Genomic DNA, 57,671 nt, shown 5'->3' on the forward strand with positions numbered 1-57,671 from the left:
TCACTGCGCTTCAGCTTTGGTCGTTTTACCAGCGAGAGTGATGTCGACACCGCTGCCGCAGAAGTGCGCAAGGCAGTGGAGAAACTACGTGAATTGTCACCGCTTTGGGATATGTACAAAGACGGCGTAGACCTGAACAAGATTGAATGGGCCGCTCACTAAGCGCGCGCAAGAGTTAGGAGAAAAGTCATGGCCTATAGCGATAAAGTAATTGACCACTACGAGCACCCCCGCAATGTTGGACGTATGGACGACAAGGCGGACAATGTAGGCACCGGTATGGTGGGCGCGCCCGCCTGTGGTGACGTGATGCGCCTACAGATTCAGGTAAGCGACGAGGGCGTTATCGAAGACGCCAAGTTCAAGACCTACGGCTGTGGTTCCGCCATTGCCTCCAGCTCCCTCCTGACCGAGTGGGTGAAAGGCAAGACGATCGACGAAGCGGAGCAGATCAAGAACACTGCCATTGCAGAGGAGCTGGCGCTGCCGCCGGTAAAAATCCATTGCTCGGTTCTCGCCGAAGACGCGATTAAAGCTGCGGTTCGCGATATCCGTGAAAAGCGCGGTGAGTCCGATGACGCTGTAGAAGCCAAGGAATCTGCGGCGGGTTAACTTTTCGTCCAAATGTAGCGTCTAAACATAGCGAAGGTGTTGTTTTGGCTATTAGTATGACCGAGGCCGCTGAGGCCCACATTCAAAGTCAATTGGCCAAGCGAGGCAAGGGAATCGGCATTCGTGTCGGTGTCAAAACGGCCGGCTGTTCCGGTCTCGCCTATGTGCTGGAATTTGTCGATTCGTTCGAAGCCGAAGATACGGTATTTGAGCAAAACGGCGTCAAGTTGGTGGTGGACCCCAAGAGTCTGGTTTACCTCGACGGCACCCAGCTGGATTTCGTCAAGGAAGGCCTGAACGAAGGCTTCACCTTCTCGAATCCCAATGTAAAAAATGAGTGTGGCTGCGGCGAGAGTTTCCACGTCTGATTCGCTCTCGCCCCACAAGGCCGGGTGCGTTGCGCATACCGGCCTTTTTATTGGCTCCTCGGACAGTTGGGGGCCGTGCAGCAGTAAGCGGCAACTTCAGCCGCGTCCCAGGCTGTGCCCCAGTAGGTATATTCAGATGGCAACCAACCTGAACCATTTCGAAGTTTTTGGTCTGCAACCCGCGTTCGCGGTAGATCGCAGTGCCCTGGCGACCCGCTACCGGGAATTACAGCGGGAATTCCACCCGGACAAGTACGCTTCCCATTCCGAGGGCGAACAATTGTTAGCCATCAAAATGGCGGCTCAGATCAATGAGGCGCACACCGTTTTACGCGACCCGGTACAGCGCGCCGCTTACCTACTCAAGTTGGCCGGGGTAGATGTGCCACCCGAGCAGACCACCAAAGATACTGAATTTTTGATGCAGCAGATGATGTTGCGCGAGCGCCTGGAAGAAGTGCGCGAGCAGCCCGATCCTGCAGCTGCGCTGGATGAGCTCATTGCTGAGGCGCGGGGGCTGATCTCCAGTGAGGAACAGCGCTTTGCCGAAACTTATGACGGGGGCGACCTGGGTGCAGCAGAGGACTCTCTGCGCAAGCTTCAGTTCCTGGCCAAGCTTGAGAAACAAATTGACGAGCTGGAAGAAGACCTTTTCAACGACTAGTTGCGAGAGCACTGACTGAGAGGGCCAGACGGTACCGCGCCCCGCTTAAAGAAGAGATAACTAATGGCATTACTGCAGATTTCTGAACCGGGCCAGAGCCCAGCTCCCCACCAGCGCAAGCACGCAGTGGGTATCGATTTGGGGACCACTAACTCACTGGTAGCGACCGTGCGCAGTGGATCGGCAGAGGCCATTGCCGATGAGCAGGGTGAAGTGATCCTGCCATCAGCGGTGCACTACGGAGCCGAGGCGATTACCGTGGGTGCTGAAGCCCGCGCGTGCGCTGCAGGAGATCCCTACAACACCATGATTTCTATCAAGCGCCTGATGGGGCGAGGTGTTGCAGATATCAAAAGTTTTGGTGAGCAGTTGCCCTATCGCCTGGCTGAGAGCAGTGGTGGTATGCCTTCGATTGAAACTGCAGCCGGACCGGTAAACCCGGTGCAGGTATCGGCAGAAATCCTGAAAAAACTAGCCGCGCGCGGCCGCGAAGCGCTCTACGGCAAAGCGGGCGGTGAGCTGGATGGTGCGGTGATCACCGTGCCGGCCTACTTCGATGATGCCCAGCGCCAAGCGACCAAAGACGCCGCCCAACTGGCGGGCCTGAAAGTCCTGCGCCTGCTCAACGAGCCCACAGCAGCGGCTGTTGCCTACGGCCTGGATAAAGGCGAAGAGGGTGTGATCGCTGTCTATGACCTCGGTGGCGGCACCTTCGATATCTCTATTCTGCGCCTGTCCCGGGGTGTGTTTGAAGTCATGTCTACCGGCGGCGATACCGCTCTCGGTGGCGACGATTTCGATCGCACTATCGCTTCCTGGATCGCCGAGCAAGTGGGACTGGGTACTGATCTCGACGCCGCGACCCAGCGAGTCCTGTTAGACAGCGCTTGTGCTGCAAAAGAATCCCTGTCCAGTGTCGAGCAGGTGGAAGTGCAATACGGCGACTGGTCCGGTGTGCTCGACCGCGACACCATGGCTTCACTGCTGGACCCCCTGATCGACAAAACCCTACGCGCCTGCAAGCGCGCCCTGCGCGACGCCGGTATCAGTGCCGATGAGGTGCAGGAAGTGGTTCTGGTGGGTGGCTCCACCCGTACTCTGCGCGTGCGCGAGCGGGTTGAGGGTTATTTTGGCCGTCCCCCTCATGCGGAAATTGACCCCGACCAAGTAGTAGCAATCGGCGCCGCGATTCAGGCTGATGTACTGGTGGGCAATAAGTCCAGCGAAGAACTACTGCTGTTGGATGTTATTCCCCTTTCCCTTGGGGTTGAAACCATGGGTGGCCTCGCGGAAAAACTGATTGATCGCAACACGACGATCCCCGTCTCCAAGGCTCAGGAGTTCACCACTTTTAAAGATGGCCAGACTGCCATGGCGATCCATGTCGTGCAGGGCGAGCGGGAACTGGTGAGTGACTGCCGCTCGCTGGCGCGCTTTGAATTGCGCGGCATACCGCCGATGGTGGCCGGTGCCGCCCATATCCGTGTAACTTTCCAGGTGGATGCTGACGGTCTTTTGTCGGTGACAGCCATGGAAAAAAGCAGTGGTGTCAGTGCCGATATTACGGTTAAACCGTCTTACGGCCTGGAAGATAAGGATATTGCGCGCATGTTGCAGGAATCCTACACCCACGCCGCTGAGGATATCGCCCTGCGCGCCCTGCGCGAGGCTCAGGTGGAAGCGGAGAGGACCCTGGAAAGCATGTTGGTGGCCCTGCGTGAGAACGGCGCCCAGCTGCTGGACGAAGGTGAGTTAAATGAGCTTGAGCACGCGATGGAAGCTTTGCGCCTGGCCCATAACGGCGGCGACGCAGAGGAAATTCGTCGACGTATCGAAGCTTTGAATAAGTTGTCTGAGCCCTTTGCTGCAAAGCGTATGGACGCCTCTATCAAGCGCGCTATGCAGGGCCATAGCTTGGACGAATTTGATAAATAACCATGACCAGGCGCAGATCCTGCGCTGCCGGCGGCCGGGGAGTCGTTACTTTCTCCCCGTCGGATTGAGACCACAGAGGTTCAGTACCCCATGCCGAAGATAGTATTTTTACCCCATCCGGAAATGTGCCCCGAGGGCAAAGTGGTGGAAGCGGAGAGCGGTGTCAGCGTGATCGACGCGGCCCTGGCCAACGATATCGAAATTGAGCACGCCTGTGAAAAAGCCTGTGCCTGTACCACCTGCCACGTCATTGTGCGCGAGGGCTTCGATTCCCTGGAAGAGCCGGACGAGCTTGAAGAGGACCTGCTGGATAAAGCCTGGGGCTTGGAGCCGGAGTCTCGCCTGTCCTGCCAGGCGATTGTGGAAGATGAAGACCTAGTGGTCGAGATTCCCAAGTACACCATCAACCAGGTGTCGGAAAAGCACTGACCTGCACGCTGAGGAAGCTGAATCATGAAGTGGACTGATATTCACGATATTGCCATAGAGCTGAGCGAAGCTCACGAGGATGTGGACCCTCTGACGGTCAACTTTGTCGACCTGCGCAACTGGGTGATGGCGCTGCCCGGATTTGATGACGACCCTGAGCGCTGCGGAGAGAAAATCCTCGAGGCGATCCAGGCTGCCTGGATCGAAGAGCAGGAGTAACCGGCCTTTGGGGGCAGTATTGGCAAGAGAGTACAAAAGTCGATCAATACCCCGTATAATCCGCCGGCCGCGAAATGCGGTGATCAAAAATTGAGTACCCCCGGTGGGTATGAAAGGAATATCAGGGAAGAGCAACTGAGCAGGTTGCTCTTTCTTTATGTACGGAGCCTCTGAACAACTCCGCAACAATTCCGCAACACCTCTGCGGGCCTTCAAGGCCCGCCCTGTGGGGCTTACAGAGTTGTTCAGAGACTCCTAAGTTAAGTTACAAAAAATCAATTTGGAGATAACCATGGCCCTGGAGCGTACCCTTTCCATCATCAAGCCGGACGCAGTAGCCAAGAATGTAATCGGTGAAATCGAGAGCCGTTTTGAGAAAGCTGGCCTGAGCATTGTTGCCATGAAGATGGTTCAACTGTCCCGCGAAAAAGCTGAAGGTTTCTACGCTGAGCACAAAGAGCGTCCTTTCTTCAAAGACCTGGTTGACTTCATGACTTCCGGTCCAGTTGTTGTACAGGTTCTGGAAGGTGAGAACGCTATCCTGGCAAACCGCGACCTGATGGGTGCTACCAACCCTAAAGAAGCTGCTGCTGGCACCATCCGTGCTGACTTCGCTGACAGCATCGACGCCAACGCTGTACACGGCTCCGACTCCGCAGAGTCCGCTGCTCGCGAAGTAAGCTACTTCTTCGCCGACGACGAAATCTGCGCGCGCGCTTAATCCGCGCCACAAGTCGCACCGGTCTGTCTGGACCGGTGCAATTCTTCCCCCGAGGTGAAATGAATGACCACAGAGAAAACCAACCTGCTCGGCCTTTCAGTAGAAAAGCTGGCCGCCTTTTTTGAATCATTGGGCGAGAAGCGCTTCCGCGCTGTTCAGGTTTTAAAGTGGATTCACCAGAACGGGGTTGATGACTTTGCAGAGATGACCAATGTCAGCAAGGCCCTGCGTCAAAAGCTGGCGGAAGTGGCCGAAGTCCGTGCCCCGGAAGTATTGAATCAGTGGGATTCCGCCGATGGCACACGGAAATGGTTAATTAAAGTCTCCGGTGGCAATGCTATCGAGACTGTCTATATCCCCGATGGTGATCGCGGCACCCTGTGTGTCTCCTCCCAGGTGGGCTGTTCCCTGGATTGCAGCTTTTGTGCAACTGGCAAGCAGGGCTTTAACCGCGATTTAACGGCGGCAGAAATTATCGGGCAGGTCTGGATTGCCTGTAAATCTTTCGGTCAATTGGACCCGAAAGGACCACGCAAGGTTACCAACGTGGTAATGATGGGCATGGGTGAGCCGCTGCTCAATTTCGACAATGTGGTCGATTCCATGAACCTGATGATGGAAGACAACGCCTACGGCATTTCCAAGCGCCGCGTCACCCTGTCGACCTCCGGTGTAGTGCCCGCACTGGACCGCCTCGCCGATGTTACCGATGTGAGCCTGGCGATTTCCCTGCATGCGCCCAACGATGAATTGCGCAACGAGCTGGTGCCGATCAATAAGAAATACCCAATTGCAGTGCTGTTGGATTCTGCCAAGCGCTATATTGAGCGCATGCCGGATACGCACCGTAAAATGACCATTGAATACACGCTGATGCGCGAGGTAAATGATCGCCCGGAGCACGCTGAGCAACTGGCAGAACTGTTAAAAGATATTCCGGTGAAAATTAACCTGATCCCTTTTAACCCGTTTGAGCTGTCTGACTACCAGCGAGTGAGCAACAACGCCTTGCGCCGTTTCCAGCAGATTTTGCTCGACAAAGGGTATACCGTAACCGTGCGCACTACGCGCGGCGATGATATTGATGCGGCCTGTGGTCAGCTGGCAGGCAGTGTTAACGACCGCACCCGCCGTTCTGAGCGTTACCGCAATGCGGAACGCCCTGTCAGGATGATGAACTAATCGCTAATAATTTGTGAAACTGGTTGTCAATTTTCTGGCAGCCAAACAGGTTCAGGTCTTGTCTTTTCTTGTATAAATTATTGTACGGCCTGAACGTTCATTTCTTTTTTATTTTTCCCTGTCAACGGAATTGCCCTGTCTAACGTTTAACGCTCTAGGAAACTTTACCCTGGATGGGAGTGTTAGATATATGCATACCGTTAAACTAAAACGATCTTATTTTTCTTATTTGCAATTGGCTTGCAATATCCCAATGGCGAGTACAGTGGGTATCCGCTGGTGCAACACCTTCAGCAGGTATTGTGGCACTGAAGTGATGCAGTAGCCGCACCTGCATTTCCACTGTTAATAAAAGCACCATGTTGCTAGAGCATGCCTTCCAGTCACTTTTTTGATCTGGAACAAATTTCAGTGGACTCAGGCCCAAGTTCCCGAATAACGATATATAGAGACATTAGTGCCTCTGCGTATTGCCGAAGTAATTGATAATTCATTTATTTCTTGGGATCTGGAATAAAAAAATTATTGAAGGGACAGTTCAATATTTATGAACGATAAAAAAAAGCAATTTACTCTATCGCCGTCAGTACTGGCAAAGCTTATGGTCATATCCATATTTCTTTTGCTTGCTGGTTGTGGCGGCGGCAGTTCCTCCAGTAGTGGTGATGGGTCAACTACCGAAACTGGTAGTGGTTCCAGTTCCGGGGATAGCTCCGATGCAGGTGATGATTCCAGCTCGGATTCAGAGCAGGGTACTGTCGTTGCTGAGTTGATCGCAAACCCCTTCTCCGGCACCAGTATCGGGCTTTCCTGGGAGGACTCTGAAGAGACTTACACTATCTATCGTGATGGAGAAGCAATCGCTGAAACTACCGATAACTTTTATGTCGATGAGGATTTATCAATAAATACAGAATATACCTATTGGGTCGGTGTGGGGGATATTGGTAGTGGAACTGACAGTGTTGTTACAAAGACACTGGTTAATAACACTAATGATGGCCTTAGCAATGGTGCTGATGCCGATACTATTGATAAGCGGATCGTTGATTTTGAAGAGTGCCAAAATGCGCGTACTGCGATAGACGTTGCCGATGATAGCCTCGATAGCTGCTTGCAGGCGGTACTGGATGAGGTGGGAATGGCGGAGCAGTTAGAGGATATGCGCGCTTTTGCTGCCAGGGTAAGGAGTGAGCAAGACCCAGCGATGGTTGAGCTGGGAATGCGTTTATTTCACAGTAAGAGCCTCAGTGCCAACGGCGATACTTCCTGCTCCTCTTGCCACCATCCAGCAATAGGCTGCGCTGGTGACGATCTCTCTATGCCCATCGGCGTTAACGCTGTTGCCCCCGACACGCTGGGCCCAGGGCGATCCGATGGTGAGAACGAAGTGCCGCTGGTGGCGCGCAATGCCCAGCCTATCTGTAACGTTGGGCTCTGGGATAATGGGCTCTTCTGGGATAACCGAGTTAGCCTTACCAGCGACGGGGGTCTTAGAACTGACTCAAGGGATGTAACCAATAATACCGAAGCGGCAGTAGGCACGGGGACTCTGGCTCTTATGATGGCCCAGGCGCATTTTCCCGTAACGGATGCCGCTGAGATGGGAGATATTTCCGAATTTGGTTACGACGAAAGTAGTGATGACGGGCTTACCAATTACCGCGAGGAGTATCTCGTAACAAAGCTCAACCAGGAATCCTGGGGCCCCTTATTTACTGATGCTTATGGCGACTCCGATATCGACTTCAGCAGGATTGCACAGGCGATTGCTGCCTATGAGGCGGTCTATATTTTTATCGACAACCCCTTCTTTGACTATGTCGACGGAGAGCTGAACGCTTTGGATAATGACCAGAAGCGTGGAGCAATCACCTATTTTACCCCCGGTTCTGGCTGTAGCATATGCCACTCGGGTGCCTTCTTTACTAACCAGGGGTTAAGAGTTGTCAACTATCCCCAGATTGGTGTCGGCAAAGATGAAAGTGGTAGTGGTGCTGATTGGGGAGGCGCTGTCCTGGGGGGGTTCCGTGTTCCAACTCTGCTCAATGTGGGGATAACTGGACCCTGGGGGCATGCTGGGCAGTTTGGTTCCCTGGAAAGAAATATCGAGCATTATGCCGGCCAAGCGGATTCGGTGTCCCGGTATTTCGCCAACAGTGAAATGTGCGACCTGGATCAGTTTGATGAACTCGATGACTGTGCGGCGAAAGTTGCTCCCAACGGCCTGGAATTAACCGAGGCAATACTGGCGATAGATGGCGACGCATCTCTTCCTATAGATGAAGATGAAACCGAACTTTTGGCAGCATTTCTTGAGGCCCTCACCGATCCGGATGCAGCGAATATCAATTCAAATGCAATCCAGTCCCTGATTCCACCCCGCGATGGTGGTCCCGATGGGATGCAGCTGGATGCAAGAGACGGGGCTGGCAGAAGTCTATAGTACACGGAGCGCTGACTCACTTGGGGGATAAACATGTTGGCTGCGTTTTATTGTGGACATAAGTTGAAATAACCGGCCAGCTGTCAACTACTACTTTCAAAGCTGCTAGAAATTATGAACAGCTTTTTTGCCTGTTATATATTTTTTGAATACAGTTTGTTTCTGCTTCAGGCTCTTCTCACTTTCCATCTTTGTAAAACATCGGTAGAAATAGTTGATGGGACTAACGGTCGCGAAGAGCCAAATTTAAATATTTAATTTGTGTGCTTGCTTGAACAAGTGATGTGGTTATTAGTTTTTATTAAAGCCTCGGTTGTAAGAGCGTATGTAATGCTCTATTGCGACTTTCTTAGCAGTTCTTCCTCCTTTAAGTCGATACAGTAGGCCTAGCTATTATTCACTTAAGGGACTTGTCTGTGCCTGTGGCAAGGCGGAAGTTACCTTGTCTCAATTTAAGTGAACTTTAATTTGCGGTTTTATTTGCAATTACTCAGTAAGTGTTTCCTTACCCTTTGGCGTCAGTACTGGCACTTAGGTCTGTATTTGCTGTCCAGAACCCGGGATAAGAAAAGGTCATTGACGGGCAGGTCAAGAACTATGAACGCTGATAAAAATCAATTAACACTATCGCCGACTGCGCTGGTAAAGCTGTTGGTCCTACCTTTATTTCTTGTGATGGTGGGCTGTGGAGGAGGTGGTTCCTCCAGCAGCGATAGTGATTCATCCACAGAGACTACAGATACTGGAAGCGGCGGAGATTCTGGCGATGATTCCGATGATGATGGTAGCAGTGATTCTGATAACGATAGTGATGATGGCACCGATTCAGGGCAGGGGATCGTTCCTGCTGAATTGATTGGCAATGCATTTTCCGGCACCAGCATCGGCCTTTCCTGGGAGAGTACTGGTGCGACCTATGTAATCTACCGGGATAATGTGAGAGTTGCGGAGACCGCTGAGGGGTACTATGTCGATGAAGGTCTCTCGGTGGATACCGAGTACACCTATTCGGTAACTACCGGCGATGTCGACAGCGAGGACGAAACAGCCAGCGTCACAGCCAGAACATTAGTGAATAACACTAATGATGGACTCAGTAATGGCTCAGATGCAGACGGTGCTGATAACCGGACTTCTGATTTCGACGAATGTCAAAATGCACGTTCAGCCGTAAATATTGCTGATGGCAGCCTCGACAGCTGCTTGCAGGCAGTTTTGGAAGATGTTGGTATGGCTGAGCAGTTGGAAGATATGCGCGCATTTGCGGCCCGGGTGAGAAGTGAGCAGGACCCTGCCATGGTGGAGTTGGGTATGCGCCTGTTTCATAACAAAAGCTTGAGTGCCGATAGCGATGTATCCTGTTCCTCTTGCCACCACCCGGCAATAGGCTGCGGTGGGGATGATTTATCCATGCCGATTGGTGTCGATCCTGTCGATGCTGATCTAGTGGGCCCCGGTCGCTCTGACGGTCAGAATGAAGTGCCGCTGGTACCGCGTAATGCCCAACCGATTTGTAACGTTGCACTTTGGGATAGCGGCTTATTTTGGGATAACCGCGTTGCCATAAATGGTAATGGGGGGCTTAGAACAGACTCCCGGGATGTTACTCGCAATACTGAGGCAGCAGTGGGTACTGGAACCCTGGCACTGATGATGGCCCAGGCCCATTTCCCGGTCACTGAGGCTGCAGAGATGGGGGATATCACTCAGTTTGGCTACGACGACACCAGCGATGATGGCTTTACCGATTACCGCGAGGATATTCTCGCTACGAAATTGAGCCAGGACTCTTGGGGTGCGATGTTCACAGCGGCCTTTGGCGATTCAGCAATTAATTTCAGCAGAATTGCCGAGGCAATCGCCTCCTATGAGGCGGTGCAGATTTTCATCGACAACCCTTTCTTTGATTATGTTGATGGTGATCTCACAGCCCTCGATAATGATGAAAAACGCGGTGCAATAACCTTTCTGACACGCAATTCAGGGTGTACTAATTGCCACTCAGGTGCCTTCTTCTCCAATCAGGGCTTAAGGGCGGTCAGTTATCCACAGATAGGTATTGGTAAGGATGAGAGTGGCAATGGTGCCGATCTAGGTGGTAACGGTAGCGGCAGTTTCCGCACTCCCACCCTGCTCAATGTCGCGCTTACCGGTCCCTGGGGGCACGCTGGCCAATTCGGTTCTCTGAAGAGAAACGTTGAGCACTATACCGGCCGAGCCGACTCCGTCTCACAGTACTTCACAAACAGCGAAATGTGCGATCTGGATCAATTTGCTGAAGTGGGTGAGTGTGCGGCAAAAGTTGCCCCTAATGGTCAAGCCCTCACAGAGGCGCTGCTGGCTGAAAATGGCGATGGTGCTGTCAACCTGGACGATGACGAAGTTGATTTACTGGTGGCATTTCTCGAGGCCCTAACCGATCCAGATGCCGCAAATACCAGTTCCAACGCGGTCCAGTCGTTGATTCCACCTCGTGATAGTGGCCCCGACGGCATGCAGCTGGATGCGCAAGACCAGGAGGGTAATCAACTCTAAATGTTTGCTGCATTTCTTTTACTTTTTCCACCAGTACCGAGGTACTGGTGGAATGGCAATACCTGACAAAGTCATCAGTAAATGGAATTGATTGGGTTTTAGGGCTGCAACTGGCAAGGCTTTCCGGCAGTATAGGGTTTTGGGAAGCGCCAGCTGAGGCGGAAACAGATTTCTCACAGAAAATACCGATTCGCGCATTTATCACTATCAACGGACGCTAGTGATCGATGTCGGGTTTGCTGTGTTTTGCGGGCTCGCTTTGTCCAGGGATTGGCTGCGGCACTGATTGGTGTATTGGTAACACCCGCACAATCTCTCTGGGCCGATAAGTGAAGAATAAAGATACAGGTGATGTAGTGTCCGCGAAATTTAAGAGCCTTTCGCTCCTAGTGCTGCTCGGTACTCTGTTGGGGGGCTGTGTAACTTCTGGAGGGGCTGAGCGCAAAGAGGTTGATCTGGATAAGGCATTGGAGACCCATGTTCAATTGGGGCTACGCTATTTGCGTGATCCAGATAACAGGGAGCAATCCCGTCGCCATTTGAACCGTGCATTGGAATTAGGTAGAAAAAATCCGTTGGCACATCACGGCCTGGCGTTGCTCTACCAAGTAGACGGCGAGCTGGATATTGCCGAGTCTCACTTTAAAAAAGCCCTGCGCTATAGCGATGGGTTTTCCATGGCCCACTCTAATTACGGTGTTTTCCTCTATAAGCAAGAGCGTTATAAAGAAGCTCTAAAGCAGTTCGAATACGCCTCTACAGACCTCACCTACAACCGCCGCTCATTCGCCCTGGTCAACTATGGTCGCACGGCCGCACGTTTGGGGTTTGTGGAGAAGGCGGAAGGGGCTTATGCCAGGGCCCTGGCATTGAACCCCGATTTGCCTCTGGCCCTGATCGAAATGGCCGAACTGAAATTTAACTCTGGCGATTATGCAAAATCCAAGGCATATCTAGACCAGTTCAGTGAAAAAAATCGCCAGACCCCCCAGTCACTGTGGTTGGGTATTCGTATTGAAAAGGTGTTTGGCAATCGCGACAAGGAGCGTAGTTACGCCCTTGCTTTGAAGAATTTGTACCCGTACTCTGCGGAGACACTGAAATATCAGGAGTTGAGTGGTAATGACGGATAGTAGTCCCGAGCACTGCGATGGCGGTGAGGTCGTATCCAGTACGCAAACTTCTATAGGTTCTGCCGGCAGTCTCTTGCTTGCTGCCCGTGAAGCGGCGGGGCTGTCCCGCGCGGAGCTATCGCAACGTCTTTGTATTATCGATAACACGGTCGAGTGGATCGAAAGTGATAATTATGAGCGGCAGCCGGAACCCGTCTACACACGAGGCTACATTCGAAACATTTGCCGTGAGTTGAATGTTCCTGCTGAGCCGGTCTTGGAAGCCTACGACAGGGACCGGCCCCAGCCAGCACAGCGCAATGAGACCCGACGAATCACGAAGGCGGAAGCCTTCAGACCCGCACGCAAACGGGGGCACGGGGCTCTGGCCCTTATACCTCTGCTACTCGCTGGCGGCGTCTTCTGGTGGAAATACGGAACCCCGGTCAATATTCCCGGTATCCCCTTGGGCGAGGACAACGCTGAATTGGTTGCCGAAATCCCTGTAGCCAGTGAAGTTGCTGCTAGTCCTGTAAATGGGGTTGAGCCACAAGAAGTAGTGGTTGAGAAATTGAGTTCCGCGACATTTGCTCCCGCCGCAAACGAGGTTGCTGATGTTCAGCCTGAGGTTGCCATTGCTGAAACAGTAAAATCTGAGCCCGCGGTTTCCATCGCAACCGTGAGTGAACCGGTTCCCACTCAGGTGGCCCAGTTAGATCAGGCTCTGCAGGGTGCTCTGCGGCTGCGTTTTGATGAGGATGCCTGGGTTGAGGTGAAAGACGCACAAGGTGTTGTCCTGCTGGCTGGTGTTCAAGCCGCTGGCAGCTCCAAAGCATTGGATGGACGCGCCCCATTTGAGCTGATGCTGGGGAATGCCCGTGCAACCCATGTGGTTTATCGCGATGAAACCATCGACAGCAAGCCAATTGGCGACCGCCGTACCCGCCGCCTGATTGTTGGCGATTGATATGATCTCCCCCCGTTTGGGCGTGAACTCTGTAGGTTTGCGCCCAATCTCTCTATAATCTCCCCCTCGATTTTTATCTGAAATACCGTCAGGTCAGCCTATGCAATTTGAATCTCCCATTGTCCGCCGCAAGTCGCGCCAGATCATGGTGGGTGATGTACCGGTCGGAGGGGATGCTCCGATCTCGGTGCAAAGTATGACCAATACCGAAACCTGCGATGTAGAAGCTACTGTTGGTCAGATTCAGCGTCTGGAACAGGCCGGGGCCGATATAGTGCGGGTTTCTGTGCCCAGCATGGATGCCGCAGAGGCGTTTGGAGAAATTAAAAAACAGGTGAATGTCCCTTTGGTCGCAGACATTCACTTCGATTACCGTATTGCCCTGCGGGTCGCAGACCTGGGGGTGGATTGCCTGCGTATTAATCCCGGTAATATTGGCCGTGAGAAGCGTATTCGCGCGGTAGTGGATAAAGCCCGCGACCTGAATATCCCAATTCGTATCGGTGTTAATGCGGGTTCCCTGGAAAAAGATCTTCAGAAAAAGTACGGCGAACCCACGCCAGATGCTTTGGTAGAGTCAGCCCTACGCCATGTGTCGATCCTGGACAGCCTGGACTTCCAGGACTTTAAGGTCAGTGTAAAAGCATCGGATATCTTTATGGCCACTGCGGCCTATCGCAAGCTGGCCCAACAGATTGAACAACCGCTGCATTTGGGTATTACTGAAGCCGGTGGCTTGCGTGCCGGTACGGTGAAATCGGCTATTGGTCTTGGTGCACTGTTGCTGGATGGTATCGGTGATACTCTGCGGGTTTCCCTGGCCGCAGATCCGGTGGAAGAGGTCAAAGTTGGTTGGGACCTGCTCAAGAGCCTGCGTTTGCGTAGCAAGGGTATCAACTTTATTGCCTGCCCCAGTTGTTCGCGCCAGAACTTCGACGTGGTGAAAACCATGAACGAATTGGAGACTCGTCTGGAAGATGTGACCACACCGCTGGATGTGGCAGTAATTGGCTGTATCGTTAACGGCCCCGGCGAAGCAAAAGAAGCGGATGTGGGCCTGACCGGCGGTACCCCGAGCCATGCAATCTATGTGGACGGCCAGCCTGACCGCAAGTTTAAGAATGAAAACCTGGTCGATGATCTGGAGCGTTTGATTCGCGAGAAGGCGGCTGCCAAGGCCGAGCGCGAAGCCGACATCATCGCCAAAGCATAGAAGGCATTGGCTCTCTGTGCACCAGCAAGTTAATTGAGTGAAAAATTAAGGAACAGCGTTGAAACAGCTTCGCGCAATTCGCGGCATGAACGACCTGCTACCGGAGCAATCCCCGGTATGGCAGTACGTGGAAGCCACACTGAGTGAACTCACCAGCCGTTATGGCTACACCGAAATTCGCACTCCCTACCTGGAGGCGACCCAATTATTTAGCCGCGCAGTGGGCGAGGCCACCGATATTGTCGAGAAGGAAATGTACACCTTCGATGACAAGAGCGGTGACAGCGTTACCCTGCGCCCCGAGGGCACTGCTGGCACCGTGCGTGCGGCTATCCAGAATAACCTGTTGATCCAGCCCCAACGCCTTTGGTATTTCGGCCCTATGTTCCGTTATGAGCGCCCGCAGAAGGGGCGCCTGCGCCAGTTTCACCAGTTTGGTGTCGAGGTGTTTGGTATCGAAGGACCGGATATCGATGCAGAAATCCTGATTATGACCGCGCGACTGTGGCGTCAGCTAGGTATCAGCGACCACGTCACCCTGCAGATTAACTCCCTGGGCAACGCCGACAGCCGCGCCGCCTATAGAGACGCCCTGGTCGCTTATTTAAGTGAGCGCCGTGACCAGTTGGATGAGGACAGCCAGCGCCGCTTGGAGCGCAATCCGTTGCGGATTCTCGACAGCAAAAATGTGCAGACCCAGGAACTGCTTGCGGATGCGCCCTGTCTACTGGACTTCCTCGATGAGGAATCCGCCGCCCATTTCAGTCAGCTGAAGGCGCTGCTGGACGGGGCTGAGGTCGAATATGAGATCAATCCCAAACTGGTGCGCGGTCTCGATTACTACGGAAAAACCGTATTTGAATGGGTAACAGATAGCCTGGGTGCTCAAGGTACGGTCTGTGCTGGTGGTCGTTACGATGGCTTGGTAGAGCAAATGGGAGGTAAAGCCACTCTTGGAGTGGGTTTTGGTTTAGGTGTTGAACGACTGGTTTTGATGCTGGAAACCCTGCAAGTGCTGCCGGAGTCACTTTCGCAGCAGGTGGATGCCTACCTGGTTGCCGTGGGTGATGTACAATCAGCCGCCTTGGCTGCTGCCGAGCAACTGCGCGACGAGTTGCCTTGGCTGCGACTGCAGCTGCACTGCGGTGGAGGAAGCTTCAAGAGCCAGATGAAGAAAGCGGATAAGAGCGGCGCCGATTATGCACTGATTATCGGCGAAGATGAGGCTGCAAATGGTCAGATTACAGTGAAATACCTTCGCGCTGACCAACCGCAGCAAACGCTGGCGCCAAAAGAGCTGGCAGCACTGCTGCAAGGTTGAAAGAAACACTGAGGGAGGCGGAGGCCCCCGCCGGGAAAGTTAGTAATCTACAGGAAAGGCAAATTACCCAATGTCTGAGCATCTTACCGAACAAGAACAAATAGAAACGCTAAAACGCTGGTGGGCGGAAAATGGCAAGGGAATTATGACTGGCGTGGTGCTGGCCCTGGCCGGTTACTTCGGCTATCAGTGGTGGCAGGGAGATCAGCGCACCAAGGCTGAAGCGGCCTCTGACCTGTACCAGACTTTTGTTGAAGCGGTCTCCGCCAACAACAATCAGCCGGACAACAAGCAGCTCACCACTGCCAGGAATGTGGCCGAGCAGCTTAAAGATGACTTTGGCAAGCGTATTTACGCGAGCCAGGCTGCATTGCGTCTCGCAGCTATTTCTGCAGAGAGCAACGACCTGGAAGCCGCGCAGCAACAACTGCAGTGGGTACTGGACAACACCAGTGAAACCAGCCTGGAGCTGCTCGCTAAGCGCCGCCTTGCGGCTGTTGTTGCAGCTCGGGGTGAGCCGGATGAAGGACTGAAATTGCTCGAGGGCACTGTGCCCCCGGCATTCGCAGCCCTTTATTCTGAGACTCGAGGTGATATCCTGAAGCAAAAGGGTGACACCGCTGGTGCCCGTGCTGCTTACGAGCAAGCATTGACAGAACTGCTGCCTGAGCAAGCGGGCAACACCCAACTTCTGCGCCTGAAGGCGGAAAGCCTGGCGGTAACCGAGAGCAGTGACGCTCAGAACCAAACCGAGCCTGTATCTGAGGGAGACGAGTAATGGGATTTCTGAATCGCGCTGCGGGTCGCACTGCAGCGGTGGCGCTAGCGGTAGCTCTTGCCGCCTGCGCCTCTAATGACGAGAAGGAAGATGTCGACCCCGTCGAACTGGTGGATATTAACTCCACCGTTGCCCTGCAAGAGGTCTGGTCTGCCGATATCGGTGGAATCGACCAAAAGCGCTACGCGATGCTACAGCCGAGCCTGATTGATGGCCGCCTGATCGCCGCCAGTAGCGATGGAGAGGTCACTGCCTTCGATCGCAGTTCGGGGCGCAAGCTCTGGGAAACCGATCTGGATGTAGATCTGAGCGGTGGTGTGGGTACCGGCCTGGGTATTGCGGTAGTGTCTGATTACCGTGGACGTGCAGTGGCCCTGGACCTTAACAGCGGTTCGGAACTGTGGAATTACCAGGTTTCTGGTGAAGTAGTTTCCGCTCCGGCTATTGGCGCGGGTGTGGTGGTTCTGCAAACCGTTGACGGAAAGCTGGTCGGCCTCGATGCCTCCAATGGTGAAGAGTTGTGGAGCCACAATACTAACTTGCCAGTATTGACCCTGCGCGGTACGGCGGCCCCCGTTATCAGCGGTGGCATGGTGATAGCTGGCCTGGATAACGGCAAGTTGCTGGCCCTGGATGCCCGTGACGGTATCCAGCGCTGGGAACAGCGTGTTGCAATTCCCCAGGGATCTGCGGAGCTGGAGCGAGTAGTGGATATCGATGGCGCTCCGGTTGTGCGCGGTGATCTGGTGTTTGCCGCCAGCTACCAGGGCCGGGTTGTCGCCCTGTCCAAGGACAATGGTCGTGGCCTCTGGGCTCGCGATGCCTCCACTCACCACGAAGTGGCAGTGGGCGGTGGCCATGTCTACCTCAGTGATGCCTCCGGCAGTGTCTACGCCTACAATGTGGGCAGCGGACAGATAGAGTGGAGCAACAACGAGTTGTTGCGCCGCGAATTGAGTGGGCCAGCTTTCTTCCAGGACGTGGTCGTTGTCGGGGATCTGGAAGGCTACCTGCATGTGCTGGACCCCACTACCGGACAATTTATTGGCCGCGAGCAGGTGGATGGCGATGCGATACGTATTCCCATCCTGGTAGATGGCGACCTGATGTTTGTACTGTCGGATGACGGCAAACTATCGGCCTTGCGCCTCTCCGGTTCCTGATAACCGCACCCAGTTGTTAAGGCGGACAAGCTGTTCGCCCTAGGGCCCAGAGCCCACAAATGGAGCCTGTTAAGCAGGCTTATTGAGATCGCCCGCCTTGCGCGGGCTTTTGTATTTTTTTATTCGGCTAAAACCAGAATTTGTATGCTGCCAGTAATTGCCCTGGTCGGGCGCCCCAATGTGGGCAAATCCACACTTTTTAATCGGTTGACCAAGACACGCGATGCCTTGGTGGCCAACTATGCCGGACTCACCCGTGACCGCAAATATGGTGAGGCTGAAATTGACGGGCGCAAGCTGTTACTGGTTGATACCGGAGGTATTTCCGGTGGCGAAGAAGGCATTGATGCGGCTATGGCTGAACAGTCAATGCAGGCCATCGAAGAAGCGGATTTCGTACTCTTTCTGGTGGACAGCCGCGCTGGCCTGACCCCAGCGGATGAGATGATCGCCGAGCGCCTGCGCACCCGCTCCAAGCCCACCTTCCTGGTGGCTAACAAAGTTGATGGAGTAAATCCGGATATTGCCCTGGCACCGTTTTATGAGCTGGGCATCGGCGAGCTTTTCCCAACGACTGCCACCCACGGGCGTGGTGTTCGCACCCTGATGCAGCGAGTCATCGAGGATCTGCCAGAACAGGAGGCTGAAGAGGAAGCTGAGGAAGCGACCGGAATCAAGATCGCCATTGTGGGCCGCCCCAATGTGGGTAAGTCCACCCTGGTCAATCGCCTGTTGGGTGAAGACCGGGTCGTTGTATTCGATCAGCCCGGCACAACCCGGGATAGCGTCTATATCAATTATGAGCGCGATGATAAGCCCTACACCCTGATCGATACCGCCGGTATTCGGCGCCGCAAAAATATCAAGGAGTCGGTGGAGAAGTTCTCTATCGTCAAAACCTTGCAGGCGGTGGAAGATGCCAATGTGGTGGTGCTGGTGATCGATGCCCGCGAGGGCCTGGTGGACCAGGATATGCACCTGATGGGCAGCGTAGTGCAGGCGGGGCGCGCATTGGTTGTGGCCCTGAACAAATGGGATGGCCTGGAAGCGGATCACCGCGACTATGTGAAAGCCGAGCTGGAGCGCCGACTGCGTTTTGTGGACTTTGCCGATGTGCACTTTATTTCCGCGCTACACGGTACCGGTGTTGGACACCTGTATGAGTCCATTGAGGGGGCTTACCAGAGTGCGACCGACAAGCTGTCCACTAACCACCTCACTCGTATCCTGCAGTGGGCGGTTAGTGAACACCAACCACCACTGGTGCATGGTCATCGCATCAAGTTGCGCTACGCTCACGCGGGCGGACAAAATCCGCCGGTTATTGTGATCCACGGCAATCAGACTGAACAGGTACCGTCACACTATGTACGCTACCTGGAGAAGACTTTCCGCAAGGCTTTGGACCTGCATGGCACCCCGGTAAAAATTGAGTTCCGTACCAGCTCCAATCCCTACGCAGACAAAAAGAACAAGCTGAGTGACCGCCAGAAGGCCAAAAAGCGCCGTCTGATGAAGTTTGTTAAGAAGAAGAAAAAATAAGCGGCGGTAACTGAGGTTACCCGCAAGCTGGCAAGGGATACTGCCGGTTTGTACTGCACTTCAGCTTCTGAACTTGTAACCCACGATCTAATGGCAGAGTGGGATTTCAATCGTACCAGTGAACCCGTTATTGGCGGGGCAGGGAAGAAACCACAAGGAGAATACGATGTTGAAGCTGAAGAATCCTGCGTTGCTGCGCAGCCAGTCCTATATCAATGGTCAGTGGGTGGATGCTGATTCTGGCGACACCTTCGATGTGCTGGACCCTGCAACTGGCAAAGTAGTAGCCGGTATCGCTAACCTGGGAGCAAATGAGACCCGCCGCGCTATAGAGGCTGCTGATAAAGCCTGGCCCGCCTGGCGCGATACCCCGGTAAAAGAAAGAGCGAAAATACTCAGGCGCTGGTATGACCTGATAATTGCCAATGCCGATGATCTCGCCATTATTTTGACGGCAGAACAAGGGAAGCCATTGGTTGAGGCCAGAGGCGAGATTGTCTATGGCGCCAACTATGTTGAATGGTTTTCCGAAGAGGCCAAGCGCATATATGGTGATGTGATAAGCCCACCCTCTAATGATAAGCGGATTATAGTAATTAAGCAGCCCGTGGGTGTGACCTGTTCCGTAACACCGTGGAATTTCCCCAATGCTATGATCGCGCGCAAAATGGCCCCAGCCATTGCAGCGGGTTGCCCATTTATCGCCAAGCCAGCTTCTGAAACGCCACTTTCTGCCTTGGCAATAGCGGTACTCGCTGAAGAGGCCGGTGTACCTGCTGGGGTTTTCAATATTGTCGCAGGGGACAAGGCACCGGAAATTGGCGCTGAGATGACATCCAACCCCCTGGTGCGGAAATTTACTTTTACCGGTTCCACTGCTGTTGGTAAATTGCTGCAAGCCCAGTGCGCGGCGACCATGAAAAAAACCTCCATGGAATTGGGCGGTAATGCGCCATTTATTGTTTTTGATGATGCGGATATCAATGAAGCGGTAAAAGGGGCAATTGTGTGTAAATATCGCAATGCCGGTCAAACCTGTGTCTGTGCCAACCGGATTTTTGTTCAGGAGGGTGTTTACGACGAGTTTGCACAGAAATTTAGTGATGCGGTAAATCAACTCTCCATGGGGAGTGGTTTCGATAGTGGTGTCGATATAGGTCCGATGATTACCACTAAAGCGGTGAAGAAAACGGAATCTCTGGTAGAAGATGCACTGCAGAAAGGAGCGCAAACCCTGGTTGCTGGAGGACCCAGCACTTTAGGTGCATGCTTCTACTCCCCGGTAGTTTTAGGCGGTGCGACCGATCAAATGCATCTATTCAAAGAGGAAATTTTTGGACCTGTAGCGCCGCTTTTTAAGTTCTCCACAGAAGAAGATGTCATTCAAATGGCCAACGATACTGAGTTCGGCCTGGCTTCCTATTTTTACTCCAGGGATATTGGCCGCATCTGGAGAGTTGCTGAAGGGCTTGAATACGGAATGGTCGGTATTAACGAAGGTATTATTTCCAATGAAATGGCACCATTCGGTGGTGTAAAAGAATCCGGACAGGGACGTGAGGGCTCCAAGTACGGTATTGAAGATTATCTGGAAATAAAATATCTGTGTGCCGGCGGTATTGATAAGTAGTTTGTAAAAAGTGTTTGGATTTTAAATGGTTGTAGAACCTATTGCGCAGGTGCATTCCTGCTTTGGAGAAAAGTTTGGAGTGCCCCGCCAGCCACTATTGGCGGATGCCAGTCGCGCCAGTATTACGTTGTTACCCCCCCTGGATACGCCAGATGCAGTTGCTGGTCTGGAGCAAAATAGCCATATCTGGGTAGTGTTCCAATTTCACCAAGCCGCTGGGCAGTGGTCAGCTAAAGTGCGCCCGCCCCGTTTGGGCGGCAATAAGAAGCTGGGTGTACTCGCCACTCGCTCGCCCTTTCGTCCCAATAATATCGGGCTGTCAGTAATTCGTCTTTTGGAGGTGCGTACCTCTCCTAAAGTGGAGTTGATAGTTGCCGGGGCAGATTTGGTCGATGGTACGCCGGTATTAGATATTAAACCCTATGTTCCCTATGCGGATGCGTTAACGCATGCGCAAAGTGAATTTGCTGACGCAGCTCCAGTGCAAATTCCCGTTACTATCCCCGAGCCAGTTCTGAATAAAGCCAAAGCCTACCGCGATGACTGGGGTACAGATCTCCCCCGTTTAATTGAACAGGTCTTATCCCAGGATCCAAGACCGGCATACCAAAAGACCGATCCTCAGCGCATTTATGGCATGCAATTGTGTGAATTCAATTTGCGTTGGCGTTATACCGATGCCGGAATAGAAGTGGTGGCACTAGAGTAACCCTCGACCAGCTAGTTTCAGTATTCTGCAGTAAGTCAGGATGTGTCTCCTCCGTAACAGTCTAGGGTTCGGAACGGATATGTCATTCATTTTCATGGGAAATACAATTCCCCAAGATACGGCATTCGCCTAAAAATAACGCCTAGCTATCCAAGGGCACAGCTATGCCAGTACGTGAAACCTTTAATTATTACGGCTTAGATGCTATTCGCGTCGGCCGAGTCAATATGGGTGTTAATACAACCTTTGTTGTTTATCGCCTCAATGGAACCGTAATTGATACAGGTCCCAGCAATCAGTGGAAGTATGTCAAGCCGTTTATACAAAACGCACCGCTAAAGCAGTTATTGCTGACTCACCACCACGAAGACCATAGTGGCAATGCCGGCGCTATCCAGAAACTTACCGGTGTGCAGGCGGTGGCCCCGGATCTGACTATTGGTATATTAAAAAAAGGCTTCCGAATTCCCCCGATGCAGAAGTTTTTCTGGGGAACTGCGGGAAAAGCGGAGGTGGCATCTCTTCCAGAGGAAGTCTACATTGGTGAAGAAAAAGTGATTCCAGTATTTAGTCCCGGGCATGCAAAGGATATGACCTGCTATTTACTGCCTGAGCGCGGCTGGCTGTTTAGCGCTGATTTATTTATTGCCAACTACTTAAAGTTCCTGCGTATTGATGAAGATGTCCCTACATTAATGAAAAGTATAAAGGGAGTCCTGGATCATTCATTTGACGTTATCCTTTGCCCTCATAGGGGAGTGGTAGAGGATGGTTGGCAGCAATTGAATAAAAAATATGAGTACCTGCTTAATCTATCTGGAGAAGCGCAGGAGTTGACACAACAGGGACTTTCCTTGGAAGAGGTTACACAGCGCTTACTTGGAAAAGAGGGATTATTCAGTGCTTTGACTGGCTATAACTTTTGCAAGAGGAATTTGATTGCTTCTTGTTTGCAAGTTAACCTGGGTGAGATGTCGCGGTTCTAATTCTCCGTGCTGTTCAGATGTATACAGCATACCCTCAAGTATCTACGTCAATTTGTTAAGCTACCTTTTGATAACTGGATAGTTTGTACAAGAAAACTAGTTCAATAAATTGAATTGGAAAAAATATTAAAGTTGACTATCAGTTTATTTAGTCTTTATCATGCAGCTCTATTTCAGTAGTCGGCCTCATTATTGCTTTGTGGGCTGAATAATATGGGCGAGTGACCTTGACAGGATGTCGTAGATCAGGAATCCAATTGATTGGGTTGCTGATATTTTGTTTCAGTAGTCATTTTGTATTGGGCGAAGATGTTTTTGCAGAAGATAATGATCGCTGCATAGTCGCACACGATCGTAAGTTGCTCACCGGAATTTATGAAGCATCTAAAAATACATCTGAATTGTGTTTTGTGCGCAATGAAGAGTTAGTTGGTACACTTGATCAGTTTATATTGGTTGACACATCTAAAAATTTAACCGACCAATATGTGCGCAAAGATATTCTCTCAATTACCGCCTCTAAAATTAAAACAAAGAAGTTCCTTGAATCTAAATCTCTACTAGTCTTTTCGGAGCCACATAAGAGACACTCCTTGGCAAAGTTATGTCAGGAACTTGTGAACTCAGGCTTTGAAAAACCAAGGATACTTATTGGTAAGAGACCAAAAAAACTGCCCGAGTTGAAGAGCAACTTGGTGTCTGCGAATGATTATTTGGTTGAGTTTAGCCACTTTGGAGTGGTAACTCTTGCCACTACACCTCGTGTTGCTATGGAGTTAGCAAACTTGGGGGTTCCAGTAGTGCCTCACCAGGAGGGGGTAAATCTGAATACAAAGGTACGCAATGCATTTATTAATTATTCACTAAATGGCTACTTGCCAATATTTGTTGTTGCGGAAGATGGGCAAGAACAAAGTATAGCAAAAGAGTTAAAGCTAGGCTTTAAAGATGAAGTTTTCGTTGTTGCCGGTGGATTAAGTGCTTTAAAGAATGCTGTAAGGAATAGTGTATTAGGTGCAGCTAAGCGAGCGGGAGTGGATGGGATGCCGGGCTGTGCAGGATAAGAAGTGCCAAGTTAAGTTTAGTCTGCTCGCGTGTTTACTGGGAATAATGGTATTTGCCTGTATTTGGGCGTATAAGCAAGTTAAACCGACTGATACAATATATAGAACCACCCAAACCATACGTTATAGTTTTGAAGTTAGTAATCGATCGAATCGATATATAGCGAGCCCTGCTTTCAGTACGTTTGCGCCGGTAGCGCAAAATTCTTATCAAAAAACAGTGTCTGTCGACGCTAACTTTCCATTTAAGTTAAAAATAGATCAGTCAGGTAACCAGGTTTTGTTATTTGAATTACCTGGCCTAGCTCCATTTTCGAGCCAAGTTATCAATATTACCGCTGTAGTAAAACTGGCCGACAATCCTCAAGCATTTGCTTTGGAAGATTCTCGCTATCTTGGCAGTGAGCCTGGAGTTGAAACAACAGCATCAGAAATAGCCTCTCTAGCCACGAAGCTTGATGGCGATCCAGAAAAAATTAGTCGTTGGCTCTATCGAAATATTAAAAATATCGGCTATGTTGCCGAAGACCGAGGAGCGAGTTATGCGATAACAGCGCGACAAGGAGATTGTACCGAATTCGCATCAGCCTTCGTCGCGTTATCTCGGTCTTCAAATATTCCTGCCCGAATGATCGGGGGCTTCACTATTAATAGTTCTGGTCGCCTATTTGCTGAAAATTATCACAATTGGGCTGAATACAAAGCTAAGGATCAGTGGGAAATTTCTGACCCACAGAACAATATACTGGGAGATGGCTATGGTTCTTATATTGCGTTCTATAACTTCGATAAGTACTCACGTCTGGAAAATAGCCATAGATTTTTGACTTACGACAAGCGACTTATAGTTCAAATGAAGTAATAGTAGCTTAATAATATTTATATTTCTTAATATAAGCCTGAATTTAGTGATTAAGTTTGTTTAGATTTTTTGTGAAGGGTTATCTAAAGCGCGATTGCGAAATTTAATGAGTAGTTTTGTATTTATTGTCTTGTGTATGGTCCATAAACTGATTAACGGTGTCTGTTTAGTTTTTAGCAGTATAAATCGTAGATGCGGGTGATGTTTGCTCAGTTTTATATCAAGTTGGATCGAGCGGTTTAAATTTCCTGGGGGAGTGAATGAAGGAATATCTATTGGTTTTGCTCTTGGTAGTATCTGGGTTTCTGCCAGGATCTGTTGAGGCTGAAATTGGAGAATATAAAGATCTTGTGATCAATGATTCTCCTGTAGTCTATTTCCCTCTAGATGATAATCCTGATGGGACTCTTATTGAAATTATGGATTTTGCCCCAGATTTAGAGTCAGCAGAATCTGTAGATTTTATTGAGCTGGATAGGGCAATAAGAGGTTCTGTTCGTCTTGATGGAAGAGGGCAGGTGCTTTCGCTTGATTCTCAAAATTTAGATCTTTCCGAAGATTTCTCCTTCGAAGTATGGATAAAATTTGAAAAAATACCTGAAAAGTCAGTTTCTTCTTCAAGAGGTAGTCACGAGGTTGTATTTGGAGCGGATGAATACTGGGGATTAATTCTTCCTGATTATAGCAGTAGCACTCAGTATGATTTAGGTGAGACTAAAGCAGGTCATATGGCATTTTCTGGTGGCACTAGTGACGTTTCATGTGTTTTGCCGGACCCAGAGCCAGTGTTAATTGGTGAGCTTTATCACTATGTTGTGAGTTATGAAGATGAATATGATAATGGCGATGATTATGGTGAGAGTCGGCTGTCGTTGTATAGGAACGGCCAGCTTGTTGCTGTATTAGATGATTGCTATTCAGAATTTGATGAGGATAATTATTATCTCGGTGGGACCGGTCAAGGGACTAATTTGGTTGATGGCTATATAGCTGATCTCGCAATTTATGATCGAAAAATATCTCCGGAAGAAGTTCTAGAGCATTATGATGCTGGCTCACAGTACATATTAGCAGATACAGAAACAGTAAGTATAACAAGTGCATCAAGGATTTCGATAGATAATAAAATTTATGATGGGAAAACAATAATCATTGATGGGACTACTTTGGTTGTTGATGGAAAACATGACTTTTCCAATTTAACTCTTATAAATGGAGCGATCTTAACTCATCCAATATCTACAGAATATCCCCTTGATCTAGCTATAAGCGATCAATTATTTGTTTCTTATGATTCAAGCATTGACGTAACCGGCAAGGGGCAATTTGCTATTGAGGATGGTATTCCTTACTCAGGAGGAAGTTATGGTGGCATTGGAGGAAAATATTGTGAGAACACTGAAGAATGTGATAGTTCTGGCGGTGATCACACTAATAGTGTATTTGGGGATTATAAAGAGCCATTAGAATTTGGTGTTGGTGGTATTTCAATTCCTTTGCCTGGTGCCGTAGGTAGTAGGGGAGGTGGTGCACTTAAATTAACCGTCGGAGATCGCCTAGAGCTATTTGGTCAGATCCTTGCTTATGGATCAAGTGAGGAGGACTCTGGTGGAGGCAGTGGCGGCTCAATATGGATTGACGCGCCTACAATATTTGCTGATGCTGGTGCGTTGATCGATGCCTCGGGTGGAGCGAGTAGTATTGGAGGCAGTGGTAGTGGCGGACGAGTTGCAATCTACTATGATTCTTTCGATTACTCCAAGGAAGAAATGCTAAATTCTAGCCGGCTGGAACTAACGGACATAACATTTTCGGAAACAGGTCCTAATAGTTCAACTTATGGTGGTGCAGGCACTGTATATCTATATGATCGCTCTTTGTCTTCAAATAATGCGATCTTGCGAATAGCTAGCCCTTACTTTTTTAGCTGCAATCAGGATCCTGAGCCTGAAAGTCTGGAATCACCAACCCTAGAGTTGACGACAATAAGTGACACTTCTTCCCAGCAAGTTAACTTTCTGGAGGCGTGTGAAGATAGTTTAGGTAGCACTTACCTAGGGGGGGTAATAGATGCCCAGTTATCTGTAGAAAAAGCAAAATTAATTCTTGAGGATGGTTCATCTATCGCATCTACAATTACTGGATCTAGGGATGGCTTTTCCCAGGTTATTGCTGAAGGAATCCTAAAAGTTATCGATGATGATCTAGTTGTAGATGGAGCCATATTAGAGTTCGCAAGGGATCAAGAATTTGATTCAATCACAATTGAGAATGGCGCGAAAATAACAACCATTACTGCATCTGAGAAATTTTCCTCCGGACTTGTTTTACGTACTAATGATTTCCATTTGGGGGTTGGCTCATCCATTGATGTTGTTGGAAAGGGTTATCTTCCAAGTGATGAGGTTGGTAATGGGGCCGGTGGTAGTTATGGTGGGCTAGGGGGCTTCGACCGTAATGGCGAAGGCGCTGATGCCGGTAATTCAGCTGGTTATACTAATCAAGTATATGGGACTTATTATTCACCTGATGATTTTGGTATGGGAGGGCGTAATTTAGCGGATGACTCAGGAGTGCGTGGTGGTGGTGCGATACACATAATTTCAGACAAATTTCAATTAGATGGTGCTATTTTTGCCGATGGTAGTCATGCTAATAGTAGTCATGATGGTAGTGGTAGTGGCGGCTCTATTTTTCTGGACATTGGCGAACTTAAAGTTAATTCTGAAAGTGTAATATCTGCAAGCGGCGGATATTCAGCGTATGGTGGCTCAGGTGGTGGCGGTCGTGTTGCCATCTATTATGAATCACTAGACGGGTTAAACCTTGACCAGATAATTGCAGATGGTGGCCGTGTAGTTGATGGTTTTGCTGGGGAAAAGGGAACAGTCCATGTTTCTGAACAAATTGTAAAAGTAAAATCTTTAGAGCCTAGTGGCTATATTGGAGAATTAATAGATAGTATTACGATAGAGTTTGCCAGTGAATTAGATCATGAACATCTCGATATCAATGATTTTTCGTTAGCTAATTCTGATGGTGCTCAAGTTGTTGTCAGCTCTATAAATAATATCGCTGCTAAACAGTATCAGATAAATTTTGCGGAGGCTTTAGATGAGGGCAGCTATACGTTAAAAGTTGGTCCAAATATTTTTGGATTGAATGGGAAGGGAATGGATCAAGATCTTGATGGTGTTGAACTCGAGCCTGTAGATGATCAATTTTCTAGCTCATTTATAATTGATGTTACTCCTCCACAAAGTCCAATATTGGATCTTCCTTTAGCGCCATTTTTGAATATTACTCAAAGTGCCCAAATTACTCTTTCGGGGAGTCGAGAAGATAATACCGAAATTTGGTTGGATGGAGAGCTCCTTATTGAAATGGGAGCTGACAAGTGGGTTATTAATAGAACTTTACCAGATGGCGAGACTATCTTAACTTTGGCAGCTAGAGACCTAAGTGGCAATTTATCATCCCCTGTATCATTGCGATTCCTGGTTGACAGTGTGGCTCCTTTAGTCTCTGGAGTTTATCCGGTTGGGCTAATAAATATAACTCCAGAGCAAGTAACCATAGTGGTAGAGGAAGATGGGAGTGGTATCGATCTACAAAATACTTATTTAAGCATCAAGCGGAATGATGTAGTTTTGGCTGGTTCCTCAAATATTTATGAAAATAAACTCCAATACACGGCTGAAGCACCATTCCTTGATGGTGAATATGAAGTTTCAGTACAAGTCTTAGATAAGGTTGGTAACTCATCTGGTCTTCATAAATATAACTTTACACTTGATACGACACCGCCAGTATCAACTACCCTTGACCAATATCAGAGCTTAACCAAGTTTGAAAGTCAGCTTATCGGTGGTAGTAAGGAGGCTGGCAGTGAAATTCTTATAAATGATACTCTGATTAATACTATTTCTAGTGATGTTAACTGGACGAATGAAGTCGCCCTAGTGGAGGGTGATAATAATTTTTCTATTATTGTAAGAGATAAGGCTGGTAATGAAAGTGAGCCAGTAATTATTGCTATTCGCTACGATAAAACAGCCCCCGGTCCGGTCGAACTAAAAATTGACCAGGTAGGCGCTGGTACCGATCTGCTACTAGATTGGAGTGAGTATGATGAATTCGTTAATGGTAACGATATTAATGAATATCGTATTTATCAGAGTGCTGATAGCTTTTACGATATAGCTGGTAAAGCACCGGTAGTTGTTTTACCCCAAGATAATAAGCAATTCCGTATTGAAGGATTACCCCGAAATGTTCAGACACACTTTGCAGTGGTGGCTTACGATTTATTGGGACAATATAATTCTGTCGTAACATCAAAAGGGGCAATACCATTAGATACTCAGGCGCCCGAAGAAATTTCTAATTTAATGGTTTTTCCCGGAGTAGATAGTTTGACGTTAAATTGGAGTCCTTCATCAAATTTAAGTGGGGATTTATCTGGGTATAGAGTGGAGTTCGAAGAGGGTCTTGATGGGAGAGTGGATGACATACCTCTTTCATCCATCATAGATCCACTAGCAACAGTTCAGCATCAAGTAATAGGTCTTTCTGCTGCTAGTTCTTATCCACTACGTGTATCTGCTTATGATAAGGATGGTAATATTTCCAATGGCCTCAGTGATTCAGGAACAACACTACTGCCGAACCCAGCAGATGTTAATGTTGAAGCCGGAAGTAATCGTATTGATGTGAGCTGGTTAAGTGTAGCTCCCTATCAGTTACTAGAGCATTACTCGATATATGTAGAGGAAAATGATTTCACAACGATATCCGGTTTGGAGCCAAAAGCAGTACACGAAAAGGGATTATCCAACGATACTGAGCAAACTTGGGCTTTAGCAGGTTTGAAGAATGGCACCACTTATTTTGTCGCAGTTACAGCGGTGAATATTTCCGGTGGTTCCAACCCTAGTGTTACTCCAGTCTCAGTAACTCCTATAGCAGAAACAGAGGGTCCATCTATTGGATTAGCACAGTATCGACAAAAGGAAGAGGTGTTGGACTTTTCAGCATCTCCGCAGATGACAAAAGATGGAGAGATTGAGTTAACGATTACAGATGTGTCTGGCGTTGCAAGAGTTGAGTTTTATATCAATGATAATTTGCTAGGTATAGAGTATTCGTCGATTAAAAACGTGTTTATACGTAGCATTGATCTACTGAGTTTAGCGGATACTGAGCATTCTTTAACGGTAAAAGCTTATGATATCTGGGAGAATGTTACTGTCATAGAATACCCATTTAGTGTGGCTCTGGATTCTCCAGCGGCACCGAAAATTACTAGTCCAGTTGAAGACTGGTTAACCAACCGTGAATTGATCACTATTTTCGGCACAGCAGAAAAGCAAACTCAGGTCCAGCTTTATAGAAATGGAATTCCTGTGGGTGATATTGAAACCGTAGATAACTACGGCAATTTCCAGGTGGAAACCACTCTGCAAGAAGGCGTAAATCTGATTACCGTTGCGGCGGAATATCCAGGGCGTGGAGGATATGGTGCCCAAAGTGATGCGCGTAAAGTTAACCTAGATACCGACATCCCCGACGCGCCAAGTAACATTACGGTGATAGAGCGAGAGCTGGGCCAGATATCTCTTTCCTGGGATGCAGTAAGCAGTGATGACAGTAATAACCAAATAGCGGGCTATAACGTTTATCGTTCCAGTGCTGAATTTACTTCGGCACTTGAAGCAAAACGGATTAATACACAGCTATTAACCGAATTGAAACACAGTGACTTACCGACAGAGGATGGTGATTATTTTTATGCTGTCACTGCGGTTAATGAAGCGGCTACTGAGGGCAGTCTATCTAGTTTGGTAGAAGCAAAGGCTGATAGTGAAGGCCCCCATGCATTGCAAGTGAGCTACCAGACAAACGGTTTGGTGGATAGTGCTAGTGGTCGCCATGGGCCGGGTACGGTAGAAGTAACCGTGCAATTTGATGAGCCATTACGCAATCAGCCCTATTTTGCTATGGCGCCAGATGGTGGTGTGCCTATCGCAGTAGAGCTCAGCAAAGACTACAGCGATGACACTCTATATACCGGTAGCTTTATTATCGAGCCAGGCATGATGTCAGGTACTGCTTATGCAGTGATGTCTGCCCACGATAATGTGGGTAATCGCGGGACCGTTATTGAACAGGGTACCAGCCTGTTGATTGATGCCGAGGGCCCTGAAGTTATTGCTCTTACACTAAATCCCGGAGAGCCCTTAAAAGTCCACGAGCAGGATGGTTTGCAAGTGGAAGTGATATTGCAGCTGAGTGATGAAGTTAAAGCTGGGGCAATGCCTGAGCTGCTACCGCTGGTGGGCAACACCGTGGTGCCCGGATTGGAATCTGGAATTATCCTTAATCGCGACGCTCAGTCTACTCAAGGACAGCCACTGTGGGTGGGCAGCTTTACCCTGCCAGCCTCTGCCGGCCAGGACGAGGAGGGCAATCCCACTGTAGATACGCTGCGCTTTAGTTTCCTGGCAGAGGATGATCTGGAGAACCAGAGCGATAAAATACGAGTGGCAAACTACTTCCAGGTTTATCAGGGTGACTTGCCACCTCTTGAAATTCCGCAGAGTTTGCAAGCTACTGCATTACCTGGTGGTGAGGTGGCGCTACAGTGGGATTCTGTTGAAGATGCTCGTTATGTTTTGTACCGCAAGGCAGAAGGAGATGCAGACTTTACGGAAGTTTTGCGTCTTTCTGAAACGAGTACTCAGGATACCCTGCCCACTGATGGTAACTACTATTACGGTATTGCCAGTGAACGCCGTAGTAACGACCAGATCGCAGTGAGTTCAATGAGCGTACCTGTCAAAGTGGGTGCCGATAGCATTCCACCGGCAGCGCCAACGGAGCTGGCACTGGAGTTAAATGGGGCAGGTATCGTTGCTACTTGGCAGGCCCCCAGTGTCGACATTGAGGGTGGCTCCGAAAATGGAGAAACACTGACTTATAACCTCTATCGATTGGCGTTGGCTGAAGGGGAAAATGCTACTCAGGAAACTTTGCAATCGGTAGGTCCCCTGCAAACGGGTATCCCCGATACCATTGCCTTGGATAATACACCCAGTGAAAGTGAGCATGCCTATGTGATTACCGCCTTGGATGAGGCGGGTAATGAATCTGCTCCCAGTGTGACGGCTTATCTCAATTTTGGTCTTTTACCGGTCTCCGACTTGAGTATTCAGGTAGATGCCAATGGCAATCCTCAATTGCAGTGGAATCACACTGGTACCGCGATTTCTGGCTATCGAGTTTATGTTGGAGAAGAGGAAAGTCTGCAGGAAATCACCAGTGGATTAATTTCCCATAGTGGCAATCCTACGAGTTTTGTAGATAGTGACTTCAGTGCGGCGGAGCAGGGTGTAAATGCTGAGCGACGCTACACCGTAGTGGCTGAAGATAGTCTGGGAGCTACAAGTATTGGCCACAGCTTGTTATTGCCGGCACTCTCAGTGGAAGTGGTGGAATCGCAGGAAGGTGAGTCAGCCATTAAGCGCGGTGTGATGAATGAGGTGCGTTTCCGCGTACAAAATCGCGGTAGTGGCGATATTAGCGGTGTCAAACTCTTTGCGACTGTTAATGATAATGGAGCGGTCCGCGAGCACCAGTCTGTAGCCTTTAGTGTGGCAGCAGGTGGGCTGGTAGAAATTCCTATAATTGTCGGTGGTTACGACAAGTTGGATACTCTCAGTGATATTCAATTGCGTCTGGAACAATCCCCGCTTCCAGGAGAGACGATATTTATTAATACTGCCGATCAGGTTCTCGTTGGGGATGCGGCGTTGCGCTTGGATCTGGAAACCGACACTCTCTATCGCGGTGGTGTTGGGAAAGTCCGCTTTACTCTGGAAAACACATCGGCAGTAGAAACTGAGGTGCTGGTGGCACGCAGCAACGGCAGTGTAACTTCTGATGAAGTACGTGTACGAATTGAAGACACGGATAGCAACCTGCTTGCACTTCAATCGGTACAGCAATTCACCGGTGATGTGATTACGGTAGCCACTGGTGAAACCGTGGCACGTGTCCAACCAGGTAAGGCTTTTGTTTCTGACTGGATTGAAGTGGCTATCCCTGCAGCTGTGCCGGATGATGTCACAATCGCTTTAGAAATTGACCAGTTCCGTTACCACACTGGAAAAGATACCCAGGTGGCAATTCAAGGTAATGGCACTCGCATCCAGGCTTCACTTCAGGAAACTGCTTACTATGGTGAGTTGGATACTGTAGCTCCGCAGCAAGTTTATGGGACCGAGGAAGTTATCACTATTACCGGGCGAGCCCTCGACCGCGATAGTGACGCTGCCCTGAGCAATGTGCCTTTGTCTTTGGTCATGGAATTGCGTGGCTTTGAGCGCAGTGCTTCAGTCATTACCGATGCCACTGGTAATTTCTCTTACCAGTTTGATCCGCAGGGACAAAGCGGTAATTGGCAGGTCTCCGTTATCCATCCGGACAGCCTCTCTCGTCCTGCTCAAGGTGAGTTTGCAGTACTAACTTCTTCAGTAACGCCTGGGCAACTGAGCGTAAATATTCCACGTAACTACACCCAGGAAATGCCGATTACAGTGACGGCTGGCCACGGTACAGCGCTGAGTGATGTGCGTCTGATATCGGTGGCTGCACCGGGTGAAGAGCAAATACAAATTCCCAGTGGCTTACACCTGGACCTGGGGTCTGTCATTGAGCTGGCGGAGCAGGAGAAAGGAGTTATAAATCTTTCGCTCTCTGGCGATAACCTGGCTCCGGATCAGGGTTACTTGTATTTTCAGGTATTGGCATCAGTAAATGGCATTGAGCAGTCCCTGGAAAATGTGTCCCTGGAATACAACCTGGCGGAGAGCCGCCCGGCTATTAAATTCGCACCCTCTTATGTGGACAGCGGCGTTGCCTTGGGTGGATCAACGACAGAAACCATCGAGTTGAAAAACACAGGGTTCGATACGCTGCGCAATACCACCCTGAGTATAGTAGATGGCGAAGGTAATCCGGCACCTACATGGGTAAGAGTTGAGGGTACGGCCGCACTGGGGGATTTGGAAATTGGTGAAGGCCGCGATGTCAATATTGCATTCAGCCCAGATAATACTGTGCCTCAGGGAAATTATGAATATCGCCTGGTAGTTGAAGGGGATGGTGGTTATAGCTTCACCTTACAGTTGTTTGTGGCTGTAGTGACATCGGAAATCGGCAATGCGTTCTTCCATATCAGTGATATCTACACGGCAACCTTGGATGAAAATAATACGCTCATCCCAGGTTTGACTGGTGCCAAGATCGAGCTGCAAAACGAGCAGGTACTATCTGAAACCCGCACTATCAATAGTGATGCCAACGGTGAAGCTTTCTTGCAAGACCTGCCTGCAGGTCGTTATGCCTATCGTGTCACTGCCTTTGATCATGAAAGTGTATCCGGTCGACTCTGGGTTAAACCTGGGGCCACAGTTGCGGAGGATGTTTTCCTGATGAATCAAATCGTTAGCGTGGAATGGCAGGTGAATGAAATTAACCTGGAAGACCGCTACGAGATTACCTTGGAAGCTATCTTTGAAACCCAGGTCCCCGTAGCCGTAGTTATGCTTGATCCCATCAGTGTAACTCTGCCGGATATGCAAAAAGGCGATGTATTTAGCGGGGAGTTGAGTCTCACTAACTACGGCCTGATCCAAGCGGAATCGATGAGTAGCAACCTACCCAGCGGTAATGATGTGGTTTCCTTCGAATTCCTCGCTGATGTACCGGAAATTCTCGAAGCGGGAGAAGTAGTTTATATCCCTTACCGGATCACCGCGCTGCGTGAGTTCAATCCTTCAGAAGAGGGGGATGCTAGTGGTGCAGGCTGTGGTACTCATCAATTCCAATATCAAGTGGGGTACTCAAGTCGCTGCGCTAACGGCCAGGAAGTGCCCGGTGGAACCTCCACGCACTGGGGCACGGCTTCTTATGGTTCATGTATTGGCGGCGATGGTGGTCGTCGTTATTACTACGGTGGTATTGGGAGTGGTAGAGGTGGCACTAGCTACGGTGGTGGTTACTCATCAATCAGTGATGATGAAACCTTGCGCTGTGCGCCAGATCCGGCTTGCGATGACTGTAATAAGGACAACGGCAGCCCGCAATAGTTGCACTAAGGCTTTCCTAATAAAATTTAGGGAAGCCGTTTAAAAAACAAAGAATTCAGCTTTTGGCTGGTGTTTTTCACCTGCCTCTTTTAAAACCAGGAAATCGTCATGCAGTTCTTTACCGGGGAATCCTCTCAGGGATTAACGGAAAATAAGTGGGGAAAAAATAGTAGTCTAGTGGGTACTATTTGCTTGGGATTGTCATTAACTCTATGCACTTTATTTGCTGTACCTGGAGTATGGGCAAAACCCGGTATTAGTAGTGATAGTACCTCACCGCGTGCAGTAAGTTCCGGCAATCGCGAAGACTTTGAGGATATGCGGGTTAAGGTCTTAGGGGGCGATGTCCGTATGACCCGCCGCTGGACCCGTAATGGCTGGGAGTGGAACAGTAGATGGAATCCAATCCTTACCTATGATGAATATAAGATCCAGTTAGAAGGAGAGGAACTAACCGCCTTTGAGGAGTTTGAGCGTGAATCCCGCCTGGCAGCTTTGCAATCCCTGGACAAGGGACGCTTTAGAGCTAGCAGTGGCGGCGGTGCTGGCCGCTTTGGCCTTGCGGCCCGTACAGGCATTATTCCAGGAGAAAGCTGCAAGTTACCCCATGAATACTTCCTGTTTCGAAATGGCCAATCATACCGTCCTAACGACTTCTTCTATGGGTTTGGTTGTCCTGAACCTGTGGGTAATGAATACCATGCACAACTCCGTTTAACTTTAACTAAGAATGGCAATAATTACACTTGGAAAGATAGAAAGGGCAACCTAACTTTTTATGAAGCAGGTAACCTGAAATACTACCAAGATAAAAATAACGTGCGGGTTACCCTGGAGTATGAAGGAGACCGGGTAAAATACGTAAAAGACCACCACGGTAACACGGTAATTACTTACCACTGGCAAGAATTACAAGGTGAAGTGGAAGGAGACAGTGTTTCCACTTACCTGTTAGAAAAACTGGAAGATTACTCAGGCCGCGTAGTGACTTATCACTACGGTGAGGACAGTAGTGATAGTCTCAATTATCGGCAGCTGATTTCTGTTACCGATATGCGCGGTTTTAATTGGACCTACCAGTATCGTACCCTTTCCAGTGGTGAGCGTACCTTAAAAAGTATGACTGACCCCAATGGCCGTGTTACAACCTATTCCACTAATACCGATGGTGATATCAATGGTTATGTGAATGCCGATGGTGTTGGTACCAGCTATAGCCATAGTTACGATAGTAGCAATGAAACCTACAAACTGACTCAGCGAGATACCTCAGGTGTAGTCACTGAAACCTGGTATGACTCCTCGGGTATGCTAATTAAGAAAACGATAGGTGGAGAGCTACAGTACGAAATTTCCTACCAATATTCCGGAGATAACACAGCATCTGATTACGCCGATCAATTTAAAGTCTCCTCTAAGGGATCGAGTGGCGGTGGTTCCGGTAGATTTTCTATTGCTGATATGGAGCCAGTTAGGCTAATCAGTAGTGTCACTACGGATGCCCGTGGCCTGGAAACCAAATACTATTACGATACTTTCCGTAATATCACCCGTACCGAGTTTGCCGATGGCAGCTATACCACTACTGATTGGAATACCAAGCTAACCTTACCGCTACGTGAGCGGGATGAGCGCGGTGTTATTACCGAGTATGGATATGATAGTAATGGTAATTTATTAACTCTGACTGAAGCTCTGGGGACTTCCGAGCAACGTACTATCCGTTATACCTATGACGGGTATGGCCAAATGATTACCGTGACTACGGGTGAATCCGTGGCAGGTAATACTACCTTAGCTACGACTAATTGGGACTATGATGGATACGGTAATATCATAAAAGTTTCTGACCCGGAGGATCATAACACTGAATATCGAGATTATGATAGTAATGGTAATGCTAAAACCATTGTGGATGCTCGTAAGAAAACTTGGACTCAGAACTACGATTCTGCAAGTAATTTGATTTCGGCTCTAAATCCGTATGGCCAAGGTAATACTTACTTATTTGATAACGTTGGTCAGTTGGTCAAGATTACCGATGCAAGTAATACAAGTCTTAATGTAACCTATAATGCCTCTGGACTACCGCTGACTGATATTGATGATGCTGGCAACGTACATAGATTTATCTACGATAAGGGCAATCGAATTGCTACTATTACTGATGCTGAAGGCGCATCTATTGACTTTGAATATGATCAGAAAAATCGGTTGGCCGCTACGGTTGATGGTGAGGGGAATCGCACTGAAAACAAGTATCATAAGAACCAATTATCAAAAATTGAATACCCTCTTTATGCTAAAGAATTGATTTATGATAAGCGTAATCGAGTCGAGCAAAATAAACAGGTAGCAAATAATCTTGAAAATATACGTAACAATAGTTATGACTTGGCTGGTAACCTTATACTTAAAACTGACGCGCTGAAAAATAACGTACATTATCAGTATGATAATTTAAATCGCTTGATTGCAATCATTGATCCTGTTAATGGTAAGGAAAAGAAAACAGAGTTTGTTTATGATTCTCGTGATAACCTAATACAAGTCAAAGATCCTGAAGGACGTTTGACAGCCTATACCTACGATAGAAATGATCGGTTAATAACTGAGGCAAAGCATGATTTTATTGGTACCAATACACAGCAAGTATACAGTTATGATAGTAATGGAAATTTAATCGAGGTTATTAACGCTCAAAAAGAGAAGCGTGTATTGAGCTATGATGATGCTAATAGGTTGTCTAAGTTAGAAGTGTTTTTTAGTAATACTAATGAATTTCCAATCAAGATAGTCGATTATTATTATAATAGTAAAAACCAATATATAGGATACCTCCAATATCCTGGTGCTGATGTCGCTAATGCCTCAGCCGATATTGTTCGTCATGGTGAGAGCTATTCATATAATAGCTTAAATCGATTGGAAACTGTCAAGGTAGACTATTATGGTGAGGGCGATCAGGCTGAGTCAGTAGCTTTCTCCAAAACTTACAGCTATACCTATTATGGTAATGGCCAGAAAAAGACTTATACTAATCCAGAAGGTATTACCTATACTTATTATTACAATAATAACAACCAGTTGGCTGCGGTGCATATTCCCAATGAAGGGCAATTAGCCTGGACAGATTTTCATTGGTTAGCACCTCAGACTTTACTCCTGCCTGGCGGTAACAGAATAACATTAAGTTACGATGATTTTTCACGAGTCAAGAATCAGGTACTTGTAGATAGCGCTGGTAAAGATAAAGCTAAGGTAATCTATGAGTATGATCTAGAAGGTAACGTTCGCTCAATCAGTACAGAATATGGTGAATACAGGCTTGAATATGATGATCTATACCGCATGACATCTGCGAGTTATGTATTAGATCTATTTGAGAATAATGAGAGTTTTACTTACGACGGTGTAGGTAATCGAATAAGTTACAAGTTAGAGAAGGGAGGCAGTGTAAATAATTTTAGTTCTGTACCTTCGCTAAGTAATTATAATAATCGTAATCAGCTAGAATCTACTACTGGAGATTATAGTGCTAATTTTACGTACGGTAATAACGGGCATACAGTTCAAAAAGTAAAAAATGGTGTTAAATGGGATTATCATTATAACCATGAAGAACGTTTGATTGCTGTCGCAAAAGATGGGATCACTGTTGGTAAATATAGATATAATCCTTATGGGCAAAGGATATATAAGGAAACTGAGAGTGCTACTTATTTTCTCTATAACCAAGAAGGTATGGCTGCTGAATATGACCATGGTGGCAACTTAATCAGAGAGTATCATTTTAAGCCCGGCATGCCCTGGATGACGGAACCCTTGTTTCAGAGGGTGGCCTCAGGTGAAATAAACTACTATCAAAATAGTCGTCAGGGTGTTCCACAAAAAATGTTGAGCAAATCTGGAGAGGTGAGCTGGGAAGCTCGCTATTTTTCCTTTGGAAAAGCTAAAACGATAGTTTCTATTGTTGAAAACAATCTGAGATTTCCTGGGCAGTATTTTGACTCTGAATCCGGACTGCATCATAACTATATGAGGGATTATGATCCAGAGTTGGGGCGGTATATACAGGCTGATCCTGTCGGATTAAAAGGTGGGTTAGGAAATTATATATATGTTGGGAATAATCCATCTTTCTGGTCGGATCCGCTTGGATTATACCGAGTTCACTTTGAGAGTCCATGCAGTGGAATAAAGGGTTTTAGTCAAGGTAATGAATGCAGAAAGAATAGTCCGGAACATCAAAAATTAGTAAAGCGCGCTCAGGCAATTAGATACTGGCTAAAAGATTTAGAAGGTAAGATAAATAATCTTCCTGATTGCCCTTGTAAAGACAAGCTCAAAGAAATAATGGATAATTGGGATTTAGATATTACTTTAGAGGATTCTCCGACTGATGATCATACAGCAAAAACACGTGTCTATCATAGAGGGGGAGAATTGAATGCAATGAAAAATGCCTGGGTTAATGCTGAATCTTATGGAGGAAGGACAACAATTTATAACGAAACTTTCTCTTGGGATAGTGAAAACAATACACTTTACCATGAGTTTGCACATATGATTCCTGATGTTTATGTTATTCAACCTCGGCCAGTCAATGACCCAAATGAGGCCGCGGCTGTTAGAAAATATTTTGAGGTTAAAAAATTCGTCAGGGAAGGTAAGAGCTTATGTGGAAATTAATTTTATCCGTTATGCTTTTTTCGTTTCAGGTAAAAGCTGAAGTGTTTAGTTATAATGATTTGACCAATCTTGAAGAGGGTAATGTTAGTAGCGTTTTAATTCGTAGTCAGACTGTTACGGTTAACGGCCATCAGGAGTATGAATGGAAGGAGTGCGAAAAAGTTGGCTTCGTATGTTATTCCTCTTATCCTCTAGTTGTAGTTTGGCCAAAGAAATTTGATAGGAATGAGTGGGATTATTCTGGTATTACATTTAAGGCGGTGAAAGTAAATGATCTTTCACTTCTCGGGGAGAGATTTGATGATTTATATGCTGTTAAGTCTAGTTCAAGGAATTTAGGTTCAATTTTTTTTATTTCGCAAAGATGTGGAATGATCGCGATTCAGGATGTTGGTAGAAAGAGCTTCTTATTGGTTGATAGGAGGTGTGGTCTAGGGAGGGCGTAAAGTTTCATATGAGCGTGTGGGGTAGGGTTGGTTTTGGGGAGGTGAAAGATTATAGGGGGGCGAAAATAATACCCTGTAAGCCTTAAAACCATAAATCTTACTTTTATATTTTTACGGGGCATTGCTCAACATAGGGGGTTGGGAGTCTTTCTGAGGGCTGCTTTTTTACGGCTTCATCCAATAGTTATTTTTCTGTTAATGATATAGATGACAATATATACGCCTCTTTAGTTGAAGGGATCTTTAAAGTTTGGAGTATGTGCATAATTGTTTACTTGGTGTGCTTATGGGTGTGCTTATGGGTGTGCTTATGGGTGTGCTTATGGGTGTGCTTATGGGTGTGCTTATGGGTGTGCTTATGGGTGTGCTTATGGGTGTGCTTATGGGTGTGGTTGTTTGGGTTTCACTTTGTGATAATTCAAAATAGATATTAAGTAAATCGGTCGATAAAATGATCTGACTTATAAATTTATAGAATAGTGCTATCTATAAAAAATTATCTGGAAATTGAGAATATTTTACAGGGTTGAAGGGAATAGGCGGTGGTCAGGTGCTGTACTTTAGCGTCAGGGCTTTGAGGCCATTATGCGGATTACCAATAGCCTGGATACCTTTGCGAGTGAGGATATCGCAATCACGGTTGATTTTGCCGATGATGAGGGTAATCAAGTCACTGCAACCTCCGATAGTTCTGCCAGTGATGCAGAGTTTTTTATTCGTGTTGAAGATACCCAGAATATTGGTTCTTTGGTTACGGCAGAGGATGCACAGTTACCGATGGAGAGATCAGCACGGGTAGTGTAGGGGAGTTTCGTTGGTTGATTGTTCCCACCGTCAATGCTACGGGGAAAACGGATAACGGCGAACTATTTTTTGTCGGTGCTACCTTGTCATATTTCTACGGGGGCAAGGATGAAGTGGTGCAAGTCGCACAGGATTTTATTGTGGTAAAGCCCCAATCTTTATTGATCTTGGATCACTTCAATACTTAGCAGGTTGTTGGTGAAGGTGATCGCTAGTTAAATTAAAATATTACTGGTTATCCAAGAAAACGTACGGCTAATAAAGGGTGGGTTGCTAATAGAGCTGATACTTTAGCTGGTCTGGGGAGAAGAATATGGCAGATAGGCATGATAAAGCCTCTGAGAGAGCTTCAATAAATATGAATAAAGGCTCATTGACAAGAGAGAAAATGGGACAACGTTGCAAAAATAAAGCGTAATCCCTACGTCTTATAGAAGTTTGATGGGGGATTACGGGATGTTTGATTGGTGTAATGAGTGGATAGACGGATGGTGTAAGAGATAAAGTTCGAAGTAATAAAAAGCATAGGACTAGGCCGATAGTTGTCTGATTTAAGTTTCTGAAAATGTGGATGAGTAATATATGCTTCCTGGGTTATCTGTAAAAAAAAGATTTAATTGGTTTGGTTGTGTCCTGGCGTTAACCCTTATGGTAGCTTTTGCTGAATTTGCTTGGGGTATTGTTTCACCTTTGGCAAAGACTGTATTCTGTGATTTAGATAGTTCTGTCCCAGGAGTAATCACATCTTCTAAAGGCTACCATCGTCGTGCTGAAACTCATTATTCTTTTGGGTATGGGTATTTTGTTGGTGGGCTGTATTATACCTCAGAGGCAAGGACCCACTCTGCTTGGCGGGAGGATATTGATACAATCATGTCAAGGTATCCAGTTGATGGTGAGGTGTTGGTTTATTACGATAAAGAGCGACCATCTTGCTCCTCTATAGAAGTTGAGGAGCCAGGATTCTTATCGTTTTTTTATCTTTTTATATGCATTGGTCTTCCACTTTTTGTTTTTTATGGTTTTTATATTGTTTGATTATTTTGGGTGGTTTTTAAGTTGGAGATGTAGTGAGTCTTGAAGTGTAAAGGTAGTTGTAAGTTTCTTGCGTTTTTTTGATCTTTATGCTGGTTGATTTTTAAGGTTGGGGTATGAGTTGACTATTAGGAATCTATCTTTTGTTGGGGATGTGAAGATTCCGATGGGTGAAAATTATATAGTTGTTGGTGCTCGATTTTTATGGAGTTGTACTCGGTGTTGGGTTGAGGTTTTATTCGTTAAAAATGGAAATAAGTTACAAAATCCCAATGGGTTACATAAAGCTTATCTTGCTTGGTTCTTTTGTAATGGTGCTCGGAAGTTTTGGGTACCTTGGTGACTCTTTTAATCAAACAAGAAGCATTAACGTACTGTCACTCTGGTGCTTCTTCGGTTCTGTTGCCTATTTTTTTATGGTAAGTCCACGTGACCGTAAAATTATCGTAAATGATGCTGGTGTTTATGTGCCAAGTATTTTCCTGCCTTCTACTTCGGATGCTAGCTGTAAATGGGATGATGTTCTGGATTACAGTTTTAACTATAAAGCTCATTATCCCGCTCTAGTGCTTCACACTTCTCATGGCGATATAAAAATATATAGTTTTCTCTGCTTTAGGGATGGTGAGTTAGATATACTTGCTTCAGCTTTTTTGGAGTTAAAGGAATATATAGTAAATAGGTTGTCTGATGCTAAAGATAGTATGGATGCTAATGATGTGCCGATCAAAATAAATGAAGATGCTCGCTCTTATAGTAAGGCTGATAAAAACGACTTGGGTTTTTAATTTTATAAAAACACCTTAAATTTAAGGTGATACCTGGAAATATTGAGTATGTTACAAGGTTGGGGGAAATGGGCTGCAGTTTGGTGTTGTACTCTTAATACACCACTGGTTGCAGTAGCCCAAGAGGAGTCGCTCTGTGCAGAAGTGCGTATTGAAATATTGCAGGAGCTGACACTTGAGCGTCAGGGCTTTGAAGCGATTATGCGGATTACCAATAGCCTGGATACCTTTGCGATTGAGGATATCGCAATCACGGTTGATTTTGCCGATGATGAGGGTAATCAGGTCAATGCAACCTCCGATAGTTCTGCCAGTGATGCAGAGTTTTTTATTCGTGTTGACGATACCCAGAATATTGGCTCTCTGGTAACGGCAGAGGATGGTACAGTTACCGATGGAGAGATCAGCGCGGGCAATGTCGGGGAATTTCGTTGGTTGATTGTTCCCACTGCCAATGCTGCTGGGCAAACTGATAACGGCGAACTATTTTTTGTCGGCGCTACTTTGTCATATTCTTACGGGGGCAAGGATGAAGTGGTGCAGGTTGCACCAGATTCTATTGTGGTAAAACCCCAACCTCTATTGACCTTGGATTACTTCCTCACTGAGCAGGTTGTAGGTGATGATGCCTTTACCACAGAAATCGAGCCCCCAGAGCCTTATACCCTTGGCGTGCGTGTCGATAATAACGGGTATGGCACTGCACGTTCAGTCAATATTGAATCTGCCCAGCCCCAAATTGTGGATAACGAACAAGGGTTGGCGATCGATTTTGCGATTACTAATAGCTTTGTGGAAAACGAGCCACAAAGCCCCAGCCTGTTGATTAATTTTGGTGATATCACTCCTCAGGGAATGAAGGCTGGGCGCTGGGTGATGGAGTCCTCTCTGTCCGGTCAGTTCACTAGCTTTGAGGCCAGCTTTACCCACGCTGATGAGTTGGGCGGAGAGTTGACCTCGCTGATCGATGCTACCAATGCACACTTGTTACTTAAAGATGTACAAGTGGATTTACCGGGGCGTGATAACGTTCTGGACTATCTGGCCTATACCGCTGATAGCAGTCTTGCGGTGTATGAGAGTGAAAATACCGGTGTTGATCTGGCCCTGTGTCGTAGTTGTGCGGAGGTGGATACGCTTTCCTACACTTTGGGTTCTGAAAATGATGGAACCCGTAGTTTAACTGGTGCTGCCGGCGAGGGCTTTGGTTATATCCAGGTCAGCGACCCCTATGCTGGAGAGAAAGTATTACAGCGTGTTGTGGGCGAGGATGGCCGCGAATTAAATAAAAATAATTACTGGTTATCCAAAAAGCGTGCGGCTAATAAAGTGGACTTTGATTACTTTATCAATGTCTTTGATTATGAGGGTGCAGATAGTTATACCCTACACTTTACCGACTCTGCTGCGCTGCCCCAGGCGCCGGTGATTCAAGCAATTTTAGACCGAACCGGTCATGAAGGAGGGCAGGTCGGGTTCCTGGTGCAATCCTCCGATCCCAATGGCACAGTGCCACAACTCTCTACCAGCAGCCTGCCCTCTGGGGCTATTTTCACCGATGGCGGAGATGGTACCGGTATATTTCGTTGGAAACCGGCAGTTGGTCAGGCGGGCAATTATGTCGTTTCCTTTGCAGCCAGTGATGGTGCTCTCTCTAGTTCTCGTGCGGTTAACCTGAAAATAAACCCCTCTTCTGATACGGATGGCGATGGCCTAGATGATGCCTGGGAGATGGAGCACTTCGGTAACCTGGATCGGGATGGTAGTGGCGATTACGATGAAGACGGCCGCAGCGATGCGGAAGAGGAGGACGTGGGCAGTGACCCCACTGTGCCAGAGGTAGCCCCTGGCGCGCCCCAGTTGGCTAGCCCGGTATTTGATGCTGAAGTACTTGCTGGTGCTGCGGAATTGTTACCGGTACTTACCCTCAGCAATGGTGAGCATGCGGCGGATTTAAGTGTTGCTTATGAGTTTGAAGTCTATGCTGATGAGGCGATGTTAATTAAAGTAGCCAGTGCTACTTTGGAAGAGAGCGTCGATACTACGGCATGGGCGGTGGGTGCTGATGACTTGGTTTCCGGCCAGGTATTTCTCGATAACAGCCTTTATTATTGGCGTGCCCGTGCAATTACCCTTGTGGATGCCGAAAGCGGAGATGTCTCGGTCGCATCCAATTGGGAGGCGAGCCGCTTTTTTATCAATACAGTTAACGATGCTCCCACTACACCGGCAATCAATGCACCCCAGTTGGATGGAATTGTTGCTGAAATCCGTCCTGAGTTGATTGTGGCTCACGCTTTCGATGTGGACCGGGATACTTTGACTTATGGTTTTGATCTTTTCCATGAGTCCGATCTGGATAATCCCAGTGCCCAGGTTTCCGGTCTGCTGCCCGGTGGTAATTTCCAGACTAGCTGGCAGGTACCCAATCCCTTAATTGAAGACAATGCTTATGTTTGGCGGGCTTGGGTAGAAGATGAGCATGGTTTGCGCACTGAAAGTGATTTGGGTTCCTTCCTTGTTAGTACATTAAACGATGCGCCTATAGCGCCCGCTGTAGTGTCTCCCAATGGTGCCTTATCGAGCTGGCTTGATAATAATGGTGTAGAGCTACGTTTAACTAACGGGAGCGATCCAGAGGGGCAGCCGCTTACTTACTACTTTGAGTTGGACACTCTGGCGAGCTTTGACAGTGATAGCAAAGTGGTTTCAGGCACAATTGCAGAAGGGCAGCTGGAGACATCCTGGATAGCTGAAGGTCTGCAAGAGGATATTACTTATTACTGGCGCGCTAAAGCCAGCGATGGCGAGGTAGAGACTAGTTGGGTAACTGCCAGCTTTAGTGTGGATACCGATAACACGGCACCGCCAACTCCGAGCTTGCAAAATCCTGGTTCTGCTGCGGTAGTAGAGAGCCTGCGTCCTCTGTTTGAAGTTAACCCAGTCACTGATGCCGATGGCGATAGCGTACAGTATCGCTTTGAAGTCTACTCCGATGCGGATTTGACTCTGTTAGTGGCAAGCCAGGTTCAGGCGTCTACCCAGTGGACCCCCGTGTTTGATTTCAATGACAACAGCCACTATTACTGGCGTGCTCAGGCTGAGGACAGCAAGGGGGAGGCTAGTGACTGGAGTGCGGCCAATACTTTCTTTATTAATGAGAACGGGGTTAACGATGCTCCGCAAATATCCCTGGTATTGCCGGCGAGTGATATAACCGTCAGCGAAGCTGAATTACTTATTCAGTGGCAGGACAGTGATCCCGACAGCGATGCAGATATTGCCCTTTATTACTTGTATGAAGGTGGCGGTAGAACCCTGATCGCTGATGGTATCGGTGAGGATGAGGATGGCGACTCCGATCAGTACCGTTGGGATGTTTCTAATTTATTAGCTGGTAGTTATAGCCTGGAGCTGGAAATTACCGATGGAGAAAATACGGTAACAACCAGTGGTTGCTGCACCATTCAAGTTCCTGAGCGGGAAAGTCACATTACGGTGCAGGCACTTACAGACCTTGAAACCGATGAAGCGGGTACTAGTATCGCTGTGCTTGAGGTTAGCCTGGATCAGGCCCTGGCGGCAGATACCAGTTTGACTTTGAATCTTGGGGTCTCTGATGATTCTGAGGCGGCAATTCTTGGTAATAACTACCTCCAGTTTACCGCAGATAATTGGCAGACTCCGCAGCTGATCCAACTGGTGGGATTGGATGACTGCTCTGTGGATGGGGATATGGCTTACAGCTTGGTATTCCAACCAGTACAGAGTAATGATAATGCCTACAGCGGCCAGTTATTGGACAGTGTGAGCCTGCTCAACCTGGATAATGAAACAACTGGGCAGGTTCTGTTTATTTGTGATTATTCCCTGGAAAGCCAGGTACCGGTTAATGATGGGGCAGAATTGGAATCCAGCTATCGGGCACGTTTGGATAATCTGGGTGGAGGCTTGGAGGACGCCAGTGCAAGTCTAAGTTTGCTCGATTCTCCCGATTTAAATTACAGCGCGTCGATTGTCAGTGGTGCAACTCTAACTTTTGCCGATATCGGATCTGATGGTAGCGCATTCAGTAATGAGCTGTTAGTTATTCGCCATACCGCAGGGCAGCCCTTGGATTTTTCCAAGTTTGTCTGGGATATTGTTGCCGGTGAGTCGCAAACTACCTTGGAAGGTACCGATAGTAATAACACATTACAGGGTACCGATACCGCCGATCGAATCGATGGTAAGGGGGGTAACGACACAATTTATGGTGGTGACGGTGATGATGTCATTATCGGTGGTAGTGGTGCCGATATGCTTTATGGTGAGGGTGGTAACGATATCTTCCTGGTAGAGGGTAATGATGGCAGTGCAGATCGCTTTAATGGTGGTGAAGGCTTTGACCAGGTATTAGGGGGCACTGGGGATGACAGCATCCGGATTAGTGTCTTCAGTGGTGAAAATACGGTTGAGCGAATTGATGGTGCCGCTGGCTATAACGTAATTTATGGCACCACCTCGAATAACACCTTGGATTTTTCCAATACCGAATTGCTGAATATCGACTTTATTGATGGTCTCGGCGGCAACGATACTATTTATGGTAGTTCCGCCAGCGATAAGATAATCGGTAATAGTGGAAGCGATAGCCTGTACGGTAATGCTGGCGATGATATTTTTTATATCAGCGGCTTGGATTCCGGTTCTGATCGTGTGAATGGTGGTACTGGCTTTGATCAGGTTATCGGTAGCGATAGCGATGACTGGTTCCGCTTTAGTGTGTTCAGTGGTGATGCGCGAGTAGAGGCGATTGATGGTGCTGAAGGTAATAACTGGATTTTAGGTACTTCATCTAACAATACTTTAGATTTCCGCGATGTGAGCTTAATCAATATTGCACGTCTGGATGCAGAGGCCGGGAACGATACGCTTTACGGTTCTAATGTAGCCGATGAAATTGTCGGTGGTCTTGGCAGTGACCGTCTTTATGGTGAAGGCGGTGACGATCGCTTTTTACTAACCAGTGGAGATACCGGTTTCGATGTTTATACCGGTGGTGATGGCGATGACTGGCTGCTGGGGACTTCCGGCGATGATGAATTCCGCTTTAGTGTATTTTCTGGTACTGCGACGGTAGAGGTGATTGATGGAGATGGTGGGAATAACCAGATTATAGGTAGTTCCTCCAACAATACTCTGAACTTTACCGATACTCAGCTGCTTTCCATCAATCTAATTAATGCCGCCGAAGGTAACGACGTCGTCTATGGTTCGGCAGCTGCGGATGTGATTGAAGGGGGAATTGGTTCTGATGTGCTGTATGGCAATAGTGGAGCCGATATCTTTGTGCTGACCGCCGGTGATACTGGCTTTGATCAATATCGAGGTGGTGAAGGAAGTGACCAGATACTAGGGACCGATGGCGATGATGAAGTTCGCTTAAGTGTCTTTAGTGGTGATGCCAGGGTAGAAGTTATTGATGGTGCAGGGGGCAACAACCGAATTGTCGGTTCAACTTCCAACAACACTTTGGATTTCTCTGAAGCAAAACTCAATAATATTTCTGAAATTGATGCGGGTGCTGGTAACGATACGGTTTACGGTAGCTCCGAGGCGGATCGAATTGTCGTATCGGCTGGCTCCGATAACCTATACGGTAATGCCGGTGATGATATTTTTGTACTCAGTGGCGAAGATACCGGTTCCAACCGTATTGATGGTGGAGATGACTTTGACACTCTGTTGGCAACTTCTTCTGACGATACCATCACTTTCTCTGTATTTAGTGGGACCGCTACGGTAGAGCGGATTAATGGTGGAGCAGGCTCTAATACCATTCAGGGTACCAGCTCTAACAACACCCTGGATTTCCGTGAAACAGAGTTGATCGATATAAGTTTGATTGATGGGGCTGCAGGGAATGATGTGATTTATGGTTCCAGTGAAGCGGATATTATTGAGGGGGGGATCGGTAGCGATACACTTTATGGTGAAGCTGGAGATGATATCTTCCTGGTGACTGAAGGTGATACTGGCTCAGATTCTTATCGAGGTGGCGAAGGACGAGATACATTAAAAGGCTCTGCATCCGACGATACATTTATTTTCAGTGTTTTCGCCGGTGATGCTTCTGTAGAAGTTATTGATGGGCAGGGCGGTATCGACACAATTGTGGGAACGAGCTCCAATAATACTTTGGATTTCTCTGAGGCGGAACTAATCGGTATTGCACAGATTGATGGCGCTGCGGGTAACGACTCCATCTATGGTACTGTCGCTGCGGATACTATTGTTGGTGGTCTGGGCAGTGATTATCTGTCTGGTGGCGATGGCGACGATACCTTTGTATTTACCAATGGGGATACAGGGTCGGATACCTATAATGGCGGTGAAGGACAAGACCGATTGCTGGGCACTGACCAGGACGATGATTTCATTTTCAGCAGTTTTACTGGAGTTAATGTCCTAGAGGAAATTGATGGTGATGAAGGTGAAAACCGCGTTTTAGGTACCAGTGCCAATAATATCCTGGACTTCACTGTGACTCAGTTAAAAGGTATCACTTTGATTGATGGAGCTGCGGGGAATGACACCATAAAGGGCTCTGAAGAGTCAGACCTTATTGTTGGCGGTATTGGCAGTGACTCTCTTTATGGTAATGGTGGCGATGATATTTTCCAGGTGACCTCCGGTGATACTGGCTATGACCGTTATGAAGGGGGAGAGGGTAGTGATACTTTACAGGGGACTGATGAAGATGATGAATTTCGCTTTAGCGTCTTCTCTGGTACTGCAACTGTCGAAGTAATTGATGGAAAAGAGGGGATGAATCGTATTGTGGGTAGCACTGCCAACAATACCCTGGATTTCCGCAATACCTCTTTGATTGGTATTGCTTCTATCGAGGCGGGCAATGGCAATGACACCATCTATGGTTCAGTAGCTGCAGACACGATAGAAGGTGGTTACGGCAGTGATAACCTCTATGGTGAAGCGGGTAATGACCTCTTCTTATTAACTGCGGGTGACACGGGATATGACCGTTACTCCGGTGGTGAAGGCACCGATGAGATCCGAGGCTCCACTGGCGATGACTTAATTCGTTTATCAGCATACTCCGGTACGGCTACTGTGGAACTTATTGATGGGCTTGAGGGGGTGGATAAAATTCAGGGGACTACAGGTAACAACACTCTGGATTTCTCCTCCACAACACTGGACTCCATCGAAGAAATCAGTGCTGAGAAAGGCAACGATACCGTTGTAGGTTCCAACGCTGCAGATACTATTCGTGGCGGTGAAGGTAATGACTCCCTGGAGGGAGGCCCAGGAGACGATAGCTATCTATTTGCCCGAGGTGACGGTACAGATGTAATTATCGATAACGGCAGCAGTAGCTCAGATGTAGTACTTTTTGAGGGGGCAATTGCTCCAGAGGATCTCTGGTTGGTAATTAATGGTGAGCACTTGGATATCTATCTGCTCGCTGGGACTGAAAAGATACAGGTACGTAATTGGCAGTCGAGCGAAAGTGCGATTGAAGTATTTTCTGTGGAAACTGGTGCTCAGCTGCCATTTCAAAATGTTACCGGGCTTGCAGAGTTCATGACTGGTGTTGGTACACCTGTAAATGGCGTTATTAATCTCAATACAGATCAGCAGGCTGAATGGAGTTCAGCGTTAGCTGATGCTTGGGAGTAATTTGTAGAAGTTGATTGGTTGTGCCTTCGGGTGCAGCCAGCTTAAAAGCTGAAGATACGGAAGGAAAGTGTATGCGGTATCCCCAGAAGAATCTGTTGCGTACTTAGCTTTAAGAGGCGCTCACTACTTAATTGAGCTGATATGGTTAATAGTTGGTGCCAGTATTATTTATAGAAATATATACAAATTCTCTACGGCAGCAGGTGAGAGTGTTGGTGCTATGAGGAAAGCCTGAAGAGAGTCTATTTCTCTGCTTCAATAATAAATCGTTTGATTCTTACCCCAGCATCCTTTCGCATTTCCGGGTGGATTTTCTTATAGTATTTGTTCATTACCTGGTCGGCAAACTGCTCTCTTTCTGGGTGGCCTAGATGGCGGAATTGGGGAACCCATGATAGAAAGAAGGTAGTGAGCTTTTCCCAGGTTTGAAAATTTTCCACATGATAGATTTCATCGAATCTTGGTAAGTAGAAGCCTGCATCTTCGGCATAGTTCCGCATTTCCTCTAGCGTATAGTGATTATAAGGATCGTGAAAACTTTCAAAATAGGGTTTCCATGTAGCTGTTTCTTGTTCCTCGTATACAGTCTCCCAGAAATTTTCATGATCAACCTGAAAACCACAAACTACTTTACCGTTATCTTTTAAATATTTGTAAAAACTATTCCAGACTTGAGCTTGGTCCGCTACCCAGTGTAAACAACTAAAAGAAAAAATAATGTCGAATTTGCAGTCGAACTGGATTTCGTCTGCGCTCATTTGCTCGAAGGATAGGTTGGGTATGTTGGCGTAATTTTTATTAGCATAGAGAATCATATCTTCGGTTAGATCGATCCCGATAATCCTGCCATTAGTCATACGCTCAGCTAAATAGCGGGTCACTTTACCATCGCCACAACCCACATCAAGAATAGTGGCTGCCTGGCGATAATCGCAGCGATGTATGGCTTCCATAGCGTGGCGCCACTGCATGTCAGAGGCGTTTACGTACTCTTGAGCTTGCCACTTATCATGCTTGATGGGTTCATTCATTGGTGTGACACCCTGAGTCTCGTTGGGGATGGGTGAGTCAGTTTAGCCCGGATACACTTATGATCTCGGTAGCAATTTCAGTCACCGATGAATATGGCACAAGAATCTGTATTGGTCTTATATCCATCGGGCTGATCAGTTGCCAAACGAAAGGTAAAAAACTGGGGAAGTGTCGTGAAACTCAAAGGATCTTGCCACTGCCAATCGATTAAGTTCAGTCTGAACTCTGAGCAGCCCTATCCCTTCAACCGCTGCTATTGCTCAATATGCCGAAAAACAGCTGGAGGTGGGGGCTATGCAATTAATCTGGGGGCAGATTTTCGAACCCTGAGTGTCGAAGGCGAGGAGAGCTTAAGTATTTATCAGGCTGAAATTGGGATATCGAGCAAAGAAAATGGAGGGAAGAGTCCAGCACGGCGACATTTTTGTTCAAAGTGTGGCAGTGCTTTATGGCTTTGGGACCCGCGCTGGCCCGAACTGGTACATCCCTTCGCTTCTGCGATTGATTTTGAGTTGCCGGTACCGCCAGTCCGTAGCCATATGATGCTGGATTATGCTCCGAGTTGGGTGCAGCCCGATATACGGGAAGGGGATGAAATGTTTGAAGGCTACCCAGAGGAATCCCTGGCTGAGTGGCACCAGCGGAATATTCCCGATGCTTAGTATTTTCGGAGGGGATAAAGAGAGGCGGGGCGAGCCTGGGGCCGCCCCGCTTCAGGTTTATTGTGGTGACCTTGTGATTACTCTCCCGCGAGATAGAGAACCAGGTTATCCAGGAAGTTAACCAGGTCTGCCTTTTCAGTATCACTCAGGGCATCAAACTGTTCCTTACTGGATTCGGCCTCACCACCGTGATAGACGATCGCCTCGGTCATGGTAGTAGCGCGTCCATCATGTAAGTAAGGTGGTGTTGAGCCAACGCCCCAGAGGTTTTCTGTGAGGAAAACAGAGGCTCCCACATTACCCTCATCAATTTCCTCGGCCATTGCTGTACCCATATCGTGACGCTTAAGGTCTCCGTACAGGCGGACTATGGCTCCACCATTTTCCGATTCCTCAAACTGTCCTAATGTCTGTCCAGATGGAAGCTCCTGGGGGTTATCCATGATCTCGGTGAGCAGGTTGAACTGCAGAGATGTGCTGGGCAGGCCGGCTATATCACCAGCGGGATAAGTCTCGTCGCGATAGCTGGCATGCTGAGATGGTTCATAGAATACTGGTGAAGCTACTTCCATCTCGGGAGAGTGGCATGAGGCACAGCCAATGGAGCTAAAGAGTGCTTCGCCATTCTCAATACTGGCAATTTCCGCATCGCTAAGTGGCAAGCCGTAAGTTTCTTGTTCCTCTTCAGTCAGAGAGTCAATCACACTGTTAAGCTCGATCTTTGTTACTGGACGAGGCTGTGCAGCGTTATAGATCGTCAATGCGGTAATGTCACCGACACTGAGTTCGTTGGTGATTGAATCGAAGTCACTGTCTTCATCACCGACCAACTCAGTGGCCTGCATACCGAGTTCCTGGTGTGCGGCGCCGCGAACGAATGCACGAACAAATCCGGTTAGGCCTTTCCATTCAAAGGGTCTTACCACCAGGTCGGTATCGAGGCCTTCAACATTGTCGTAGTTGACCTCGTCACAGGATACGGAGATCTCACCAAAGCTAACCCCTTTGGCGGATAGCGCTACAGTAGTATCTGTACCGGAGCTACAGCTCTCGTTGATCGCTTCATCTCTTAGGGTATGCAGTTCGGTAGTCATTTCTTCCGCTACCAACTGGACTGCCCCCATACCGAACAAGTGGGGTGATTGCCGTTCGATAAAGCCTTTTTGCTTGCGTTCAGGGTCCATACGAATGACATTGTCGTTAACGCCGCCGCCACCATCGGCTACTGGCACGTTATGACAACTGATACAGGAATCGCCATTGGGGCCAGTCGTGCGATGGGGAAGGATATTTGCCCATGCATTTGGCCCTTTTAGATCGGGTCGTGGGAAACTGGTAAATCTTTTGCCGTTACCCACATTGGCACCGACACCATCGAGGGCGTTGTAATTCATCTCAAAGAGTTCATCGCCTTCCTCGAAAGCGTGGATATAAGCTTCCAGGGGAGCCATGGCTTCGAGTTCAGATTGTTCAAGGTGGCCGCCCAAGTGAATTTCAACCGCTCCAGCATGTAATATCTGTACTGTGTCGAAGATTTCACTAAAGTCGAAAGCAGTGGCTCTCTGCTGCCGCTGGTTTTTTCTTGCGTGCTTGGGAACTCGGTTTTTATCGTGCTTGGAACCAAAGTCGGCAATTGCTGGTGTGACATTAAATGCCAAAGTCGATATTGCCATGGCGACAGGCAACAAGTGTTTTTTAAATATCATCAGCTATATCTCCGGGTACTGATACTGTGCGGACGTAAAGTGGTTCTTCTACGAAAATGCACTTATTGCGGAGACACTCGACAATTACTTCTGTAAACACATTTCCCCAAAAACTGATGATCAGCCGTGTTACATAACAAAATTGTAAGAGCTTTTAGTAGTAACATTTTTATCTCGCGAAGTGCATCCAGTGAAGGTTCAAAAGCATCCTTGCAAGCTTCTTATAGGTAGAACTGTGCCTGTTCTGCCACTTATGGCAGGCGCTAAGACTGTGGGGATTCAGTACTTAAATAGGGAGTTTTAAAGCTCAGATTAACTGTTCTTTGAAATTCCTAAAGTGCGATCCCGGTTGTGTCGATTTTGCCTATGAAGTACCGCGCAATTACGCGGTCATTTTTTTGTTTTCCGGCTTTTTTAGTTGCCAGTTGTATTTGGGAAGTTCCTCGAAAAGAGCAAGTATTTTCATATTTGTCTTTAGGTGACACATATTCCAATATTATTAAAAGTGTCTATTCCCGATGGTTGTGACACTGCTTTGAGTAAAAAGTGCTTCTTTTAGTTGTTGCTTAGGGAAGTCAGTATTTTGAATAGATACCTAGAGATTTTTTTGACTGGCTGTACACATTTTTAAATGTGGATGCTAGTTGTCTTTAGGTGACATCAGGAGTGGCAACTTATATGCTGCCCAACCGAGTACTGTAAGTGCAAGTTGTTGTTATTTTAATAGGCAAAGTCTATGGAACTATTTTGCATCTATCGCAAAAATTCAGATTTAGTCATTGGCAACACTTTTATGAGTTTTCTTGGTTGTACATAAAGCATTGAGGAAGCAACTAATAGATATCATGTTTGTTGGTTAGTAGTTTTTCGCATGAGTTATTTTTTATGATTCGCATAATTGTCAAAAAATTTAAACTTTGCTGCAATCTATAGTGGCGTATTTTCCTTTATGAGAAAGGGGAGTGTGATCTATCTCGAATGATGGTATCTCCTGTGGATTGCCACTTATAGCTGGCTTCGAAAGAAAATTGTCGCATAATTCATTTGAATGGCATGTTGATTATCTTTGTCGTCATATATTTCAATATGGAAACAATGAGATAGTTCTATCATTGCGCCTGTAGGCTGAGAAGCCACAAGATCGGCAACAGTTAAAAATCTACGATTGGATGTTTGTTGTGATCTAGTCGTGTATTTCTCAGTAGCGCATAAGGAATTTAAGGGAAGATATGGATTGTCATAACGGTGTTACAAAAAATCGAATAAGTTTACCCACATGACCCTGTTTAACTACAGTTGGTACTTTTGAGTGATTCAAGCTAATTAGAAGTCGGCTTAACGACTAGTTTGGTCGAATTGTGTTATTGCCTGAAAATTCTAATTTTATAGGGGGCAGGGTGAAAAAAATATTGGTGCTGGGGGGCGATGGGTTTTGCGGTTGGCCAACATCTCTCCATCTTTCAGAGGCAGGTTATGAAGTTATTATTGTTGATAATTTTTCCCGGCGAAAAATTGATGTTGAGCTTGAAGTCGATTCATTGACACCAATCAGGCACTTGTCTGAGAGACTTCGTGTATGGCGTGAAATTTCCGGGATGTCCATCAAACATGTGTCCATTAACCTCGGGAAGGAATTTGAACGATTATTTGATCTCTTAAAGAGAGAAAAACCCGACGCGATTGTTCACTTCGCCGAACAGCGTGCTGCGCCTTATTCGATGAAGTCTGCACAACATAGGCGTTATACCCTCGACAACAACTTGAATGCTACCAATGATATCCTGGCAGCTGTAGTAGAGAGTGGACTTGATATCCACTTGATTCACTTGGGTACCATGGGGGTATATGGGTATGGAACAGCTGGCCTCACTATCCCCGAAGGCTACCTGAAAATTCAGGTGGAGAATGAAGGAAGGTTTACTGAACAGGAGATTCTTTACCCCAGTAATCCGGGCTCTATCTATCATATGACCAAGGCCCAGGATCAATTGTTATTTGCTTTTTATAATAAGAATGATTTGGTACGAATCACTGATTTACACCAAGGTATCGTGTGGGGTACCCAAACACTGCAAACCCAGAGAGATGAATTTCTAATTAATCGATTCGATTACGACGGTGATTATGGCACAGTTCTGAATCGATTCCTGATGCAGGCAGCAATTAACTACCCGCTTACCGTCCATGGTACCGGCGGCCAGAAACGGGCATTTATTCACATTCAAGATACCTGCCACTGTATTCAGCTGGCTATTGAAAATCCGCCGGAGGCTGGTGATAGAGTCAAAATCCTGAATCAAATGACAGAAATACATAGAGTTAGGGATCTCGCCAATTTAATCTCTGAAAAGACAGGAGTGGGAATTGCCTATTTGGATAATCCCAGAAAAGAGTCTGCAGAAAATGATTTATTGGTAAATAATGACCAGCTTGTTGAGATGGGGCTTAGACCCATAACACTAAATAATAGTCTTCTCACTGAAGTTGAAGAAGTCGCTAAAAAGTATTCACATCGGTGTGATCAAACCAAGATTCCTTGTGTGTCTAAGTGGTGATATTTCTATAAGTAGATTGGCTTGATCTTTGTTGAAAACAATCTTGCCTGTTGGAGGGCGAGTTTACATACTCATAGATGAAGAGTGCGAAATATGAAAATTTTGATTGCTACGGATACCTATCCGCAGCAACTAAACGGTGTTTCCAGGGTTCTTGATAAAACCGAAAAAGAACTTATGGCGCGGGGGCACGAGGTTAGAATTGTTTCTGCTGATGATTTCACTAATTTCCCCTGGCCGGGTTACAAAGAGGTAAAAATTGCAGTATTTCCTGGGGGGAAAGCGGCCAAGATTATAGAGAGTTTTTCACCGGATGCTATTCATATTATGAGCGAAGGTCCTGTGGGATGGGCGGTACGAGGTTACTGCAAGCGGAATAATCTGCGCTTTACTACTTCTTGGCTATCCCGCCTGTCTGAGTATGTATCGATCCGCTATAAAGTGCCCCTGAAATGGTTGCATGGCTTATTGCGTCGTTTCCATAACTCTGCCGCACAGACAATGGTAACCACCGACGGTATGGCAGCGGAAGCTAGGGCCCTGGGTATTGCTCGTGTCACTCGCTGGCGCAGGGGCGTAGAGCTGGAGAAATTCCGTCCCGTAGAAGCAAAGATTTTTGAGGGATTGACTCGCCCGGTTATGCTGAATGTAGGACGTGTTGCTGTGGAGAAATCGCTGGAGAAATTCTTATCGCTTGAACTTCCAGGTACAAAGGTTATCGTGGGAGATGGCCCTCAGCTCAATGAGTTAAAGAGAAAATTTCCGCAGGCAGTATATCTGGGTATTAAAGAAGGGGAAGCTTTGACAGAATGCTATAGTGCCGCCGATGTTTTTGTATTTCCTTCTATAACTGACACTTTTGGGTTGGTTAATCTTGAATCATTGGCCTGTGGTTTGCCGGTGGCTGCTTACCCAGTGACCGGTCCAAAAGATATTATTGGCAATGCACCTGTGGGAGCATTGGATAACAATCTCCAATTGGCAATTGAAAAAGCATTATTATTAGATCCGGCAGATTGTGTTGCTCATGCCAGAACTTATTCCTGGGATGTGGCCACCGAGGATTTTATTTCGAGCCTGGTCCCGGTGAGTGCTGTGGAGGCTTTGCCTGTTGATGTTTAGTTAAATAGTTTATCACTTGTGCCTTTTATCTAGCTAGTTGCGGGCAGACTTAAGTAAATCTACCCAGCAGTATTTGTTAACAAAGCCATAGTGGCCGAGTTGGTGCCAGATTTGAGTAGCACTGTTTGGCAGTAGGCTGGAAAGCTGCTTGGACATTTGTGTATCAATAATATCATCGGCATCGCCGTAAAATATTTTCACGGAAGCCTCAATATTACTGGGATCGAACCCCCAGTGCCAGAGTGCCATAATCATTTCAAAGAGCCCTTCCCCCTTTTGGGCGACTCCGGCCAAAAAGGACTCTTCAAACATTTTCTTTAACGCTGGGTCGCGAAGGAAAAGGGCTGCATCCGAAGCATCCTTTTTCGCATTCTGCTGAATAAAGCCCTTAATATTTCTATTGGCTTGATAAGCACTTAAGCGACATAACCAGCGAATTAGGGAAGGCCAGCGATGTAACTTTGCGATAAGTTTTATGTCCGGATGTCGCAGCAGGTCAGTCATTCCCGGGTAGTCCAACGGCCCTACCGGGGA

Annotated in this window: 38 protein-coding genes (2 of these 38 running past the window's edge); 35 read left to right on the top strand and 3 right to left on the bottom strand. The window is 47.6% G+C overall.

What is annotated here, in order from left to right:
* The 32 genes from BTJ40_RS04570 to BTJ40_RS22980 form a co-directional block, all read left to right on the top strand.
* Window positions 1-162, top strand: the 3' portion of a protein-coding gene (locus BTJ40_RS04570; protein WP_108735170.1) for an IscS subfamily cysteine desulfurase. 1,053 nt of this gene lie to the left of the window's left edge; the window shows 162 of its 1,215 coding nt (coding positions 1,054-1,215); its start codon lies off the left edge, out of view; it ends in the stop codon at window positions 160-162.
* Between the two features lie 27 nt (window positions 163-189).
* Window positions 190-612: a Fe-S cluster assembly scaffold IscU gene (gene iscU, locus BTJ40_RS04575; protein ID WP_108731985.1), complete on the top strand. Its 423-nt coding sequence runs from the start codon at window positions 190-192 to the stop codon at window positions 610-612.
* Between the two features lie 44 nt (window positions 613-656).
* Window positions 657-980, top strand: a complete 324-nt coding sequence (gene iscA, locus BTJ40_RS04580; protein ID WP_108731986.1) for an iron-sulfur cluster assembly protein IscA — start codon at window positions 657-659, stop codon at window positions 978-980.
* Window positions 981-1,116: 136 nt separating this feature from the next.
* The gene (hscB, locus tag BTJ40_RS04585; RefSeq protein ID WP_108731987.1) at window positions 1,117-1,644 is read left to right on the top strand and encodes a co-chaperone HscB; all 528 of its coding nucleotides are present in this window, start codon (window positions 1,117-1,119) and stop codon (window positions 1,642-1,644) included.
* Window positions 1,645-1,707: 63 nt separating this feature from the next.
* Window positions 1,708-3,579, top strand: a complete 1,872-nt coding sequence (hscA, locus tag BTJ40_RS04590; RefSeq protein WP_108731988.1) for a Fe-S protein assembly chaperone HscA — start codon at window positions 1,708-1,710, stop codon at window positions 3,577-3,579.
* A gap of 90 nt (window positions 3,580-3,669) precedes the next feature.
* Entirely contained in the window at window positions 3,670-4,008 is a 339-nt protein-coding gene (fdx, locus tag BTJ40_RS04595; protein WP_108731989.1) for an ISC system 2Fe-2S type ferredoxin, read from the top strand.
* Window positions 4,009-4,032: 24 nt separating this feature from the next.
* Window positions 4,033-4,227: a Fe-S cluster assembly protein IscX gene (iscX, locus tag BTJ40_RS04600; RefSeq protein ID WP_108731990.1), complete on the top strand. Its 195-nt coding sequence runs from the start codon at window positions 4,033-4,035 to the stop codon at window positions 4,225-4,227.
* A 292-nt stretch (window positions 4,228-4,519) separates the two neighbouring features.
* Window positions 4,520-4,948 carry a nucleoside-diphosphate kinase gene (ndk, locus tag BTJ40_RS04605; protein WP_108731991.1) on the top strand — a complete coding sequence of 143 codons (429 nt, stop codon included), beginning with the start codon at window positions 4,520-4,522 and terminating at the stop codon, window positions 4,946-4,948.
* Window positions 4,949-5,011: 63 nt separating this feature from the next.
* The gene (rlmN, locus tag BTJ40_RS04610; RefSeq protein ID WP_108731992.1) at window positions 5,012-6,130 is read left to right on the top strand and encodes a 23S rRNA (adenine(2503)-C(2))-methyltransferase RlmN; all 1,119 of its coding nucleotides are present in this window, start codon (window positions 5,012-5,014) and stop codon (window positions 6,128-6,130) included.
* 547 nt (window positions 6,131-6,677) lie between these two features.
* On the top strand, window positions 6,678-8,576 hold the full coding sequence (locus BTJ40_RS04615; RefSeq protein ID WP_108731993.1) for a cytochrome-c peroxidase: 1,899 nt from the start codon (window positions 6,678-6,680) through the stop codon (window positions 8,574-8,576).
* Between the two features lie 597 nt (window positions 8,577-9,173).
* Window positions 9,174-11,111, top strand: a complete 1,938-nt coding sequence (locus tag BTJ40_RS04620) for a cytochrome-c peroxidase (RefSeq protein WP_108731994.1) — start codon at window positions 9,174-9,176, stop codon at window positions 11,109-11,111.
* Window positions 11,112-11,158: 47 nt separating this feature from the next.
* Window positions 11,159-11,332 carry a hypothetical protein gene (locus BTJ40_RS22125; RefSeq protein WP_157953885.1) on the top strand — a complete coding sequence of 58 codons (174 nt, stop codon included), beginning with the start codon at window positions 11,159-11,161 and terminating at the stop codon, window positions 11,330-11,332.
* A gap of 135 nt (window positions 11,333-11,467) precedes the next feature.
* Window positions 11,468-12,244 (top strand): type IV pilus biogenesis/stability protein PilW, encoded by a 777-nt coding sequence (gene pilW / locus BTJ40_RS04625; protein ID WP_238152135.1) that lies wholly within the window; start codon window positions 11,468-11,470, stop codon window positions 12,242-12,244.
* Window positions 12,234-13,190 carry a RodZ domain-containing protein gene (locus tag BTJ40_RS04630; protein WP_108731996.1) on the top strand — a complete coding sequence of 319 codons (957 nt, stop codon included), beginning with the start codon at window positions 12,234-12,236 and terminating at the stop codon, window positions 13,188-13,190. The genes pilW and BTJ40_RS04630 overlap by 11 nt, the downstream gene beginning before the upstream one ends.
* A 100-nt stretch (window positions 13,191-13,290) precedes the next feature.
* Window positions 13,291-14,403, top strand: coding sequence for a flavodoxin-dependent (E)-4-hydroxy-3-methylbut-2-enyl-diphosphate synthase (gene ispG / locus BTJ40_RS04635; RefSeq protein ID WP_108731997.1), 1,113 nt, complete (start codon window positions 13,291-13,293; stop codon window positions 14,401-14,403).
* 58 nt (window positions 14,404-14,461) lie between these two features.
* Window positions 14,462-15,724 carry a histidine--tRNA ligase gene (gene hisS / locus BTJ40_RS04640; RefSeq protein ID WP_108731998.1) on the top strand — a complete coding sequence of 421 codons (1,263 nt, stop codon included), beginning with the start codon at window positions 14,462-14,464 and terminating at the stop codon, window positions 15,722-15,724.
* Between the two features lie 70 nt (window positions 15,725-15,794).
* Window positions 15,795-16,502 (top strand): tetratricopeptide repeat protein, encoded by a 708-nt coding sequence (locus BTJ40_RS04645; protein WP_108731999.1) that lies wholly within the window; start codon window positions 15,795-15,797, stop codon window positions 16,500-16,502.
* A complete protein-coding gene (gene bamB, locus BTJ40_RS04650) occupies window positions 16,502-17,665 on the top strand; it encodes an outer membrane protein assembly factor BamB (RefSeq protein WP_108732000.1) in 1,164 nt (387 codons plus the stop codon). Before BTJ40_RS04645 ends, bamB begins: the two co-directional genes overlap by 1 nt.
* Before the next feature lie 144 nt (window positions 17,666-17,809).
* Complete coding sequence (der, locus tag BTJ40_RS04655) at window positions 17,810-19,207, top strand: ribosome biogenesis GTPase Der (RefSeq protein WP_108732001.1); 1,398 nt, start codon at window positions 17,810-17,812, stop codon at window positions 19,205-19,207.
* 166 nt (window positions 19,208-19,373) lie between these two features.
* On the top strand, window positions 19,374-20,837 hold the full coding sequence (locus BTJ40_RS04660; RefSeq protein WP_108732002.1) for an NAD-dependent succinate-semialdehyde dehydrogenase: 1,464 nt from the start codon (window positions 19,374-19,376) through the stop codon (window positions 20,835-20,837).
* Window positions 20,838-20,862: 25 nt separating this feature from the next.
* Window positions 20,863-21,546, top strand: coding sequence for a tRNA (N6-threonylcarbamoyladenosine(37)-N6)-methyltransferase TrmO (gene tsaA, locus BTJ40_RS04665; RefSeq protein WP_108732003.1), 684 nt, complete (start codon window positions 20,863-20,865; stop codon window positions 21,544-21,546).
* A 164-nt stretch (window positions 21,547-21,710) separates the two neighbouring features.
* Window positions 21,711-22,532, top strand: a complete 822-nt coding sequence (locus BTJ40_RS04670) for an MBL fold metallo-hydrolase (protein WP_108732004.1) — start codon at window positions 21,711-21,713, stop codon at window positions 22,530-22,532.
* 257 nt (window positions 22,533-22,789) lie between these two features.
* Window positions 22,790-23,596, top strand: a complete 807-nt coding sequence (locus tag BTJ40_RS04675; RefSeq protein WP_108732005.1) for a hypothetical protein — start codon at window positions 22,790-22,792, stop codon at window positions 23,594-23,596.
* Window positions 23,586-24,458 carry a transglutaminase-like domain-containing protein gene (locus tag BTJ40_RS04680; RefSeq protein ID WP_157953886.1) on the top strand — a complete coding sequence of 291 codons (873 nt, stop codon included), beginning with the start codon at window positions 23,586-23,588 and terminating at the stop codon, window positions 24,456-24,458. Before BTJ40_RS04675 ends, BTJ40_RS04680 begins: the two co-directional genes overlap by 11 nt.
* A gap of 260 nt (window positions 24,459-24,718) precedes the next feature.
* Window positions 24,719-34,609, top strand: a complete 9,891-nt coding sequence (locus BTJ40_RS04685) for a fibronectin type III domain-containing protein (protein ID WP_108732007.1) — start codon at window positions 24,719-24,721, stop codon at window positions 34,607-34,609.
* Window positions 34,610-34,717: 108 nt separating this feature from the next.
* Window positions 34,718-39,301, top strand: a complete 4,584-nt coding sequence (locus BTJ40_RS04690; RefSeq protein WP_108732008.1) for an RHS repeat domain-containing protein — start codon at window positions 34,718-34,720, stop codon at window positions 39,299-39,301.
* Complete coding sequence (locus BTJ40_RS04695; RefSeq protein ID WP_108732009.1) at window positions 39,289-39,747, top strand: hypothetical protein; 459 nt, start codon at window positions 39,289-39,291, stop codon at window positions 39,745-39,747. The genes BTJ40_RS04690 and BTJ40_RS04695 overlap by 13 nt, the downstream gene beginning before the upstream one ends.
* 585 nt (window positions 39,748-40,332) lie before the next feature.
* The gene (locus BTJ40_RS04705; protein ID WP_108732010.1) at window positions 40,333-40,551 is read left to right on the top strand and encodes a hypothetical protein; all 219 of its coding nucleotides are present in this window, start codon (window positions 40,333-40,335) and stop codon (window positions 40,549-40,551) included.
* A 14-nt stretch (window positions 40,552-40,565) separates the two neighbouring features.
* Entirely contained in the window at window positions 40,566-40,739 is a 174-nt protein-coding gene (locus BTJ40_RS22130; RefSeq protein WP_157953887.1) for a hypothetical protein, read from the top strand.
* 394 nt (window positions 40,740-41,133) lie between these two features.
* On the top strand, window positions 41,134-41,589 hold the full coding sequence (locus BTJ40_RS04710; RefSeq protein ID WP_108732011.1) for a DUF3592 domain-containing protein: 456 nt from the start codon (window positions 41,134-41,136) through the stop codon (window positions 41,587-41,589).
* Window positions 41,590-41,771: 182 nt separating this feature from the next.
* Complete coding sequence (locus BTJ40_RS04715) at window positions 41,772-42,374, top strand: hypothetical protein (RefSeq protein ID WP_157953888.1); 603 nt, start codon at window positions 41,772-41,774, stop codon at window positions 42,372-42,374.
* Window positions 42,375-42,422: 48 nt separating this feature from the next.
* Window positions 42,423-50,060, top strand: a complete 7,638-nt coding sequence (locus tag BTJ40_RS22980) for an S-layer family protein (RefSeq protein ID WP_108732013.1) — start codon at window positions 42,423-42,425, stop codon at window positions 50,058-50,060.
* Between the two features lie 242 nt (window positions 50,061-50,302).
* Here BTJ40_RS22980 and BTJ40_RS04725 read toward each other — a convergent pair whose 3' ends face one another.
* Window positions 50,303-51,091: a trans-aconitate 2-methyltransferase gene (locus BTJ40_RS04725; protein WP_108732014.1), complete on the bottom strand. Its 789-nt coding sequence runs from the start codon at window positions 51,089-51,091 to the stop codon at window positions 50,303-50,305.
* A 174-nt stretch (window positions 51,092-51,265) separates the two neighbouring features.
* Between BTJ40_RS04725 and BTJ40_RS04730 the strand changes: the two genes are divergently transcribed.
* Window positions 51,266-51,754: a GFA family protein gene (locus tag BTJ40_RS04730; RefSeq protein WP_108732015.1), complete on the top strand. Its 489-nt coding sequence runs from the start codon at window positions 51,266-51,268 to the stop codon at window positions 51,752-51,754.
* A 77-nt stretch (window positions 51,755-51,831) separates the two neighbouring features.
* On the opposite strand, the gene BTJ40_RS04735 is transcribed toward BTJ40_RS04730, so the two are convergent.
* A complete protein-coding gene (locus BTJ40_RS04735; RefSeq protein ID WP_108732016.1) occupies window positions 51,832-53,460 on the bottom strand; it encodes a di-heme oxidoredictase family protein in 1,629 nt (542 codons plus the stop codon).
* A gap of 1,397 nt (window positions 53,461-54,857) precedes the next feature.
* On the opposite strand from BTJ40_RS04735, the gene BTJ40_RS04740 reads away from it, so the two are divergent.
* Together BTJ40_RS04740 and BTJ40_RS04745 are read left to right on the top strand one after the other, a co-directional pair.
* A complete protein-coding gene (locus tag BTJ40_RS04740) occupies window positions 54,858-56,015 on the top strand; it encodes an NAD-dependent epimerase/dehydratase family protein (protein WP_108732017.1) in 1,158 nt (385 codons plus the stop codon).
* Between the two features lie 93 nt (window positions 56,016-56,108).
* Window positions 56,109-57,137: a glycosyltransferase family 1 protein gene (locus tag BTJ40_RS04745; RefSeq protein WP_108732018.1), complete on the top strand. Its 1,029-nt coding sequence runs from the start codon at window positions 56,109-56,111 to the stop codon at window positions 57,135-57,137.
* A gap of 33 nt (window positions 57,138-57,170) precedes the next feature.
* Here the strand turns inward: BTJ40_RS04745 and BTJ40_RS04750 are convergent, their stop codons facing one another.
* Window positions 57,171-57,671 carry the 3' portion of an alpha/beta hydrolase gene (locus tag BTJ40_RS04750; RefSeq protein WP_108732019.1) on the bottom strand. Its footprint extends 357 nt past the window's final position, so 501 of the gene's 858 nt are visible here — the last part of the coding sequence; its start codon lies beyond the right edge, outside the window; its stop codon occupies window positions 57,171-57,173.

The organism is Microbulbifer sp. A4B17 (assembly GCF_003076275.1).
Taxonomy (GTDB): domain Bacteria; phylum Pseudomonadota; class Gammaproteobacteria; order Pseudomonadales; family Cellvibrionaceae; genus Microbulbifer.

What these genes read in the sequence shown, in the direction of transcription:
- iscU (WP_108731985.1), top strand. Translation starts at nt 190, where the DNA reads ATGGCCTATAGCGATAAAGTAATTGACCACTACGAGCACCCCCGCAAT.
- hscB (WP_108731987.1), top strand. Translation starts at nt 1,117, where the DNA reads ATGGCAACCAACCTGAACCATTTCGAAGTTTTTGGTCTGCAACCCGCG.
- hscA (WP_108731988.1), top strand. Translation starts at nt 1,708, where the DNA reads ATGGCATTACTGCAGATTTCTGAACCGGGCCAGAGCCCAGCTCCCCAC.
- fdx (WP_108731989.1), top strand. Translation starts at nt 3,670, where the DNA reads ATGCCGAAGATAGTATTTTTACCCCATCCGGAAATGTGCCCCGAGGGC.
- iscX (WP_108731990.1), top strand. Translation starts at nt 4,033, where the DNA reads ATGAAGTGGACTGATATTCACGATATTGCCATAGAGCTGAGCGAAGCT.
- ndk (WP_108731991.1), top strand. Translation starts at nt 4,520, where the DNA reads ATGGCCCTGGAGCGTACCCTTTCCATCATCAAGCCGGACGCAGTAGCC.
- rlmN (WP_108731992.1), top strand. Translation starts at nt 5,012, where the DNA reads ATGACCACAGAGAAAACCAACCTGCTCGGCCTTTCAGTAGAAAAGCTG.
- BTJ40_RS04615 (WP_108731993.1), top strand. Translation starts at nt 6,678, where the DNA reads ATGAACGATAAAAAAAAGCAATTTACTCTATCGCCGTCAGTACTGGCA.
- BTJ40_RS04620 (WP_108731994.1), top strand. Translation starts at nt 9,174, where the DNA reads ATGAACGCTGATAAAAATCAATTAACACTATCGCCGACTGCGCTGGTA.
- BTJ40_RS04630 (WP_108731996.1), top strand. Translation starts at nt 12,234, where the DNA reads ATGACGGATAGTAGTCCCGAGCACTGCGATGGCGGTGAGGTCGTATCC.
- ispG (WP_108731997.1), top strand. Translation starts at nt 13,291, where the DNA reads ATGCAATTTGAATCTCCCATTGTCCGCCGCAAGTCGCGCCAGATCATG.
- BTJ40_RS04645 (WP_108731999.1), top strand. Translation starts at nt 15,795, where the DNA reads ATGTCTGAGCATCTTACCGAACAAGAACAAATAGAAACGCTAAAACGC.
- bamB (WP_108732000.1), top strand. Translation starts at nt 16,502, where the DNA reads ATGGGATTTCTGAATCGCGCTGCGGGTCGCACTGCAGCGGTGGCGCTA.
- der (WP_108732001.1), top strand. Translation starts at nt 17,810, where the DNA reads ATGCTGCCAGTAATTGCCCTGGTCGGGCGCCCCAATGTGGGCAAATCC.
- BTJ40_RS04660 (WP_108732002.1), top strand. Translation starts at nt 19,374, where the DNA reads ATGTTGAAGCTGAAGAATCCTGCGTTGCTGCGCAGCCAGTCCTATATC.
- tsaA (WP_108732003.1), top strand. Translation starts at nt 20,863, where the DNA reads ATGGTTGTAGAACCTATTGCGCAGGTGCATTCCTGCTTTGGAGAAAAG.
- BTJ40_RS04670 (WP_108732004.1), top strand. Translation starts at nt 21,711, where the DNA reads ATGCCAGTACGTGAAACCTTTAATTATTACGGCTTAGATGCTATTCGC.
- BTJ40_RS04685 (WP_108732007.1), top strand. Translation starts at nt 24,719, where the DNA reads ATGAAGGAATATCTATTGGTTTTGCTCTTGGTAGTATCTGGGTTTCTG.
- BTJ40_RS04690 (WP_108732008.1), top strand. Translation starts at nt 34,718, where the DNA reads ATGCAGTTCTTTACCGGGGAATCCTCTCAGGGATTAACGGAAAATAAG.
- BTJ40_RS04695 (WP_108732009.1), top strand. Translation starts at nt 39,289, where the DNA reads ATGTGGAAATTAATTTTATCCGTTATGCTTTTTTCGTTTCAGGTAAAA.
- BTJ40_RS04705 (WP_108732010.1), top strand. Translation starts at nt 40,333, where the DNA reads ATGCGGATTACCAATAGCCTGGATACCTTTGCGAGTGAGGATATCGCA.
- BTJ40_RS04710 (WP_108732011.1), top strand. Translation starts at nt 41,134, where the DNA reads ATGCTTCCTGGGTTATCTGTAAAAAAAAGATTTAATTGGTTTGGTTGT.
- BTJ40_RS22980 (WP_108732013.1), top strand. Translation starts at nt 42,423, where the DNA reads ATGTTACAAGGTTGGGGGAAATGGGCTGCAGTTTGGTGTTGTACTCTT.
- BTJ40_RS04725 (WP_108732014.1), bottom strand. Translation starts at nt 51,091, where the DNA reads ATGAATGAACCCATCAAGCATGATAAGTGGCAAGCTCAAGAGTACGTA.
- BTJ40_RS04735 (WP_108732016.1), bottom strand. Translation starts at nt 53,460, where the DNA reads ATGATATTTAAAAAACACTTGTTGCCTGTCGCCATGGCAATATCGACT.
- BTJ40_RS04745 (WP_108732018.1), top strand. Translation starts at nt 56,109, where the DNA reads ATGAAAATTTTGATTGCTACGGATACCTATCCGCAGCAACTAAACGGT.